General features: G+C 64.7%; 57 protein-coding genes (1 of these 57 cut by a window edge). 24 read left to right on the forward strand and 33 right to left on the reverse strand.

Annotated features, from left to right (window positions below; all coding sequences use genetic code 11):
- Positions 1-121 precede the first annotated feature (121 nt).
- From ASD45_RS09965 to ASD45_RS23015, 7 genes are all read left to right on the forward strand, one after another.
- Complete coding sequence (locus tag ASD45_RS09965) at positions 122-556, forward strand: hypothetical protein (protein ID WP_056911349.1); 435 nt, start codon at positions 122-124, stop codon at positions 554-556.
- Positions 557-763: 207 nt separating this feature from the next.
- Complete coding sequence (locus tag ASD45_RS09970; RefSeq protein WP_156380793.1) at positions 764-1012, forward strand: hypothetical protein; 249 nt, start codon at positions 764-766, stop codon at positions 1010-1012.
- Positions 1013-1131: 119 nt separating this feature from the next.
- On the forward strand, positions 1132-1656 hold the full coding sequence (locus ASD45_RS09975) for a thiamine pyrophosphate-binding protein (protein ID WP_056912690.1): 525 nt from the start codon (positions 1132-1134) through the stop codon (positions 1654-1656).
- Between the two features lie 11 nt (positions 1657-1667).
- Complete coding sequence (locus ASD45_RS09980) at positions 1668-2297, forward strand: thiamine pyrophosphate-dependent enzyme (protein WP_056911351.1); 630 nt, start codon at positions 1668-1670, stop codon at positions 2295-2297.
- A 169-nt stretch (positions 2298-2466) separates the two neighbouring features.
- The gene (locus tag ASD45_RS23690) at positions 2467-2733 is read left to right on the forward strand and encodes a hypothetical protein (RefSeq protein WP_056911352.1); all 267 of its coding nucleotides are present in this window, start codon (positions 2467-2469) and stop codon (positions 2731-2733) included.
- Positions 2734-2948: 215 nt separating this feature from the next.
- Entirely contained in the window at positions 2949-4040 is a 1092-nt protein-coding gene (locus ASD45_RS23695) for a PAS domain-containing protein (RefSeq protein WP_056911353.1), read from the forward strand.
- A 253-nt stretch (positions 4041-4293) separates the two neighbouring features.
- A complete protein-coding gene (locus tag ASD45_RS23015; protein ID WP_244485275.1) occupies positions 4294-4641 on the forward strand; it encodes a ribbon-helix-helix domain-containing protein in 348 nt (115 codons plus the stop codon).
- A gap of 12 nt (positions 4642-4653) precedes the next feature.
- Here ASD45_RS23015 and ASD45_RS10000 read toward each other — a convergent pair whose 3' ends face one another.
- The gene (locus ASD45_RS10000) at positions 4654-5271 is read right to left on the reverse strand and encodes a glutathione S-transferase family protein (RefSeq protein WP_056911354.1); all 618 of its coding nucleotides are present in this window, start codon (positions 5269-5271) and stop codon (positions 4654-4656) included.
- 98 nt (positions 5272-5369) lie between these two features.
- Between ASD45_RS10000 and ASD45_RS10005 the strand changes: the two genes are divergently transcribed.
- Both ASD45_RS10005 and ASD45_RS10010 read left to right on the forward strand, forming a co-directional pair.
- Positions 5370-5645, forward strand: coding sequence for a GNAT family N-acetyltransferase (locus tag ASD45_RS10005; protein ID WP_056911355.1), 276 nt, complete (start codon positions 5370-5372; stop codon positions 5643-5645).
- Between the two features lie 118 nt (positions 5646-5763).
- Entirely contained in the window at positions 5764-6780 is a 1017-nt protein-coding gene (locus tag ASD45_RS10010) for a sterol desaturase family protein (RefSeq protein WP_056911356.1), read from the forward strand.
- On the opposite strand, the gene ASD45_RS10015 is transcribed toward ASD45_RS10010, so the two are convergent.
- From ASD45_RS10015 to ASD45_RS10035, 5 genes are all read right to left on the reverse strand, one after another.
- Positions 6781-7359, reverse strand: coding sequence for an NAD(P)H-dependent oxidoreductase (locus ASD45_RS10015; protein ID WP_056911357.1), 579 nt, complete (start codon positions 7357-7359; stop codon positions 6781-6783).
- 93 nt (positions 7360-7452) lie between these two features.
- Positions 7453-8160 carry an alpha/beta hydrolase gene (locus tag ASD45_RS10020; protein WP_056911358.1) on the reverse strand — a complete coding sequence of 236 codons (708 nt, stop codon included), beginning with the start codon at positions 8158-8160 and terminating at the stop codon, positions 7453-7455.
- Between the two features lie 15 nt (positions 8161-8175).
- Positions 8176-9048 (reverse strand): ferric reductase-like transmembrane domain-containing protein, encoded by an 873-nt coding sequence (locus tag ASD45_RS10025; RefSeq protein WP_056911359.1) that lies wholly within the window; start codon positions 9046-9048, stop codon positions 8176-8178.
- A gap of 199 nt (positions 9049-9247) precedes the next feature.
- Positions 9248-9703 (reverse strand): 3-hydroxybutyryl-CoA dehydratase, encoded by a 456-nt coding sequence (croR, locus tag ASD45_RS10030; protein WP_056911360.1) that lies wholly within the window; start codon positions 9701-9703, stop codon positions 9248-9250.
- A 2-nt stretch (positions 9704-9705) separates the two neighbouring features.
- The gene (locus tag ASD45_RS10035) at positions 9706-10929 is read right to left on the reverse strand and encodes an MFS transporter (protein WP_244485277.1); all 1224 of its coding nucleotides are present in this window, start codon (positions 10927-10929) and stop codon (positions 9706-9708) included.
- Positions 10930-11377: 448 nt separating this feature from the next.
- Between ASD45_RS10035 and ASD45_RS23020 the strand changes: the two genes are divergently transcribed.
- On the forward strand, positions 11378-11533 hold the full coding sequence (locus ASD45_RS23020) for a DUF1127 domain-containing protein (protein WP_082540950.1): 156 nt from the start codon (positions 11378-11380) through the stop codon (positions 11531-11533).
- Positions 11534-11627: 94 nt separating this feature from the next.
- On the opposite strand, the gene ASD45_RS10040 is transcribed toward ASD45_RS23020, so the two are convergent.
- Positions 11628-12251 (reverse strand): hypothetical protein, encoded by a 624-nt coding sequence (locus ASD45_RS10040; protein ID WP_082540757.1) that lies wholly within the window; start codon positions 12249-12251, stop codon positions 11628-11630.
- 51 nt (positions 12252-12302) lie between these two features.
- Between ASD45_RS10040 and trmFO the strand changes: the two genes are divergently transcribed.
- Entirely contained in the window at positions 12303-13739 is a 1437-nt protein-coding gene (trmFO, locus tag ASD45_RS10045; protein WP_056912692.1) for a methylenetetrahydrofolate--tRNA-(uracil(54)-C(5))-methyltransferase (FADH(2)-oxidizing) TrmFO, read from the forward strand.
- A gap of 65 nt (positions 13740-13804) precedes the next feature.
- Here the strand turns inward: trmFO and ASD45_RS10050 are convergent, their stop codons facing one another.
- Genes ASD45_RS10050 through yajC form a run of 5 tightly spaced genes read right to left on the reverse strand, consistent with a single transcriptional unit; the run spans position 13805 to position 18129 of the window.
- Positions 13805-14656 (reverse strand): phytoene/squalene synthase family protein, encoded by an 852-nt coding sequence (locus ASD45_RS10050; protein ID WP_056911362.1) that lies wholly within the window; start codon positions 14654-14656, stop codon positions 13805-13807.
- Between the two features lie 17 nt (positions 14657-14673).
- A complete protein-coding gene (locus tag ASD45_RS10055; RefSeq protein WP_056911363.1) occupies positions 14674-15063 on the reverse strand; it encodes an MTH938/NDUFAF3 family protein in 390 nt (129 codons plus the stop codon).
- Positions 15064-15065: 2 nt separating this feature from the next.
- On the reverse strand, positions 15066-16130 hold the full coding sequence (gene secF, locus ASD45_RS10060) for a protein translocase subunit SecF (protein ID WP_082540758.1): 1065 nt from the start codon (positions 16128-16130) through the stop codon (positions 15066-15068).
- Between the two features lie 15 nt (positions 16131-16145).
- Complete coding sequence (gene secD, locus ASD45_RS10065; RefSeq protein ID WP_056911364.1) at positions 16146-17744, reverse strand: protein translocase subunit SecD; 1599 nt, start codon at positions 17742-17744, stop codon at positions 16146-16148.
- Positions 17745-17787: 43 nt separating this feature from the next.
- The gene (gene yajC / locus ASD45_RS10070) at positions 17788-18129 is read right to left on the reverse strand and encodes a preprotein translocase subunit YajC (protein ID WP_056911365.1); all 342 of its coding nucleotides are present in this window, start codon (positions 18127-18129) and stop codon (positions 17788-17790) included.
- Between the two features lie 229 nt (positions 18130-18358).
- On the opposite strand from yajC, the gene ASD45_RS10075 reads away from it, so the two are divergent.
- Positions 18359-19327, forward strand: a complete 969-nt coding sequence (locus ASD45_RS10075) for an ATP-binding protein (protein ID WP_056911366.1) — start codon at positions 18359-18361, stop codon at positions 19325-19327.
- Between the two features lie 14 nt (positions 19328-19341).
- On the opposite strand, the gene ASD45_RS10080 is transcribed toward ASD45_RS10075, so the two are convergent.
- On the reverse strand, positions 19342-20778 hold the full coding sequence (locus tag ASD45_RS10080) for a peptidoglycan DD-metalloendopeptidase family protein (RefSeq protein WP_082540759.1): 1437 nt from the start codon (positions 20776-20778) through the stop codon (positions 19342-19344).
- 160 nt (positions 20779-20938) lie between these two features.
- Positions 20939-21610 (reverse strand): protein-L-isoaspartate(D-aspartate) O-methyltransferase, encoded by a 672-nt coding sequence (locus ASD45_RS10085; RefSeq protein WP_082540760.1) that lies wholly within the window; start codon positions 21608-21610, stop codon positions 20939-20941.
- Positions 21611-21744: 134 nt separating this feature from the next.
- Here ASD45_RS10085 and ASD45_RS10090 point away from each other — a divergent pair, with 134 nt between their 5' ends.
- Positions 21745-22116, forward strand: coding sequence for a response regulator (locus ASD45_RS10090; RefSeq protein WP_056911368.1), 372 nt, complete (start codon positions 21745-21747; stop codon positions 22114-22116).
- On the opposite strand, the gene surE is transcribed toward ASD45_RS10090, so the two are convergent.
- The 10 genes from surE to ASD45_RS10140 form a co-directional block, all read right to left on the reverse strand.
- A complete protein-coding gene (surE, locus tag ASD45_RS10095; RefSeq protein WP_056911369.1) occupies positions 22113-22874 on the reverse strand; it encodes a 5'/3'-nucleotidase SurE in 762 nt (253 codons plus the stop codon). The two genes, ASD45_RS10090 and surE, sit on opposite strands and share 4 nt — an antisense overlap.
- 3 nt (positions 22875-22877) lie before the next feature.
- The gene (gene serS, locus ASD45_RS10100) at positions 22878-24203 is read right to left on the reverse strand and encodes a serine--tRNA ligase (RefSeq protein WP_056911370.1); all 1326 of its coding nucleotides are present in this window, start codon (positions 24201-24203) and stop codon (positions 22878-22880) included.
- 154 nt (positions 24204-24357) lie between these two features.
- Positions 24358-25182, reverse strand: coding sequence for a twin-arginine translocase subunit TatC (gene tatC, locus ASD45_RS10105; RefSeq protein ID WP_056911371.1), 825 nt, complete (start codon positions 25180-25182; stop codon positions 24358-24360).
- The gene (tatB, locus tag ASD45_RS10110) at positions 25179-25766 is read right to left on the reverse strand and encodes a Sec-independent protein translocase protein TatB (protein WP_056911372.1); all 588 of its coding nucleotides are present in this window, start codon (positions 25764-25766) and stop codon (positions 25179-25181) included. Before tatB ends, tatC begins: the two co-directional genes overlap by 4 nt.
- A gap of 86 nt (positions 25767-25852) precedes the next feature.
- Positions 25853-26092 carry a twin-arginine translocase TatA/TatE family subunit gene (locus tag ASD45_RS10115; RefSeq protein ID WP_056911373.1) on the reverse strand — a complete coding sequence of 80 codons (240 nt, stop codon included), beginning with the start codon at positions 26090-26092 and terminating at the stop codon, positions 25853-25855.
- Positions 26093-26338: 246 nt separating this feature from the next.
- Complete coding sequence (gene scpB / locus ASD45_RS10120) at positions 26339-27067, reverse strand: SMC-Scp complex subunit ScpB (RefSeq protein WP_056912694.1); 729 nt, start codon at positions 27065-27067, stop codon at positions 26339-26341.
- Between the two features lie 91 nt (positions 27068-27158).
- Entirely contained in the window at positions 27159-27953 is a 795-nt protein-coding gene (locus ASD45_RS10125) for a ScpA family protein (protein ID WP_244485454.1), read from the reverse strand.
- A 73-nt stretch (positions 27954-28026) separates the two neighbouring features.
- Positions 28027-29031: a beta-N-acetylhexosaminidase gene (gene nagZ, locus ASD45_RS10130; protein WP_056911375.1), complete on the reverse strand. Its 1005-nt coding sequence runs from the start codon at positions 29029-29031 to the stop codon at positions 28027-28029.
- Positions 29032-29114: 83 nt separating this feature from the next.
- On the reverse strand, positions 29115-30605 hold the full coding sequence (locus tag ASD45_RS10135; RefSeq protein WP_056911376.1) for an SPOR domain-containing protein: 1491 nt from the start codon (positions 30603-30605) through the stop codon (positions 29115-29117).
- Between the two features lie 100 nt (positions 30606-30705).
- Positions 30706-32478 carry an arginine--tRNA ligase gene (locus ASD45_RS10140; protein WP_056912695.1) on the reverse strand — a complete coding sequence of 591 codons (1773 nt, stop codon included), beginning with the start codon at positions 32476-32478 and terminating at the stop codon, positions 30706-30708.
- A gap of 148 nt (positions 32479-32626) precedes the next feature.
- Between ASD45_RS10140 and ASD45_RS23700 the strand changes: the two genes are divergently transcribed.
- The 3 genes from ASD45_RS23700 (at position 32627) to ASD45_RS10150 (ending at position 36519) form a co-directional block, all read left to right on the forward strand.
- Positions 32627-33064, forward strand: a complete 438-nt coding sequence (locus ASD45_RS23700) for a hypothetical protein (protein WP_162249372.1) — start codon at positions 32627-32629, stop codon at positions 33062-33064.
- An 89-nt stretch (positions 33065-33153) separates the two neighbouring features.
- The gene (bla, locus tag ASD45_RS10145) at positions 33154-34047 is read left to right on the forward strand and encodes a class A beta-lactamase (RefSeq protein WP_056912696.1); all 894 of its coding nucleotides are present in this window, start codon (positions 33154-33156) and stop codon (positions 34045-34047) included.
- A 108-nt stretch (positions 34048-34155) separates the two neighbouring features.
- The gene (locus ASD45_RS10150; RefSeq protein WP_082540761.1) at positions 34156-36519 is read left to right on the forward strand and encodes a PQQ-binding-like beta-propeller repeat protein; all 2364 of its coding nucleotides are present in this window, start codon (positions 34156-34158) and stop codon (positions 36517-36519) included.
- Positions 36520-36555: 36 nt separating this feature from the next.
- On the opposite strand, the gene ASD45_RS23450 is transcribed toward ASD45_RS10150, so the two are convergent.
- Positions 36556-38124 (reverse strand): HWE histidine kinase domain-containing protein, encoded by a 1569-nt coding sequence (locus ASD45_RS23450; protein ID WP_056911377.1) that lies wholly within the window; start codon positions 38122-38124, stop codon positions 36556-36558.
- A gap of 181 nt (positions 38125-38305) precedes the next feature.
- Here ASD45_RS23450 and ASD45_RS10160 point away from each other — a divergent pair, with 181 nt between their 5' ends.
- The 4 genes from ASD45_RS10160 (at position 38306) to ASD45_RS10175 (ending at position 41027) form a co-directional block, all read left to right on the forward strand.
- The gene (locus ASD45_RS10160) at positions 38306-39718 is read left to right on the forward strand and encodes a methyl-accepting chemotaxis protein (RefSeq protein WP_056911378.1); all 1413 of its coding nucleotides are present in this window, start codon (positions 38306-38308) and stop codon (positions 39716-39718) included.
- Positions 39719-39820: 102 nt separating this feature from the next.
- Entirely contained in the window at positions 39821-40021 is a 201-nt protein-coding gene (locus tag ASD45_RS10165) for a hypothetical protein (protein WP_056912698.1), read from the forward strand.
- 92 nt (positions 40022-40113) lie between these two features.
- The gene (locus tag ASD45_RS10170) at positions 40114-40707 is read left to right on the forward strand and encodes a TetR/AcrR family transcriptional regulator (RefSeq protein ID WP_056911379.1); all 594 of its coding nucleotides are present in this window, start codon (positions 40114-40116) and stop codon (positions 40705-40707) included.
- A complete protein-coding gene (locus ASD45_RS10175) occupies positions 40704-41027 on the forward strand; it encodes an antibiotic biosynthesis monooxygenase (RefSeq protein WP_056911380.1) in 324 nt (107 codons plus the stop codon). Before ASD45_RS10170 ends, ASD45_RS10175 begins: the two co-directional genes overlap by 4 nt.
- Before the next feature lie 3 nt (positions 41028-41030).
- Here the strand turns inward: ASD45_RS10175 and ASD45_RS10180 are convergent, their stop codons facing one another.
- Positions 41031-42239, reverse strand: a complete 1209-nt coding sequence (locus ASD45_RS10180; protein WP_056912699.1) for a deoxyguanosinetriphosphate triphosphohydrolase — start codon at positions 42237-42239, stop codon at positions 41031-41033.
- Positions 42240-42334: 95 nt separating this feature from the next.
- Here ASD45_RS10180 and erpA point away from each other — a divergent pair, with 95 nt between their 5' ends.
- Positions 42335-42679, forward strand: coding sequence for an iron-sulfur cluster insertion protein ErpA (erpA, locus tag ASD45_RS10185; protein WP_056911381.1), 345 nt, complete (start codon positions 42335-42337; stop codon positions 42677-42679).
- 59 nt (positions 42680-42738) lie between these two features.
- Here the strand turns inward: erpA and ASD45_RS10190 are convergent, their stop codons facing one another.
- From ASD45_RS10190 to ASD45_RS10210, 5 genes are all read right to left on the reverse strand, one after another.
- On the reverse strand, positions 42739-43713 hold the full coding sequence (locus ASD45_RS10190) for a tripartite tricarboxylate transporter substrate binding protein (RefSeq protein ID WP_056911382.1): 975 nt from the start codon (positions 43711-43713) through the stop codon (positions 42739-42741).
- An 82-nt stretch (positions 43714-43795) separates the two neighbouring features.
- Positions 43796-44254: an NfeD family protein gene (locus tag ASD45_RS10195; protein WP_082540763.1), complete on the reverse strand. Its 459-nt coding sequence runs from the start codon at positions 44252-44254 to the stop codon at positions 43796-43798.
- Entirely contained in the window at positions 44251-45171 is a 921-nt protein-coding gene (locus ASD45_RS10200; RefSeq protein WP_200949656.1) for an SPFH domain-containing protein, read from the reverse strand. The genes ASD45_RS10195 and ASD45_RS10200 overlap by 4 nt, the downstream gene beginning before the upstream one ends.
- Positions 45172-45333: 162 nt before the next feature.
- The gene (locus tag ASD45_RS10205) at positions 45334-48462 is read right to left on the reverse strand and encodes an efflux RND transporter permease subunit (RefSeq protein ID WP_056911384.1); all 3129 of its coding nucleotides are present in this window, start codon (positions 48460-48462) and stop codon (positions 45334-45336) included.
- A gap of 64 nt (positions 48463-48526) precedes the next feature.
- A complete protein-coding gene (locus tag ASD45_RS10210) occupies positions 48527-49693 on the reverse strand; it encodes an efflux RND transporter periplasmic adaptor subunit (RefSeq protein WP_056911385.1) in 1167 nt (388 codons plus the stop codon).
- 241 nt (positions 49694-49934) lie between these two features.
- Between ASD45_RS10210 and xth the strand changes: the two genes are divergently transcribed.
- Positions 49935-50723, forward strand: a complete 789-nt coding sequence (xth, locus tag ASD45_RS10215; RefSeq protein ID WP_056911386.1) for an exodeoxyribonuclease III — start codon at positions 49935-49937, stop codon at positions 50721-50723.
- Between the two features lie 88 nt (positions 50724-50811).
- The gene (glgA, locus tag ASD45_RS10220; RefSeq protein ID WP_082540764.1) at positions 50812-52233 is read left to right on the forward strand and encodes a glycogen synthase GlgA; all 1422 of its coding nucleotides are present in this window, start codon (positions 50812-50814) and stop codon (positions 52231-52233) included.
- A gap of 11 nt (positions 52234-52244) precedes the next feature.
- Here glgA and ASD45_RS10225 read toward each other — a convergent pair whose 3' ends face one another.
- Positions 52245-53087 carry a tetratricopeptide repeat protein gene (locus ASD45_RS10225; protein ID WP_056911387.1) on the reverse strand — a complete coding sequence of 281 codons (843 nt, stop codon included), beginning with the start codon at positions 53085-53087 and terminating at the stop codon, positions 52245-52247.
- A complete protein-coding gene (gene ilvD, locus ASD45_RS10230) occupies positions 53074-54798 on the reverse strand; it encodes a dihydroxy-acid dehydratase (protein ID WP_056911388.1) in 1725 nt (574 codons plus the stop codon). The genes ASD45_RS10225 and ilvD overlap by 14 nt, the downstream gene beginning before the upstream one ends.
- Positions 54799-55092: 294 nt before the next feature.
- Between ilvD and ASD45_RS10235 the strand changes: the two genes are divergently transcribed.
- Positions 55093-55396 carry the 5' portion of a DNA-3-methyladenine glycosylase gene (locus tag ASD45_RS10235; protein ID WP_056911389.1) on the forward strand. It continues 266 nt past the right edge of the window, so the window shows 304 of its 570 coding nt (coding positions 1-304); the start codon lies at positions 55093-55095; the stop codon falls past the right edge of the window.

The raw sequence follows: 55396 nt of genomic DNA on the forward strand, positions 1-55396 counted from the left end.
CAAGGCGGGGGCAAGAGGTCAAAGCCCGGGCGCATTTGCGCCGCGGCAACGCCGAAGCACGCCCGCAGACAACCGGCCCCCACGACTTTGCCCACGCAGCTAGGACCCAGGAGCTTTGCCCATGCCGACCGATCCCTCCGAACCGAGCCCGCATCTCGCCGATTACTATCGCGAACAGAACCTGATGCGCGACAAGCACGACACGGAGGCACGCCGCGCCGCCGAACTCAAGCAACAGCAACGCGCCCGCTTCGACCAGCTCACCGGCAAACTGCTCGACCGCGTCGACGGTCTGCTCGACCGGCTGCCCGCGCCGCAACAGAACACGGCAACGGCCGGCGATCTGTCGCTCGTCGCCGCGCGGCGCCAACTCGCGCACATCGTGCGCGCGCCGCAGATGTGTTCGCGCAAGCTGTGCCGCCGCACCAGGGCCTGCTGCGGCGAGCCGAAGCAATGCCTCGCCATCTATCTGCCGCTGTTGCCGCCGGCCAAGGTCGCCGAGCTTTCGCTCGACGGCCGCAAGACGCGGCGCGGCCGCGCCCGCAAGGCGGGATGATGCAGTGCGAAAGTGCGGCAGGTACTCCGCTGTCGCCGGCGCTTCATCGCACCGTCATCATGGCGTGCCTTGATGGCGCCTGCGGCGAAGTGTCAGCACCGCTGTTTGATCCAGCGCAACCGCCGCGTCCGTGTCGTTCGCTAGGGTTCCGCGAAACCGGGAAAGACACCTACAGGACCAGCCACGTCACGCATGATGGAGTCCGCCATGTCCGCCACGATGACACTCGCCGCCGCACCGAACGGCACGTTCCAGCGCGTCGTCTGCGACCGGTGCGGCGAGGCGCCGGTGGCGCCGGATCATGCCGACTATCTGAGCAAGCGCGGCATGATCCGTTACGGCTGGACCTGCGCCGGTTGCGGCCACCGCTTCGCCACCGAATGCCCGGCCGCCATCGGCCCGGAAGAGGAGCAGGAAGCGGTCAAGGCGTTCTGGCCGTCGCTGCTGGTCGGCTGAGCCCGCAACTGGCGCGCGCCGCCCGCCGCGGCTTGCATTATCCGCCGTTCGAAGGCACCAAAGCCGTCCTGACCGGCGCCGCGGGCTCGACCCCGTCGGCGTCCCCAGAAAGACGGCATATGGCGGAAACGGCTCCCTCGTCCTGGTTCGACATCGCGATCGCGGCGCTCAAGCGCAACGAGGTCAAACTCATCACCTACGTGCCGGATCGCGTGCTGGCGCCGCTGATCAAGGGCCTGCAGGCCGATCCCTATTTCGAGGTCATCGTCGCGACCCGCGAGGAAGAAGCGGCCGGTATCGTCACCGGCGCCTGGATGGGCGGCGTGCGCGGCGCGGTGCTGATGCAGACCAGCGGCTTTGCCACGCTGCCCAATGTCATCGCCTCGCTGCTGGTGCCGTACCAGGTCCCGGCAATCCTCATCGTCTCGGAGCGCGGCACGCTCGGCGAATTCAATGTCGGCCAGGCCCTGGTCTGCCGCACCATGCGCCCGGTGCTGGAGTCGCTCGCCACCGAGCATCACACCGTGACGCGCATCGACGAGTTCGATTTCATTCTCGACCGCTCGATCAAGCAGGCGGTGATGACGCAGAGCCCGGCGACGTTGATCCTGTCGCCGCTGCTCACCGGCGGCAAGGTATTGTGAGCGAGCCCGGCATGACGCAGACCATCACCATCGGCAACGTCCCCGTTCAGGTCATGAACCGCTTCGACCTGTCGCAGCGCCTGGTTCGGCTGTTGAAGAACGACGAGGCCATCGTCGCCGGCATCGGCAACACCAATTTCGATCTGTGGGCGGCGGGCCGCCGGCCGCAGAACTTCTACATGCTCGGCAGTATGGGGCTGGCGTTTCCGATCGCGCTCGGCGTCGCCATCGCGCAGCCGCAGCGCCACGTCATCGGGCTCGAAGGCGACGGCTCACTGCTGATGCAGCTCGGCGCCCTCGCCACCATCGCCGCGCACAAGGCGCGCAATCTGACGATGATCGTCTGGGACAATCAGAGCTACCAGATCACCGGCAGCCAGCCGACTGCCACCGCCGGCGTCGCCGACATCGTCGATGTCGCGCGCGGCTGCGGCATCAAGCAGAGCCTGTGGGCGCGCTCGCCCGAGGATTTCGAGGCGCAGGTGACGAAAGCCATTGCCGGCGGCGAGAAGACGCTGATCGCAGCCAAGACCGACAATGACCAGCCGCACGGCCAGACCCACCGCGACCCGGTGCTGATCCGCGAGAACTTCATGCAGGGGCTGGGCGTGCGCAGCGCCACGACCTTCGCCGCCGATTAGGCCTGCGCGCCCGCGCGTGGCGGTATCGCCTTCCATTCACGCATGGTCTTGCGCCGGCGCGGCAATGCTCCCATCATATGCATAACACGTGAAGCATCACGCCTTTTGTGGCGCTCGCGGAATAAACAAGTCGCAAAGACAAAGCGAAACGAGGAAACGAGGTCGGCCCATGACGTCCCTGGCACGGGTGCAAATCGCTCTCCTGTTCTATTCGTGTTTCTGCGTCATCAGCTTCACCGCCGCGGTCTATGCCGCCACGCTGTTTCCGCCGATGATGCCGAACGCCGGCCTGTGGATCGCCGGCCTCACCGCCGCCGGCATGTTCGTCGGCGCGCCGCTCGCCTGGCTGGTCGGCAAGGCGCTGCCGCGCGAGTGGCGCAGCCCCCTGGTAGCCCGGCAGTCGCCGCTGGCGCACGAGCCGGCCCGCGAAATCTAGGCCGCCCGCCTCCCCATCCCCGCCCTTCAGCGGCCGGTTTTCGACCGGTCGCGTGTTTGTTTTATTGCGGTGCAAAACAAAATTTGTCGCACCGCATCGCTGAAAGGATAAATTTCGACAGCGGCGCTGACCTAATTACCACCCGCCCATCAGTTTTTGTTGCCGGGACTCTTGGTTTCTGCGACCCTGTTCGGGGCCGACGGCTGAGGGCGCTGATGCTGCTCCTATTTACCGGCGACAATGCTGTTCGCGACACTTTCCAGCTCGCGGAAGAAGTCGCGCATTTCGGCCTCTGGCAGGTCGATCTGGCGACCGGCGCCATGACCTGCTCGAGCAACATGCTGCGCCTCGTCGGGCTGTCGTCGCGAGCGCCTCGCGCCGATGGCGAGGCGATGCGCTTTTCCACGCTGGAGCAGGTCACGCATCCCGACGACATGCCGGTGATCGCCGAGATCCAGCACATCATCGCCGACGGCCTGCCCTTCGACCGCAATTTCCGGGTCATCCATCCCAACGGCCGGGTGCGCCATCTGTCGATCCATGGCGAGGTCGTGGTCGACGCCTCCGGCCGCAAGACCCGCGCCATCGGCGTGCTGGTGGATGTCACCCTCCATGCCGAAACCATGCGGGCCTCCCAGGTCGATTCCGAACGGGTCCGCGCCATCATGACGGCGATCGACGGCCGGCTCTGGACCGCCCGGTCGGACGGCTTCCGCACCGACCTCTTGCTGCGCAGCGCCAACAGCCGCTCCGTGCCCGGCACCTGGCTGGGCTTCAACTGGCTGACGCGGGTCCACCCCGACGACGTCGCCCGCGCCCGCACCGCCTGGGCGGAGGCGCCCCACCACGTCCGCAGCTTCACCCTGGACCTGCGCGTCCTCGGCGAGGACGACAGCTATCACTGGCGCCGGCATTACTGCTCGCCGATCGTCAATGACGACGGCTCGGTGCGCGAGTGGGTCGGCCTGTCGCTTCTGATCAATCAGGAACAGTCGGCCGTGCAAGCCGAACCCGGCATCCTCACCGCCGCGCAGATCAGGGCGGCGCGCGGCATTCTGAACTGGTCTGTGAAAGATCTCGCAGACCGCACCGGCATTTCGACCGGCGCGCTGCGGCGGATCGAGGCCCACGAAGGCTTCAACCGCGGCGCCGCCCCCGCCCTGCTGCTGATCAAGGACGCCCTGTCGGCCGGCGGCGTCGATTTTTTCGTCCTGCCGAGCGGCGAAGCCGGCGTTTTTCCAACGCGCAAGGAAAACCGGCTCAAGATCGTCGCCGAAAATGCGCGGCCGAAAAAAGTTTCGATCTAAACGCCCCCATGCCCCGGCACTATTTCGTCAAATCGAGCGACGCGACATTGCGTCGTGATCGAATTTGCCGGTGTTCCGCGTCCATGCGGTAAATCGCACCCGGCGCGACTTCACATTCTGACGTCGCGTTTCTCGGGCCGTCATATTTTCGTCATTGCCGTAATTTTCGCCGGCTAGCGCCGGTTCCATCCATCGATCAGATGTACCGCAACACGTCGGCGCGAGTCCGACCTCGATTGAATGGATGAGAAAAATGGATAGCGGTATTGTGAAACGATCGGTCCTGATCAAGGGCCGCAAGACCAGCGTCAGTCTCGAAGACGCGTTCTGGAATGCGCTGCGCAGCATCGCCGCCGAGCGGCAGGTATCGACGCCCTCGCTGCTGGCCGACATCGAAATGAACCGCGGCAATGCCAACCTGTCGTCCGCGGTTCGCCAGTTCGTGATCAACTACCTGCTGGCGATCAACGAGGAATATCGCAAGGCCCTCGCCAAGCAGGCTCAGGGCGGCACGCCGCAGGGCGCCGCCAACACCAACGGTCACCCGCAGAACGGTCCCGCTGCCGCCGTTGACATCCAGCGTCTCAGAGCCGCCAGCTGATCGGCTGCTCGCTCAGCGCGACGCCAGAGCCTTGTCTTTGGCGTCGGCGCGCTGTGCAGCCGGACGCGTTGCGATCCGCGCCGCATAAGCGGTGAATTCCGGTCGCTCCGGAAAGAGCTTGAACGTCATCCCCCAGCGCAGGTTGGCGCCGATCACGACATCGGCGGCGGTGAATTGCTCGCCCATCAGCCAAGGCCCCTTGGCGACCGCTTGCGCGATAACATTCATCGTCGTGTCGTAGTCGCCATAGCCGAGCATCGCCCGCCGCGGCTCTTCCTTGCGCGGCGCTGCGCGATCGATCGCCGCCGGCTCGAGACAACCCGGCCCGAAGAACAGCCACTTGAGATAGACGCCGCGCTGCGGCGTACCGATCGGCACATTCAAGCCTGCTTGCGGAAACTCGTCGGCGAGATAGGTGCAGATCGCCGCCACTTCGGTGATGATCGTCTCCTTGTGGCGCAACGCCGGCACCTTGCCCATCGGATTGATGGCCAGATAATCGGGCTGCCGGTTCTCGCCCTTCTCCAGGCTCAGCAGCTTGAGGTCGTAAGGCTGGCCTAGCTCTTCGAGCATCCACAGCGTGACCGACGAGCGCGACGGTGAGGCGTGATACAGCATGAGGTCGGTCATGGGAGATCTCCGGCATTGGCGAAGCAAGGCTTGGGCGTGATAGGCTGCCGTGCATCATATCGATTGCCCGCTCGGCTCGCCGCAGGAAACTTCCGCACATGCAATACGCCGTCACCGACAACAAGGACCGCCACCGCTTCGAACTTGAGGCTGACGGTCACCTTGCCTTCTCCGAGTACAAGCGCGAAGCCGGCATGATCACCATCGTTCACACCGAAGTGCCCAAGGAACTGGGTGGGCGCGGCATCGGCACCGCGCTGGCGCACGGCCTCATGGAACTGATCCGTGCCGAGGGCATCAAGGTGAAACCGTTGTGCCCGTTCGTGAAGGCCTATATCGACAAGCATCCGGAGTATTCCGGGCTCGTCGGGTAGACGGCGCCCCCACACACCGGCAACCTTCCGTTAAGCACAGCGCCGAGGCGGCCGGCCTAACGCTATCTTTACGTTTCGGTAAGACATTGGCCCGGATCGACGATCCCGGGAGCGTGTGTTGGACTTGGCCGCAGGCGTGCAATTTTTTCTCGGGCAGTGCGAGAAATTGCTGTTCTCGCTCGGTTCTCATTTCTCGCTGACGTCGCTCGGCATGGCTCTGCTCATCGCCACCGCGTTCTTTGCCGCACAGCGGCTCAGGCGCGGACGCAAGCTGCGCTGGCGCACGATCTGGCGTGCCCTGTTCCCGAAGCGGATCGTTGCGGCAAAATCGAACCAGGCCGACATCGGCTACATGTTTTTCAACGTCTTCGTTTTCGGCATCGTGTTCGGCTGGGCCGTGCTGTCTTACCAGACGATCTCGAACGGCGTCATGCAGGGCGCCGTCGCGCTGTTCGGACCGACAGAGCCGAGCATGGGGCCGTCATGGCTGCAGCGCACCGTCATCACCGTGATGCTGTTTCTGGCCTACGAGCTCGGCTACTGGTTCAATCACTGGCTCAGCCACAAGGTGCCGCTGCTATGGGAATTCCATAAGGTCCATCACAGCGCCGAGGTGCTGACGCCGCTGACCAATTTCCGCGTCCACCCGGTCTATGCCTGGATCTTCGCCAATATCCTCGCCTTCGCGGCGGCGATTGCCAATGGCGCTGGGCACTACTTGTTCGGGGCGACGTTGCCGCAATATGCGCTGTCCGACACCAACATGATCCTCGTGCTGTTCATCCACTCCTATGTGCATTTACAGCACTCGCATATGTGGATCGCGTTCCGCGGCGTATGGGGCCGCATTCTGATTTCGCCCGCGCACCATCAGGTGCATCACTCGGCCGATCCGCGGCACTTCAACAAGAACTTCGGAAGTTGTCTGGCGCTATGGGACTGGATGTTCGGCACGCTGTACATCCCGTCGAAACAACGGGAAGCGCTTGAATTCGGGGTGACCGACCATCGCGACGCCCACACGGTGAAGGGCGAACTGGTCAATCCGCTGATCGACGCAGCGGCGCATTTCAAACCGGTGTGGCCGGAGCGGAAGACCGCCGCGCTGCCGGCCGCAAGCCGCGAGCAGGCATAACTACTCCACCGCGTGGCCCATGGCTTCGACCGTGCGCAGCCATTCTTTGCGCTTGTCGTCGCCGACCGCCTCGATCGTGCCGAAGATGGTGGAACGGACCGGCTTGATGCCGATGAAATGCAAGATGTTGCGCTTCATCAGCTTGAGCGCGTGGGCGCCGAAGTACCAGCGGTAGAACCAGCCCGGCATGCCCATTGTCATGATGACATGGGCCGACTTGTTCTTGAACAGCTTCCAGCTCTCCCGGCCGCCGCTTCTCTGGATGCGGAGCAGATCGGGTTGCAGAATGCGTTCGATAAAGCCTTTCATGATGGCCGGCATGTCGCCGCACCACAGCGGAAAGATCAGCACGACGTGGCCTGCGGCGATGAAGGCTTCGCGGGCGGCCACGAGATCCGGCTCGAGCGGCTGCTCGTGACGATAGCCCTCACGCAGCACGGGTTCGAAATTCATCTCGCCGAGGACGAAGAGCCGCACCTCGTGACCAGAACTCTCGGCGCCGCGCTGATAGGCCCGCCCGATAGCCTCGCAATAGCTGTCCTGAAGCGGCGTACCGACGATGACGACAATCCGGGCCATTCCCTGCTCCGCCCTAAGTGCGCGTTGGGGCACGAAGGCGAGGCTATGAGGCGGGCGGCCGCCTTATCTTGATCTGGCGCAAAACGGGCGCCGTCACACTGCCAGTTTCGACAGCAGATCGGCGTAAGCCTCCGGCACGGTGATGTGCGGATTGTGGCTGGACCCGATCTCATGCGCGGTCCAGCCCGCTTCCTTCTGTACGCGCTCGTAGAACGGCCGGAACCGATCATCCGGCGTGTGCCTCGTGCAATAGATGTAATGCCGCGGCAGCGTCAATTCGCCGTTCTGGAATTTGAGCTTCTGCTCGAAGGTCTTCAGCGGCTGCGGGACGCGGCGCGGCGCGCACCAGGCCTGATCTTCGGCAGAGGTGTCGGCAGGCATCGGCCCGGGCGGAATGCGCCAGCCGTCGGCACTGTCCTTGGCGCCGGACTGGCGTTGAGCCCGCGTCGATTCAGGCATGCAGTCAAAAGCGCTTTGGCCATCGCGTGGCACGAAGGCATCGACATAGATCAGCTTGGCAATGCGGTCTCTGGCTCGGTCGGCAACGCCGGTCGCGACCATGCCGCCATACGAATGCCCGATCAGGCAGACGTCTCTCAGTTCGTTATAGAACAGGCAGGCCATCACATCGGTGATATGCGTCTCGAGATCGATGCCGGGATGCGCCAGATGACTGCGCTGACCGAGTCCAGTCAGCGTCGGAATGATGAGATGAATGCCGCGCGGCTCCAGCAGCGGATACATCTTCTTCCAGGCCCAGGCCGAACTCCACGCGCCATGCGCCACGACGGCAAATGTCATATCGTCCCCCGTCCTTTATTCAGCAGCGACCGGCCGCGACCGCGCCACCCGCGTGCCCCAGCGCGAACGCACGAAATCGAGCACCGTCACGGCGATGCCCGCCGCCAGAACTTCCCAGCCCGGCCGGATACCGATATCGAAGTCGAAGGCCGTGGCCAACACGCGCAGTGGCGAGATGTGGAATTCGATGGCAATGCCGATCGCCTCACCGGCGAATGTCAGCGCCGCGACAATGATGGCGAGAGCGAACAGGCTCAAAGTCGATAGCTCGTTTCGGTCCTGCCACCACGCCATCGCGCGATACGCGATGAGCCAGCCGAATAGCCCGGCGACGAAGATCGGCACCGTGACATCGGCCTTGGTCTGCTGGAAGTAGTGGATCAGCGCCAGCAGAGCGATGACGTAGATCGCCTGATGCAGCCGGCGCCAGCGCAGCCCGCCGAGTCTGCGCATCATCGTGTCGGTCGAGGTCGCCGCCAGCGCCGCCAACCCGATCCACGCGATGATGCCGATGATGAGATAGACCCGGTGCGTGATCTCGTGCACCACCTTGGCGAGATCATAGCCCTGATCGGCAATGTAGAGCGCCAGATGCGCGGCCGCGTAGCAGAACGTGCCAACGCCGATCATACGCCGCACATCAATGAGATTGCCGTAACGGCCGATGCGGCGGAATGGCGTGATCGCCAGCGTGACGCCGAGCAGCACCAGGGTCCAGAACCCGGCGCGATGGATCAGATCATTGAGCGGCCGCGCGCCGTGAGCGATGGCGCCGGCATCGACGAGGGCCTTCGCCAGCGGAAACAACAACAGCACGAGGGCGACGATACGCAGCGCCGAAACGCGGCCGCGGCGGTCGCGCCAAAGTTCAAAAGTCGAAACTCTCATCGCACTGCGCCTGACCTCACTCGCTGTCATAGGAAGGCGGTAGCACAAGGGCCCGGAGATAACCGCTAAAGCCTCCGTGAGCGGCCCGTGACCCGACGTCCTCCGCGTGCAGAACCTAGCATACGACGCGGGGCTGCCTTTTTCTCGCCCCAAGAGCATCCGCCTCGCAGGCCCTGATCGAACCTCGGGCTCGCGGGCGTCAAACGCGCGGCAACGGGCGGCCGCCCTGCTCTTTCGATGGCACCTTCACCCAGGCTTCGCCGTCAAGCACGACGTCGTCCCCGACCCGGCAGGTACAGGCCAGGCGGGCGCGGGACTTTTCGGGTAGCAGCTCGGCCACCGAGACGATGACATCGACGGTGTCGCCGATCTTCACCGGCGCGCGGAAGTTCAGAGTCTGCGAGATATAAATGGCGCCGGGGCCCGGCAGCCGCGTGCCGAGCACCGCCGAGATCAGGCTTGCGGTGTAGAGGCCGTGCGCGATGCGGGTGCCGAACGGCGTCTGCGCCGCGAAATGCTCCGATAGATGGATTGGATTGCGGTCGCCGCTGATTTCGGCAAAGCCGACCACATCCGACGACGATACCTGCTTGGACAGCTTCTCGGTCTGCCCGACAGTGAGATCTTCAAAATAGAGCGTTTGCAGCGGGAGCATTATTACCATTCCGTAGGTCGTTGCGCCCGGTACAAAAGCCACACCAAGCCGATCAGCACAACATTGATCAGGGCCAGCCCGGTCAATAAGCCGATGGTCGCATCGGCTCCGAACCGTTCGATCATCAGCGCGCCAGCCGATGGCGCCAAGGCCTGCACGATCAGGCTGGGAAAGGCAATTTTGCCCATCAGCCGCGGAAAACGGACCGGCCCGAACAGCGCGAGAGGCAGGGTGCCGCGGCCGACCCAAGAGATACCGTAACCGGCGCCGTAAATGAGAATGGTCAGGACCAGATACGGGAAGCCGCCGGCCAGCAGACCGAGTCCAAGCGCCATCAGCACGCAGCATCCGATCATGGTCCAGACGGGATGATACCCGGTGCCGAACAGTCGTTCGACAACACGAGCGCCAACCTGCGCCGGGCCGAACAGCGTGCCGTAGCTGACAGCCGCGGCTGCTGCGACGCCCTTCGCCTGAAGGAAGATCATGAAATGCACGATGACGATGGCACCGATGCCCGCGGCGAATGACAGGACCGTCGCGACGAGCGTGAATAGGAGCCGTTCGTTTCTGATCGGCGGCGACGCGCGCTGAACATCGGCGGATGTCTCGTCGCCCGTCGCGCGCGGCGGCGTCACCCGCTTTGGTGTCACCGTCAGTTGCAGCGGCAGCGCCAGCACGAGATGCAGCCCGGCATAGATGAGACAGGCTGTTCGCCAGCCGGTGTGTTCGATCATGAAGGCGCTGAGCGGCCAGCACACCGTACTCGAGAAACCGCCGAACAAGGTCAGGTTGGTGATGGGCCCACGCGCCGTATCGCCATAGCGCTGCCCCAGCGCTGCAAAGACCGCATCGTAAAGCCCGCTACCCATGCCGAGGCCCATCACCACCCAGGCGACGAGATAGATTGCCGTGTTGGGCGCAAAGGCGACGCCGGTCAGGCCTGCCGCGTTCAACAGTGAACTTGCGGCCAGGACTGGACGCGCGCCGTTCCGATCGATGAGGCGTCCAACCTGCGGCGAAATCAGACCCGCCACCATCAGGCCGATCGAGGTGCCTGAGACGACGATGCCCAGGGACCAACCGGTATCAGCGACAATCGGTGCAGCAAAGACCGCCGGAAAATAGAACGACGTTCCCCAGGCGAGGATCTGGACCACACCGAGCGCACTGACGACCAGACGGCGATCAAGATCGTCCGGCGATGGATTGGATACACCCTGCAAGACCTGCCCCCGGCCGGCACCCTATACAGTCCCGACACCGCCGGATATGAGCCCAAAGCCGGGGGAAACCGGCCCTCTTGTTGTTAACATGCGGTTAACGCATAGGTCGATATTGCGCCGCATCATAGAACGTGTCGCAAAACCGTCTGATTCACTGCCCCAGTTTCGCAAAGCTCGAAAAATTGGCCAAACCGGCACGTATTTGGCGCAGCGACGACGCAATCGGGTGCGGTGCACAAACGATGAGCACGAGTTTCCACTGCCTACCGGGCGGCCTTTTGTGGTTTCTACCATTTATGTCGGTATAACAGTGGCTTACGCCATGCAATTTTGCTTAGCTGCACCGCAACATTACTGCTTCTCATCTGGGCAAGGATGAGTATGTTTGCGGCACACCGATCGAGCAGAAGCCCTGATCGCAGAACCGAATAGCTAGAAAGAGATGACCATGTTTGCCGCCCTCGTCCGCTTCGTCCAGGAATGGAAGCGTTACAGCCGCAGCGTCCGCGAGCTCTCGCGCCTCGACGATCGCGAATTGGCCGATATCGGCCTGAACCGCTCGGAAATCGAGCGCGCTGCCTGGGGCGCCGCTCGCCAGGCCTAACTGCCGCAAGGTGGTTGAGCGGGGTATCGCTTCAGATATCCCAACTGACTAAACGCCCGCGACTTCGCGGGCGTTTCGATTCCGGGGACCGGCTTCAGTCCGACTCCATCCAGCGATCGAGCGTCATGATTTCCGGCGCCTGGCCATAGGCCCGCGTCCACGCATCGACCGACCATTTGACGCCTGTTTCCTTCTCCAGCAATACCGCCGTCGCATGCGGCGCCTTCAAATCGAAGATGTGGCCGCGGGCTTGGGGTGCGTCGACCGTGTGGTAGTGCAGCAGCCCCAGCTCCTGAAGCAGCAGCAGCAGTGACGTCGTGTTGCGGCTGGTGTCGATACAGTCGAACTGGCGCTTGTCGTACATGTATTCCCGATTGGCGCGGGCGACGTGCCCGGCCGTGCCAGCGACTTGGGCGATGCGCTTGTCGAACCAGGCCCCAGCCGCGGCCACAGCCTGACGCTCCTTCGCCGCGGAACCGCTTCCCCCCGCCATCAGCTTCTTGAGCGTGGCATGGTCGGCGGGGGTGAGGCCGAGCTCGGCGCGATATTGGCAGCCGAAGCCATGACACACGGTCATGAACGACGGCGTCGGCGGTGATATCGACAGTTCGCCATAAGCCGCCGCGGCTACGGCGGCTGCGTCCTGCCCGGCCGCGGCCGGCGCCGCCGCAACGAGCGAAAATGCCAGGGCCAGCGCGGCCCTCGTCCCTGAATTCATGCCAATACCCGCCATTGCCGCTCAAGCCGTGAGCGCCTAATGATCCTGCCTATGAGCAATCCCACAACCCCGGCCAAATTTCAGCCCATTCACATCGTCGGCGGTGGATTAGCCGGCTCCGAAGCCGCCTGGCAACTCGCCCGGGCCGGCATCCCCGTGATCCTGCATGAGATGCGGCCGCAGCGCGAGACACCGGCGCATAAAACCGACGGCTATGCGGAACTCGTCTGTTCCAACTCGTTCCGCTCCGACCACAAGGAGCACAATGCGGTCGGCCTGCTGCACGAGGAGATGCGCCGGCTCGGCTCGCTGATCATGCGCGCGGCCGACGGCCATCAAGTCCCCGCCGGCGGCGCGCTGGCGGTGGATCGCGACGGCTTCTCCGCGGCCGTCACCGCGGCGCTGCAAGCCGAACCGCTGATCACGCTCGAGCGCGGCGAAGTCGCGGTGCCGCCGGCCGACTGGGACAGCGTCATCATCGCCACCGGCCCGCTCACCTCGCCCGATCTCGCCGCCGCGATCGCGCAGCGCACCGGCGAGACGCAGCTCGCCTTCTTCGACGCCATCGCGCCGATCGTGCACGCTGACTCGATCGACATGGAGAAGGCCTGGTTCCAGTCGCGCTACGACAAGGCCGGCCCCGGCGGCTCCGGCGCCGACTACATCAACTGCCCGATGTCGCGCGAGCAATACGACGCCTTTGTCGAAGCGCTGATCGCCGGCGACAAGACCTCGTTCAAGGAGTGGGAAGCGAACACGCCCTACTTCAGCGGCTGCCTGCCGATCGAGGTGATGGCCGAGCGCGGCCGCGAGACCTTGCGCCACGGCCCGATGAAGCCGTTCGGCCTGACCAATCCGCGCTCGCCCGATGTGAAGTCCTACGCCGTCGTGCAACTGCGTCAGGACAACAAGCTCGGCACTCTGTTCAACATGGTCGGTTTCCAGACCAAGCTGAAGCATGGCGAGCAGGTGCGCATTTTCCGCACCATCCCGGGCCTCGAGAACGCCGACTTCGCGCGCCTCGGCGGCCTGCACCGCAATACGTTTCTCAATTCGCCGAAGCTGCTCGACGAGACGCTGCGGCTCAAGGCCTATCCAGCCTGGCGCTTTGCCGGTCAGATCACCGGCTGCGAAGGTTATGTCGAGAGCGCCGCGGTCGGCCTGATGGCGGCGCGCTTTGCCGCCGCCGAACGGCGCGGCGAGATGCTCGAGCCTCCGCCGCCGACCACGGCGCACGGCGCTCTCCTCGCGCACATCACCGGCGGCCATATCGAAACCATCGACGCCGGCACGTCATCGTTTCAGCCGATGAACATCAATTTCGGCCTGTTTCCGCCGATCGCCGATCCGGTTACGTACGACAAGGACGGCCGCAAGTTCGGCCGCGGCTCGGCGAAAAACCTTGCCCGCAAGGGCGCGCTGAGCGCCCGAGCGCTCGATGATCTCGCGCGGTGGATCGATGGCACACGCAGCGAGGCGGCGGAGTAGCTTCTCGGACGCGCTAAAATCCGCTCGTCCCCGCGGTCTGTGCGGTTGCTGCAGCGCGCCGATACTTACGCTTCGAATATCCTTCGCGGATTGCGCGCCGCCCGCCAGATCAGCCATTGCCGCGTCAGCGACGATAACGGCGCGACGTCGAACGGCTCGTAACCGCGGCGGTCCATCGGCCGCAGCGTCGGGCCGATCAGCGCCAGCGGCAGCAGCGCCGGCAGGATCAACTTCGGCACGTGCGGCACCTCCGAGCGCGCCGCCGCCATCTGCCGGCGCGCGTGCCGGCGCAACTCAGCCAGCGCCGATTTGAACGCATCGCTGACCTTGCCGGCATAGACCTCGTCGAGATCGACCTTATGGCGATCGAGCACCTCCAGCGGCACGAACATCTGCCGCCGCGACACGTGCTTGGCCAGGTTGGTCAGAATCCAGGTCACCGTCGCGGCGATGCCGGCGCCGCGCATCAGCATCATCGCATCGGGTCCGCCGCCGCCGAGCATCTCGATCGCGACGTCGAGCAGCGCCGACCGCGTCATCACCGCGTAGTTGTCGAGCACGTCCAGCGTGCCCATCGGGTCGTCGTAGAGGTCGAAGCTGTGCGCATCGACGATGCCGGTCAGGCGGTCCGGCTTGATGTTGCTGCGCCGGAGGCCGTCGATCAGCGCGGAGGCGACCGGGTGCGCCGCCGCCTCGCCGTCACGCTTGCCCTCCAGCACCTCGCGCCACCACTGCAGGCGGATCTCGCCCGGCATCGGCTCCCGCGCGACGTCGCGAACCCGAGCGATCTCGATGTCGAAGGCATAGAGCCCGAACAGCGCCGCGCGCTTATCCTCGGGCGCGAACAGGGTCGCGAGATAGCGGTCGCGGTCAGCCTCGCGCACCAGCGCAGCGCAATGATCGGCGGAACTCGGCATGGCGTGCGCCTTGTAACTTAGTCGACCGCGATCAGCCCAACGCCGGCGCGGCGGTTCTCGGCCAGCAGCACGTTATAGGTGCGGACGGCGGCGCCCGTCGTCATGACGTCAACCGATATCGAATGGTCGTGGAACAGGGCCCGCAGCCGTTGCGGCAGCAGCGCCGGATCGCGGCCGGCGCCGATCAGGAATACGTCGAGCGTCTCGCCCCGCGCGAAGACCTGCGCCAGCGTGCGTTCGCTGACATCGGCCATCGACGCCACCGGCCAGGCCCACATGCCGTCGGGAAAGCAGAGCAGCGAGCCGCGGTGCGACATGCCGCCGAACCGGAAGCCGCCATTGCCGTAAGCCTCGATCTGCGCTGGCGTCGGCAGATGCGGCGCATCGCTGCCGAGGTCATCCGCCATCGTCAGCGGCGGCCTTTGGGTTTCGGCTTGTTGGTGACCGAGGTCTTGCCGCCCGGCCGCTTCGCCGGCGTTTCGGCCACTTCGTCGCTGGGTGTGTCTTCGACGAACCGCGCCGGAATGGCATTCGGATTGACGATCTCCGGCTCCGGCTCCGCCGACAGCGCGTCGCGGCCGGTGCCGACACCGAGATAGATCAGGATCGGGGCGGCGATGAAGATCGACGTATAGGTGCCGACGAGCACGACGCCGAACATCATGGTGGCGGTGAACGAGTGGATCGCCTGGCCGCCGAACAGCAGCAACGCAAACAGCGCCAGCGTCACCGTGACGTGGGTGATGACCGAGCGCGACAGGGTCTGATTGACCGAGGCGTTGAGCAGGTCAGCCATCGGCATCTTCTTGTAGCGGCGCAGCATCTCGCGGATACGGTCGTAGATGACCACGGTATCGTTGAGCGAATAACCGAGAATGGTGAGCAGCGCCGCGATGCTGGTGAGGTCGAAATCGATCTGCGCCATCGACATGAAGCCGATGGTGAGCACCAGGTCGTGCACGTTGGCGATCATGGCGCCGAGCGCGAACTGCCACTCGAAGCGGAACCACAGGTAAATCAGAATGCAGAGGATGGCGAGGCCGAGGCCGATCACGCCATAGGACAACAGCTCGCCGGAGACACGCGGACCGACCACCTCGACGCGGCGATACTGGATCTGGTCGCCGAGCGCGGCCTTCACCTTGGTCACGGCCTGCTGCTGGGCGGCATCGCCGCCCGGCTGCTCGGCAACGCGGATCAGGACTTCGCTCGGGCCGCCGAACTGCTGCAACTGCACTTCGCCGAGGCCGAGAGCGCCAAGCGTGGCGCGCATCTTGGCGAGATCGGCGGGACCGGCAGTCTCGCGCACCTCCATCAAGGTGCCGCCCTTGAAGTCGATGCCGAAATTCAGGCCGTGGAAGAAATACAGCACGATCGCGATGATCGACAGCAAAGCCGACAGCGGAAAGCTGATGCGCCTGAAGCGCATGAAGTCGAACTTGGTGTTGTCGGGAACGATGCGGAGAAGACGCATGATGTAATCCCCGCCTCAGATCGGAACGTGCTGCGGCCGCCGCCAGCGCACCCAGGTCGCGACCATGAGTCGCGTGACGGTGAAGGCAGTGAACACGGTGGTGATAATGCCGATGCCGAGCGTCACGGCGAAGCCGCGCACCGGACCGGTGCCGATATAGAACAGCACGGCAGCGGCAATGAAGGTCGTGATATTGGAGTCGAGAATGGTCGCCAGCGCGCGGCTGAAGCCGGCATCGATGGCGTTGATCGGCGAGCGCCCGCCCCGCACTTCCTCGCGGATGCGCTCATAGATCAGCACGTTCGAGTCCACCGCGATGCCGACCGTGAGCACGATGCCGGCGATGCCCGGCAGCGTCAGCGTCGCGTTGAGCAGCGACAGCACGCCGAAGATCATGGCGACGTTGATTGCCACCGCGATATTGGCGAACAGGCCGAACAGGCCGTAGGTCACCAGCATGAAGAGGATGACCAGCGCGGCGCCGACGTAGGACGACATCTTGCCCTTGGCGATCGAGTCCGCACCCAGGCCCGGACCGACGGTGCGTTCCTCGATGATGGTCAGCGGCGCCGGCAACGCGCCGGCGCGGAGCAGGATGGCGAGGTCGTTGGCGCTCTGCACCGTGAAACTGCCCGAGATCTGGCCCGAGCCGCCGAGGATCGGCTCGCGGATCACGGGCGCCGAGATCACCTCGTTGTCGAGCACGATGGCGAACGGCTTGCCGACGTTCTCCTGCGTCACCTGCGCGAATTTGCGCGAGCCGGAGGTATTGAAACGGAATGAGACGATCGGCTCGGAGGTCCGCTGATCAAAGCCCGGCTGAGCGTCGGTCAGATCGGCGCCGGACACCAGCACGCGCTTCTCGACGAGATACGGCGTCTTCGGCTGGCTGGCGCTGTACAAGAGATCGTCATCCGACGGCACGCGGCCCTGCAGCGCCTGCTCGACCTGGTTGGTGACGTCGACCATGCGGAAATCGAGCTTGGCGGTCTTGCCGAGCAGTTCTTTGAGCCGGGACGGATCCTGAAGACCCGGCACCTGGACCAGGATGCGGTCGTTGCCCTGGCGCTGAATCAGCGGCTCGACCGTGCCGAGCTCGTTGACGCGGCGCTCGATGATCTGGATCGACTGGTCGACCGACTGGCGGATGCGCTCGAGCATCGCCGCGTCGGTCACGGTGAGACGGATCAGCGTGCTGTCGGAGGTCACGTCGAGACTGCGCTGACCGGAACCGCCGAGCAGGCCGCCGAGCGGCACCGACAATTCGCGCAGCTTGGTGAGCGCCTGGCCGACGCTGGCTTCTTCACGGATGCGGACCTCGACGCTGTTGCCGCGAATGGCAAGGCCGGTATAGCCGACGCGGGCATCGCGCAGCACCCGGCGCACGTCGTCACGCGTGGTCTCCAGCTTTTCCTTCCGCACCGCGTTCGAATCGACTTCGAGCAGAATGTGCGACCCGCCCTGCAAATCGAGACCCAGCACGAGATGGCGCTGCGCCCATTTCGGCCAGGTATCGACGACGTGGGTGGGAATGAAATTGGGAACGGCAAACAGGCAGACGACGAGCGCCGTGAGCACAATCGCCGCCGCCTTCCACCGCGTAAAATAAAGCATGAGGTCCTGGCTTGATGTCGGGCGAGCTTGATCGCAGACGCGATCAGCTGGCGGCTTCTTCCTTCACCGGCTCGCCCTTGGCGCGCACGTCGCTGATCATGCCCCGCACCTGGCGGATGCGCACGTTGTCGGCGATTTCGATTTCGATCTGGTCGTCATCGACAACCTTGGTGACCTTGCCGACCAAGCCGCCATTGGTGATGACGGTGTCGCCGCGGCGCACGTTCTTGACCAGCTCCTGATGCGCCTTCACGCGCTTCTGCTGCGGGCGCAGGATCAGGAAGTACATGATGACGAAGATGAGGACGAACGGCAGGAGCGACATCAGCATGCCACCCTCGCCACCGCCTCCCAAACCCTGCGCGAAAGCGGACGTCGAGAACATCTTGAAAACCCCTGCGTGGTTGACGGTGGCGCCTAGCGTGGCCCGGCGCGATCCGGCTCATTTCCCTTGAATTTCGCGCGGACTATAGCGGCCGCCCGTCCAATTGCAACGCTGCCAGACCCGGGAATCATGGCCGTTTTCAGTCATTTCCGGCCCATTCCGGTTGCGGCCTGCGCCCCTGCCCGCTAAGAGCAGCCCGACTTTTGTACGAGCACCGAAAAGCACCGCCATGGCGAAGACCAAGCCTTCCAAATCCGCCGCCAAGACCAGGGCCAAGAATCCGGCCAAGGCCGCTGTCGCCAAGGTACCGGCCAAGGCCGGCCCTGCCGCTTCGCTCGCTGGCGCCACCGCGCTCGCCCGGATCGCCGACGCGCTGGAGCGCCTGGCGCCGCCGGCGAAGAAGAAGATCGACCTTGACGCCGCCGACGCCTTCGTCTGGCAGCCGGACGGCCAGCTCGTGCCGGTGCCGCACGTCAACCGCGTCGGAATGTCGCTGCTCAAGGGCATCGACCGCATGCGCGATACGCTGATGGAAAACACCGAGCGCTTCGCCAAGAGCCTGCCGGCGAACAACGCCCTGCTCTGGGGCGCGCGCGGCATGGGCAAATCGTCGCTGGTGAAGGCGGCGCATGCGTCGGTCAACGTGGAGCTGGCCAAGCGCGGCAAGAGCCTGCCGCTCAAGCTCATCGAGATTCACCGCGAAGACATCGAGACGCTGCCCGAACTGATGGCGATCACGCGCGCCTCGTCCTATCGCTTTGTGCTGTTCTGCGACGATCTGTCCTTCGACAACGACGACACCAGCTACAAGTCGTTGAAGGCGGTGCTCGACGGCGGCATCGAAGGCCGTCCGGAAAACGTGATCTTCTATGCGACCTCGAACCGCCGCCACCTGCTGGCGCGCGAGATGATCGAGAACGAGCGCTCGACCGGGATCAATCCCGGCGAAGCGGTCGAGGAGAAAGTGTCGCTGTCGGACCGCTTCGGTCTGTGGCTCGGCTTCCACCGCTGCAGCCAGGATGAATTCCTCGCCATGGTGCAGGGCTATGTGAAGCACTACGGCATCGTTATGCCGGACGACGAACTGCGGCGCGAAGCGCTGGAATGGGCGACGACGCGCGGCTCACGCTCGGGCCGCGTCGCCTGGCAGTATGTTCAGGAAATCGCTGGACGCCTGGGCGTCCAGCTCAAGGATTAATTTTCAGACGCGCTTTAGCCGCCGAGGAACTTGGTCGGATCGACCGGGGTCGAACCCTTGCGGATCTCGAAGTGCAGCTGCGGCGAAGTCACGTTGCCGGTCTGGCCGGAATGCGCGATCACCTGGCCGCGGCGGATGGTGTCGCCGCGCTTGACCAGAAGTTCGCTGGCATTGGCATAAGCCGACACGTAGCCGTTCGAGTGACGGATCAGCACGAGATTGCCGTAGCCCTTCAGTTCGTTGCCGGCATAGGCGACGACGCCGTCGTCGGCGGCCTTGATCTGCGTGCCTTCCGGCACCGCGATGTTGATGCCATCGTTCTGCGTGCCGTTCGGCTTCGAGCCGAAAGCGGCGATGACGCGGCCATGCACCGGCCAGCGGAAGGACGGCATGGCGCCGGCGGGCTCGGCGGCCTGCGCCGGGGCGGCTTCCGCCTTCGGCGCTTCCTGCGTCGCCATGCGGACACTCTGCGTCGGCTCGGGTGAGGCCGCGCGTTCGATCGGGATGGTGCGGGCCGGAGCAACCGATGGCGCAGTGTTGTTCGGCCAGGTCCCCTGCGGCTGCGTCACCTGCGGCCGGGTGAGCTGCGGCGCCGGGGCGGCGGTGGCAACATGCTGCGGCTGGTACTGCGCCTGCGGCACCTGCAATTGCTGCGCGCGCGGGGCCTGCGCCGCGGTCTGGCGGCCGCCCGGCACCTTGATCCGGTCGCCGACGCTGACGCGCGTATAAGGTGAGATGCCGTTGAGGTGGGCGAGCGCCGACAGCGTCGTACCGTAACGGCGCGAGATGCCGATCAGGCTTTCGCCGGCACCGACGACATGGACGTTTTCGCCCGATACCGGCGCGGCCGCAGCGACGGCTGGCGCCGCCGGCCTGTAAGCCGGAGCCGACGCCTGCGCGGCGGCGGCCGGACCCGACACATAGCGCGGAATGACGAGACGCTGACCGGGGCGGACCTGCGACGGGCTGCTGATGCCATTGGTCTGCAGGATCGCGCTGGCCGGCACGCCGTGGCGGCGGGCGATCATTTCGACGGTCTCGCCCTGGCCGATGGTCACCGGCTGACCGCCGTCCCAGGTCCAGTGCCCGGACGGCTGCGCCGGCGCGGTCACGCTGCCGGTCACGTCGGAATTGCTGTGCGACTGGTATTGCGGCTGCGGCGCCGGGCGATAAGCCCCCAGCCCCTGCGAACCGGTCGAATAGCCGCCGCCGGACGCCACCGTCTGCGGCGGGCTCGGCAAGGGCTGCGACACGACGCGATTGGTCGGCGCGGCGCTGTGCGAAATGGAACCCGTGACCTCGCCGCGCGGCGGAGCCTGGCGCGAAGCGGTCGGGTATGGCGCGTCAAAGCGGGCGGAGTTCGAGCAACCGGCCAGCGCCACGCCCATGACAGTGAGGGCGGCAACGCGCGGCCAGGTGTGCGATCGAGGAGACGCAATGCGGCGTGACATAAGGTTACTCACTCGGACACAAAATACTTTGCGTTTTAAATAAAGCAGCGCTGAGTAAATAAGGGTTTAAGACATCGCGGTTTGGTTACGCGTTCGATACTCAAACCGGCAAAAATATCACAGCGGCAATTAAGGCGGCTCCGCCGATGCCGCGCAAAAGCTAGAGTTCGCGCGCCTTCCCGGCCAAAAGCGGCACAAACCGCACCGCAATGAGCCGCTCCTCATCGAGCGTGACGCTCTCCGGCGTTTGCCTCTTGGCAAGCTTGACGATGTGCTGCGGGCCATTATGGGGCCCGCGCGGCATGATCATGACACCGTCGTCGGCAAGCTGCTCGATAAGGGCCGCCGGCGCCTCGTCCGCCGCCGCGGTGACGAGAATGCGGTCGTAAGGCGCACGATCCGGCCAACCATCCATGCCGTCGGCATGAATGACCTCGACATTGTTGTAGCCGCCGGCCTTCAGCCGCTCGCGGGCCTGATCGGCCAGGGTGCGATACCGCTCGATGCCTACCACCTCGCGGACAAGCTTTGACAGGATTGCGGCCTGATAGCCGGACCCGGTGCCGACCTCGAGCACCCGGTGGTGCGGCTTCAAGGCCAGCCGCTCGGTCATGTAGGCGACCACATAAGGCTGGCTGATGCTCTGCCCGCAGTCGATCGGCAAGGCCTGGTCGGCATAGGCGCCGGTCAGCGAGCCGGTCGGCACAAAGGCCGCCCGCGGAACCTGTTCCATCGCCCGCAATACGGCTTGGTCGCCAATGCCGCGCTGCCGCAAGGTGAGCAGGAACCCCGCCCGGTCGATATCCTGCTGCTGTCCGCTTTCGTTAGCCAAGCGCGCGACTCCTCAAAAATAGCGTATCATGGGGGGCGGCAATTCAGCCATGATTGGCGGATAAGGACCGAATTCGGAACCATTGGAACCGGGTCACGGTTTCCTGCGGTTCGATCGAGGGGCACAGGCGATCTATGAGCGAACGTCCGACTACACCGACCCGTATTCTCGTGGTCGAAGACGAATTCCTAATTCGAACGTTGCTTGAGGATATGCTGGTCGATCTCGGACACGAGATCGCCGGGTCAGCCGCAACGGTGGACCAGGCGCGGGCCCTTGCGGTCGCCGGCGGCTTCGACCTCGCGATACTGGACGTCAATCTTGAGGGACAGGAGATTTTCCCGGTCGCCCAAATCCTGGCCGAGCGCAACCTGCCCTTCATCTTCGTCACCGGGTACGGCGCCGGCGGCCTGCCCGAGCACTTCCGCGGCCGGCCGACGCTGCAGAAGCCGTTCCAGTCGGAGAAGCTCGAAGCCGCGTTGATCGAGCTGTCGTCAGCCGCCTAGCCCAACACCTCGGCGAGCCGCGTCATGAACGGCTCGTCGGTGAGATCGAGCCGCAGCGGCGTCACCGCAATGCGCTTGCCGTCCAGCGCGGCAAGGTCGCTGCCCGGCGATGCATCCATCTGCGCGCCGCGCGCAAAGGCGATCCAGAAATACGGATTGCCGCGGCCGTCGTGGCGCGCCTCGATGCGCAGCAGATCCTGATTGCGCTTGCCCTGCATCGACACGCCGATGCCCTCGACTTCGTCAGGCTCGCAATCGGGGAAGTTGACGTTGACGAGGACGTTCTTCGGCATGCCCTCTTTGAGCACTTTGTCGATGATACCCGGGGCATGCGCGATCGCCGTTTCCCAGCGCGGCGCGTGCTTGGTCGTAAAGGTGTAGGCCTGCGACAGCGCGAAAGCCGGCACGCCAAGCAGTACCGCTTCCATCGCGCCAGCCACAGTGCCGGAATACAAAACATCCTCGGCGGCGTTTCGGCCGCGATTAACACCGGAAATGACGAGATCGGGCACGTCCTTCAGGATGTGGCGCATACCCATGATGACGCAGTCGGTCGGCGTACCCTTCACGGCAAAGCGCCGGTCGTCGATCTCGCGCAGCCGCAGCGGATCGTTCAGCGACAGTGAATGCGACACGCCGGACTGATCGGTTTCCGGCGCCACGATCCAGACGTCGTCGGACATCGTCCGCGCGATCTTTTCGCAGGCGATCAGGCCCGGCGCGTGAATGCCGTCGTCATTGGTGATGAGGATGCGCATTGGCTATTTCTTCTCGATCACCGAGACGCCGCCCATATACGGCTTGAGCACGTCCGGCACGGCGATCGAACCGCCGTCCTGCTGATAGGTTTCCATCACCGCGATCAGCGCACGGCCGACAGCGACGCCCGAGCCGTTGAGCGTGTGGACGTGGCGGACCTTGTTGTCCTTGTCGCGGAAGCGCGCATTCATGCGCCGCGCCTGGAAATCACCGCACACCGAGCACGACGAAATCTCGCGGAACATGTTCTGGCCCGGCAGCCAGACCTCGATGTCGTAGGTCTTCTGCGAGGCAAAGCCCATGTCGCCGGTGCAGAGCGTGACGACGCGGTAATGCAGATCGAGTTTCTTCAGCACCGCCTCGGCGCAGGCGAGCATGCGCTCGTGCTCCTCGCACGATTTTTCCGGCGTGGTGATGGAGACGAGTTCGACCTTGGTGAACTGGTGCTGACGGATCATGCCGCGCGTGTCGCGCCCCGCCGCGCCGGCTTCGGCGCGGAAGCATGGCGTGCAGGCGGTGAGCCGCAGCGGCAGTTCGTCCTCGGTGACGATCGATTCACGCACGAGATTGGTGAGCGGCACCTCGGCTGTGGGGATGAGGCCCCAGCGTGCGCCTTTCATGGCGGCCGCCGTCGCATTGTTGGCGAACACATCGCCGCTAACCGCCCAGAACTGATCGTCCTCGAACTTCGGCAATTGCGCCGTCCCGAACATCACGTCGTCTTTGACGAGCAACGGCGGATTGACTTCGGTATAGCCGTGGTCGTCGACGTGGGTGTCGAGGAAGAACTGGCCGAGCGCGCGCTCGAGCCGCGCCAGGCCCTTCTGCAACACGACAAAGCGCGCGCCGGACAACTTGGCCGCGGCTTCAAAATCCATCTGCTTGAGGTCTTCGCCGAGTTCGAAATGCTGCTTCGGCGTGAACGCGTAGCTGCGCTTCTCGCCTGACTTCGACTTCTCGACATTGCCGTGCTCGTCGGCGCCGTCGGGCACATCGTCGAGCGGCGCGTTCGGGATCTGCGCCAACTCCTTGTCGAGCGCATCGCCATGCAGCTTGGCCTCGGCCTCGAGCGCCGGCATGGTCTCCTTCAGCGTCGCGACCTCGGCCATCAGCGCCTGCGCGGCGGCCTCGTCCTTTTTGGCCTTGGCCTGGCCGATCTCCTTAGACGCGGCGTTGCGCCTTGCCTGCGCCTGCTCGGAAGCGGTAATGGCGGCCCGGCGCTTCTCGTCCAGCGCAATCAGTTTGGCCGACAACGGCTCCAGCCCGCGCCGGGTCAGGCCGCGGTCGAAATCCTGGGGGTTCTCGCGAATCCAACGAATGTCATACATGGCGGGCGTTCTAGTCGGATTTTGCGAGGCGGGAAAGATAGCCCCCGTCATTCCGGAGCGCGGCCCTTAAGGCAGCCCGGAATCCATCCTCCCGGCGCTGCGGACTATGGATTTCGGGTCCCGACTGCGTCGCTTCCCGCAATGACAGGTTGCCTCAATCCGGCCCGGCGCCGACCTTGGCGGCGGCGGCCGCGTCGGCCTCTTCCTTGGCGGCTGCCTCGGCCGCGACCTTCTTTTCGACCATGCCCACCGAGATGATCGAACCCTCGTAGAGGATCAGCAGCGGCACCGCGAGCGAGAGCTGGCTGATGACATCCGGCGGCGTCAGCACCGCGGCGAGGATGAAGGCGCCGACGATGAAATACCGCCGCTTATCCTTGAGCTGCTGCGCGGTGATGATGCCGATGCGGCCGAGCAGCGTGAGGATGACAGGCAACTGGAACGCGGCGCCGAAGGCGAGCACCAGGGTCATCATCAGCGACAGGTACTCGCCGACTTTCGGCATCAGCGCGATGGAGGCTTCGGTCGCGGTGCCCGGCTGCTGCATGTGCAGCGAGAAGCGGATCAGCATCGGCAGCACGAGGAAATAGACCACCGCCGAGCCGAGCGCGAAGAAGAACGGGGTCGCGATCAGATAAGGCAGGAAGGCGTTGCGCTCGTGCTTGTAGAGCCCCGGCGCGACGAACATGTAGATCTGCGCGGCGACCACCGGAAACGACAGGAACGCCGCGCCGAACATCGCGAGCTTGAGCTGGGTGATAAAATATTCGAGCAGCGCCGTGTAAATGAACTTGGAATTTTCCGCGCCGGCCACCCAGACGAAGGGCCACACCAGGATGTTGTAGATGTCCCTGGCAAAGAAAAAGCACAGCGCGAACATGAGGCCGAACGCAATGAGCGCCTTGATCAGCCGCGAACGCAGCTCGATCAGGTGATCCATCAGCGGCGCTTTGGTGGCCTCGATGTCGTCGTGACTCACGCCGCGCCTCCGGCCTTCTTGTCCGCCGTCGTCGTCGCGGGCTCGGCCGCCGTCTGCACGTCCGCCGTCTTGATCGCGAAGTCCTCCGCGGTCGGCGGCGGCACCGGCTCGGGAAACGGTACGTCGATCTTCAAATCGTGATTGGCGAGATCGGCATGCTGCTCGGCCGGCGGCGGCAGGGCTTCCCGCTCCGCGGGCGGCGGCAGCGCTTCGGTCGTCGCAACGGGCAACACGGGCGCCGTTTCCGGCGCGAAGTCGCTGGCGGTCGACGTCGGCGAACCGGCCGGCTCCTCGAACGCCTTTTCGACGTCCCGGCGAGCGTCCGCCAAGGGATCGATCTTGGTGAAGTCAGTGACCTGCGATTTGACCGCCGAGGTAATCTCATCGGCGGTCTTTTTCAGGTCGGCGATTTCCGCCTCGCGCAAAGCTTCCTGGAACTGGCCCTGGAATTCATTGGCCATGCGCCGCAGCTTGGCGACCATCTGGCCAACGCTGCGCAGAACGGTTGGCAGCTCCTTCGGCCCGATCGCGATCAGCGCGACGATGCCGATGAGGACGATCTCGCCCCAACCGAAATTGAACATTGCTCCGATCCCGAATTCGACCTAGCGGCCGCGACCCAAGGGCGCGACCCAGGCATGTACCAAGGCTGCTCCCGCGCGAGGTCCGCTCAGGAGTGTGCGCCTTCGGCGCGCCGCTCGGCTTCGGTCTTCTGGGCGCCGGTTTCGATCGACTTGACCGGCTCCGGCTTGGCCTCGGCGGTCTTGTCGTCTTCGGCCATGCCCTTCTTGAAGGCCTTGATGCCTTGGGCGAAGTCGCCCATGAGGCCGGAAATCTTGCCCCGGCCGCCGAACATCAGCATCACCACGACGATGACGATCAGCCAGTGCCAGACACTAAAGGAACCCATAACCTATCCTCCGCGGCGACGGGCTTTGGCCCCCGGGCTCGTCCCGCCTTGATGTTTGAAACTGAAACTAGGCCGCGTAGGCGGCAAAAACAAGGAGTTAACCGGGCTTGGTTAAGGGGCCAAATGGCGCGGGCCCTGGTCATTCCGGGCCCGGCCCAAGGCCGAACCCGGAATCCGGAAAAGCACGCCATCACCTCTGGATTCCGGGTTCGCTCACTTCGTTCGCCTCCCGGAATGGCCGCGAAACTACTTCTCGCCCTCGCCGTCCGACGGTTCCCCGACGGGCGATTCCGGCTCGCTGGACGCTTCCGGCGCCGGCGCCAGGCCGAGGTCGAGATCGCCCGGCTCGAGCGGGTCCTCGTCGTCGCGCAACGTGCTGTCGTCCGACGGCATCGGCACCGAGAAACCGGGCGGCATGTTGCCTTCCAGCAGGCCCGAGCCCTTCAGTTCGTCGAGGCCCGGCAAATCGGTCACTTCTTCGAGACCGAAATGCGACAGGAAGGCTTCGTTGGTACCGTAGGTAATCGGACGGCCCGGCACCTTGCGGCGGCCGCGCGGGCGGATCCAGCCGGTCTTGAGCAACACATCGAGCGTACCGGCCGCCGTGGCGACGCCGCGGATCTCCTCGATCTCGGCGCGGGTCACCGGCTGGTGATAGGCGATGATGGCCAGGGTCTCGATCGCGGCGCGCGACAATTTGCGCTGCTCGACGGTTTCCTTGGTGAGCAGCCACGACAGATCGGAAGCGGTGCGGAACGCCCACTTCTTGCCGATGCGCACCAGGTTGACGCCGCGGATGGCGTATTCGGCCTGCAGCGCGGCGAGCGCCGCCTTGACGTCGACACCGTCCGGCAGTGCGCGCACGAGGGTCGGTTCGTCGAGCGGCTCGGACGCGGCGAACAGCAAGGCCTCGAGCAGGCGCAACTCTTCGGGACGTGCCGCCGGCTCGTCCGCCACCTCGACCTCGACGATCATCGTCTCTTCGGTCTCGACGGACGCGGGTGCCGGCTCGTCGTTCGAAACCACTACGAGCTTTTTGGCCGCTGAGGGCATGGTCTCGGTCTCCTTATGCGTTTTCTTGTGCGTCATGCGACGATGCAATGCCGTTCGCGCTGACACGTTTGCGCATGTAAATCGGCGCGAACGTATTCTTCTGATGGATTTCCGCCTGACCCTCGCGAACCAGTTCGAGCGCTGAGGCGAACGAGGACGCGAACACGGTGGCGGCGAGCGCCGGCTCGACCACGTACTGAACGAGGAAACTGTCGATCCGCGACCAGTCAGCGGAGGAGCCGATCAGCCTCTCGAGCGTCTGCCGCGCCTCGGACAGCGACCACACGGTGCGCTTCTTGAACTGCACGCGCGACAATGAGGTGCGCTGACGCTGCGTCGCGTAGGCCGACAGCAGATCGTACAAGGTCGCCGTCCACTCCGGCTTCTTGATCTCGGCAATCGGCTCCGGAAGCCCGCGCTCGAACACGTCGCGGCCGAGCTGCGGCCGTTCCATCATCTTCGTGGCGAATTCGCGGATCGCCTCGAGCCGGCGCAACCGGTTGGCCAGCGCCATCGCCATGTCTTCGGCGGACGGCCCCTCGCCCGGCGCGGCTTCCGGCAGCAGCAGCCGCGACTTGAGATAAGCCAGCCACGCCGCCATCACGAGATAGTCCGCGGCGAGTTCGAGCCGCACCTTGCGCGCCTGCTCGATGAAGATGAGATATTGATCGGCGAGCGCGAGGATCGAGATCTTGTGCAGGTCGACCTTCTGCTGCCGCGCGAGCGTGAGCAGCAGATCAAGCGGACCTTCGAAGCCTTCGACGTCGACGATCATCGCCTGATCGGTGACGCCGCGATCCTCGTCCATCGCCGCGACGAGCTTGTTGTCGAATTCGTCAGGCGTCATAAGCCTGTCATCCTTCACGCGTTCGATGCGGGCGTTACGCCACCATCGCGTTGAAAATCTCGCGAGCGGCCGCGACATCGAACTCTTCGCGCTGCGACCGCAAGGCGAGCGCGGCGTCGGCGCGCCTGGCGGCCGCGCCGCCGAGTTCGGGTGCGACGCCGGCGACCTCGCGCATCTCAGCAAGATCGCCGTTGCAATGAAGCACGACATCGCAGCCGGCGGCGAGCGCTTGCTGACTGCGCTCGGCAATTGTCCCCGACAAAGCGCCCATCGAGACGTCGTCGCTCATCAGCAAACCTGCGAATCCGATCGATCCGCGAATCACTTCGCGCACCATTGTGACCGAAGTCGTGGCGGGGGCGAGGCGGTCGATGGCGCTGAACACAACATGCGCGGTCATTCCGAGCGGCAGACCCGCCAGCGGCCGGAACGCGGCGAAGTCGGTCCGTTCCAGCGTGGCGCGGTCGGTATCGACCACGGGAAGTTCCTTGTGGCTGTCGGCGCGGGCGCGGCCGTGCCCCGGCAGATGCTTGAGCACCGGCAGCACGCCGCCGGCCAGAAGCCCGTCCGCCACCGCGCCGGCGATGGCTGCGACCTTGGCCGGATCGGTTCCATAGGCGCGGTCGCCGATGATCGGATCCCCGTCTGAGACGGGGACGTCGGCCAAAGGCAGGCAGTCGACGTCGATGCCGAGCGCCCTCAGGTCCGAGGCGATCAGATGGGCGCCGAGGCGCGCGGCGGCGAGGCCCGAGGCTTGGTCGCGGTCGTAGATGGCCCCATAGACGCCGCCCGGTGGATAGACCGGCCAATGCGGCGGACCGAGACGCTGCACCCGGCCTCCCTCCTGATCGACCAGCACCGGCGCTTCCCAGCCGACAACATCGCGGAAATCACGAACCAGATCAGCAACCTGCTGAGGATTGCTGATGTTCCTCTTGAAGATGATGAGGCCCCATGGCGCGGCCTCGCGCAAAAAGGCGCGTTCCAGCGGCGTAATCGTCAGACCCGACAGGCCGGTGATGAATGCGCGCGAAGCCATGAGGCGCGGCTTAGCCCGCGCCAACGGCGCGGGCAAGGAAGCCCGGATGCAAGGCTGTTGATGGCTCGCGCCGGACTTTCAGCCTAGTTGCGCTGGATGATGCAGGACCCGCCCGCAGCCTTCAGGCTGGAGCACAGTTCGCCCGCCTCGCTGTTCGAGCCGACCACGACCATGGCGCGGAAGTAGATGCCCTTGGCGCCCAGATCGGCGCGCCGGATCACGGGCTGGCGGCCGCCGAGCTGGGCCGGAAATTTGCCTTGGAGGGCGCGGAACGCCGCCTGGGCGTCGGCCTCGCTGCGCTGGGATGAGACCTGCACGGCATAGGCGCCGCCGCCGGCCGAGGTCGCCACTGGCGCCTCGGGGGCCGTCGAGGCGACGCGCTCAGGGCGCGCCTGCGCTGGAGCTTGGGCCTGCACCGCGTTTGGATTGAGCGACAGCGGCGCGTTGCTGTGGCGCGGCGCCGGAGCTGGAGCCGGTTGAGCTGGCTGGCTCGGTTGGGCCGCCGCTTGCCGAGGCGCTTGACCCTGCGGCGCCGGACGGGCTGGCTCCGAGGTGGTCGCGATCGGCCGGGGCGTGACTGAGATTGGCCTTGGCGTCGGTTCGGCGGTGCTCACGGCCGTCGGCGTCGGCGCCACCTCAGGGGCCGACGCTGCGCCATCATTGGCCTGATCGGGACGAATGGCGATCGTCCTGACCTTCTTCGGATCGCCGACCACGCCGCTGCCCAGGGCTGGCGCGGTGCCCGCCTGGTTCGGCGGGAAGGCCGAGTTGGTATTGCCCGCCGCCGCCGTGACAGGTACTGGCTGCTCTTCGCGCGACAGGAGCCGCTCAATCTGGCCGTTGCCGCTGTTGCCGACGCGATCGGTGATGGTCTTGCCGGCATCCTTGTTCGGGGTCGCGGGCACGATCTTGCTGGGCGCGTTGTCGGCCTTGATGACCGGCGGATTGGTCGGTGCCGAAGACGGACCGAAGACTGCGCGGTAGCCGAGCGCGCCGGCGGTGCCGAGCACTGCCAGCGCGAAAACGCCGGCGATGGCGGTGATGCCGATACGACGGCGGCTCGGCGCGACGTCATCGTAGTATCCGTCGTCGGACGGAGGGCCGAACTGCTGGTGCACGTCATGCAGCGGCTCCTGAGACGGCGGAAAGCCCTCCTCGTAGCTCGGCACCGTACCCGGCGGGTAATCGGCAGGATCGTAGCCCTGCGAACGATAGCCGGGCGCGTGCGCATCGACGGGATAATACTCGGTCGTGTCCGTGGACAACGGCGCGCTGCCGAAAGCCTGGCGGCCGAACGCCGGAGCGCCGTAGGCCTGCTCCGAATAGGCGCTCTGGTTCGGCAGGGTCGGCTGCTCATTCGGATGCGGCAGACTATCGCCCTGCCAGCCGGCAGTCTGGTCCGAAGCGGCGGCGGGCGTGCGGTTGCCGTTGTTACGGCCGTATTCGCCGAAAGGATCGCTCTGCCCGATCAGCCGGGCGAGCTCAGCGAGCGGGTCATTGCCCGAGCCGCCACCCTGCCCGCGCGAGGAAGCCTCGCTTGCGCGATAAGCCTGCTGATTGTGGTCGTCCGCCATGGCGTCCCCGGCACTGAATGTACAACTCGCGCATCGTCCCCAGCGCGATCACCCTGTCCCTCAGGGGTTCGCGTCATGCGCGCTCCGGCAGATCTTAAGACTACCGCATTTCGTCGGGCGCTTCGACCCCGAGCAGATCGAGGCCGGACGCCAGCACGGTCACGATGCCTTGCACCAAGGCGAGCCGCGCCAGTGTTGTTTGTGGATCATCCTGGATAATGAACCGTAAATGCGGCGATTCCTTGCCTCCCCGCGACCATTGAGCGTGAAATTCGCTTGCGAGCTCATACAGATAGAAGGCAACCCGGTGCGGCTCATGAGCCTGGGCGGCGGCCTCGATCATGCGCGGAAATAACGCCAGTTTGCGGATGATCGAAAGTTCCCCGGCGTCGGTCAGGCGGGTCAGATCCGCAGAGCGCAGCGCCGCCGCGTCCGTTTGGAGCTGCGGCATGTCGGCCGCCACAGTGCGGAAAATCGAGCGGCCGCGAGCGTGGCCGTACTGCACATAGAACACCGGGTTCTCGCGACTTTGTTCGATGACCTTGGCCAGATCAAAGTCGAGCACGGCGTCGTTCTTGCGATACAGCATGTCGAAACGAACGGCATCCTTGCCGACTTCATCGACCACCTCGCGCAACGTGATGTAGTCGCCGGCGCGCTTCGACATCTTCACCGGCTCGCCGTTTCGCAACAGCCGCACCAACTGCACCAGCTTGACGTCGAGCACGGCCTTGCCGCCGCTAACCGCCTTGACCGCGGCCTGCATGCGCTTGACGTAGCCGCCGTGATCGGCGCCCCAGACGTCGATCATGTCGGCAAAGCCGCGATCGACCTTCGACTTGTGATAGGCGATGTCGGTGGCGAAATATGTGTAGCTGCCGTCGGACTTCAGCAGCGGGCGATCGACGTCGTCGCCGAAGTCGGTGGAGCGGAACAGCGTCTGTTCGCGATCCTCCCAGTCCTCGAGATTGCCGCTCTTCGGCGGCGGCAGCCGGCCTTCATAGACGTTGCCCTGCTCGCGCAACGCATCAATGGTTTGCGCGACGACATCGGCCGGCCTCGCCACCGGCAAATCGGTGGCAAATGGATCGGGCTCCTCGCCCTCGATCAGCGAACGCTCCGAGAAAAACACGTCGGGCACGATGCGCAGCCGTGCCAGATCGTTGCGGATTTCGGCCATCATCATGTCGGTGGCGCGGCGCCGCACGATCGGCAGCCATTCGCTTTCCGGCATGGCTTTGAGCTTGTCGCCGTAATCGGTGGCGAGCTCCTGGCCGCATTCCTTCAGATAATCGCCGGGATACAGGCCTTCCGGAATTTCGCCGATGTCCTCGCCGAGTGCTTCGCGATAGCGCAGGAAGGCCGAGCGCGCGAGCACATCGACCTGGGCGCCCGCATCATTGATGTAATACTCGCGCGTCACGTCATAGCCGGCGGCGGCGAGCAGGCTCGCCAGCGCGTCACCGAACACCGCGCCGCGGCCATGGCCGACATGCAGCGGGCCGGTTGGATTGGCGGAGACGTATTCGACATTGACCTTGTGGCCGGCGCCCACCGCGCCCTTGCCGTAGGTTTTGCCCTGCTCCAGCACCGCGCGCAGTGCCTTCGGCCAGACATCGGCCGTCAGCGTCAGATTGATAAAGCCGGGGCCGGCGATATCGACCTTCTCGATCTGCGAATCGTCGCGCAGTTTTTCAGCAATGGCCGTGGCGAGTTCGCGCGGATTTTTGCCCGCTTCCTTGGCCAGCACCATGGCAGCGTTGGTCGCCATGTCGCCATGCGAGGCATCGCGCGGAGGCTCGACGACGATACGCGACAGATCCGCATCCGGCCCGAGCACGGCGCCGGCGGCGCCACGCACGCGCGCCAGCATCTCGGCGAACAGATGCGTCTGCGGCGCCGAACCGAGAACAGGCGCGAGCACGGCCGCCGCAGCGGCGCGGACCGTCTCCACCACACTGCTCAAGAACGATTGCGGTGCCGGAGCAGCCGCTGTCGCAGCGGGCTTGTCGGCTGGCTTTTTGGCGGGCTTCCTGGCGGGCTTGGCGGCTGGCGCCACACTGACAGTTGTGGTCGCAGCCACCGGCGCTTTCGTGACCGGCGCGGCCGGCTTCCGCGTCCGCGACTTGAGCGTCTTCTTGACGGTTTTTTTTGCGCCGCCGCGCGACGGCGCCGACTTCTTCACCGTTTTTTTGGCGAGCTTTTTGATCGGCGTCGCAGGCAGTTTGCGCGGCGCCGCAGCCTTCTTCTTTTTCGCCGCGGCGGACTTTTTCGCAGCGGTCGACTTTTTCACAGCGGTAGACTTGCTCTTCCCTTTGGTGCGAGCCTGGCTACGCTTTGGTCCGGCCTTGGTTTTGGACTGGTTTTTGGTTCTGGCCTTGGCCGAACGCTTCGCCGATTGTTTCTTCACTTTTGCCATCAGGAATGCCGCGGGTAAGGGTTTCGGAAGGCGAGTCTAAGCCGAGCGTGGTATATGCCGCGTGATCGCCACGATTGAAAGGCTTTATCGCCGCCCCGCCCCCGCTACCAGCCATTGGAATGCCGCATCATGCCCTTTCGCTCGGACGCCTTCACCCGCCGCCACGCGCTCGCGGGGCTCGGTTCGTTGACGCTGGCCGCGACGATGAAGCCCGCCTGGGCCATCGACCCGCCCGCCAAGCGGATCGCCGACCTCGAGACCAAGCTCGGAGGCCGTCTCGGCGTCTATGTCAGCGATGCGACCGGCCGCGTCCTGATCGCGCACCGCGACACCGAGCGCTTCCCGATGTGCAGCACGTTCAAATTCCTGCTCGGCGCGGCGGCGCTCAAGCGTGCTGAACAGGGTTCGATCACGCTCGACCAGGTGCTGCCCTTTGGCGAAGCCGACCTGCTGAGCTATGCCCCGGTCACCAAGGCCAATGTCGGCAAAGGCGGCATGTCGGTACACGATCTTTGCGCGGCCGCGGTCACGCTCAGCGACAACACGGCCGCCAACCTGGTGATGCGCGCGATCGGCGGACCGGCGGCGGTGACGGCCTTCGCCCGCTCGATCGGCGACCACGACACGCAGCTCGACCGCTTCGAGCCGGAGCTGAATTCGGCCATTCCCGGCGACCCCCGCGACACGACGACGCCGCGCGCCATCGCCGAAGACCTCCGCCGCATCCTCGCCGGCAATGCGCTGGCGCCGACGTCCGTACAAATGCTCGAAGGCTGGATGACGGATTCGAAGACCGGGCTGAAGCGCCTGCGCGCCGGGCTGCCGCACGACTGGAGCACCGCCGACAAGACCGGTTCGGGCGCCAATGCCACCGCGAACGTCGTCGCGCTGGTGCGGCCGAAGAGCCGGCCGACGCTGTTTGTTGCGACCTACATCACCGGTGCGACGCTGGATGGCGATGCGCTCGACGCCGGACATGCCGATGTCGGCCGGATCATCAGCGATATCGTCACGCGCTCCTGAGGCGGCCGCAGGCCCGCGCCCGCTCCGCGATGCGTTGATCGCGGAACCTTCGCCAACCGTGCCGGTTCCTCTACTGGGGTCGCGACGTGTTTGCGAATGAGGGCTGTTATGATCAACGATCCAAGCCGGCCAAGAACCGGTACTGACAATTCACGGGAGCGCAGGCGTCCAAGCTTTGGAACATGGCTGATCGGCGCCGGCGCCGTCATTGCCCTTGCACTCACGATTTTCAATTACTTCTGGCGGGGCAATGGAATTCACGGCACCGCCGGCGCGGGCCTCGTCGTCGTTTCGACGGCGCTGATGGTCGCCGCATTCCTGGCCGTCGCATCCTTGCCGATGGCGAGATGGCTTCGTGCGCTGTTCATCGTCCTCATCGCACTGGACATCGTGGGCACGGGATTTGCGGCGTATATGCTCGAGGCCTATTTCGTCGTGGCCGCCATGATCGTCGCCGCGATTGGTTTCGTTGCCAGTCTCATTAAGCCGCAACAAGCCGGGACAATGGCCGCGGCCGGCATTGCCGCAATCGCCGTCGGTGCCTTTATCGCTCAAGGCACGATGTCGCGCGCGCAAGACGCCGCGCCGCAGTCGCCGGCTCCGCAGCAGCAGCCCGCGGCGCCCGTGGTCGGCGCCACGCATTACGATGGCTGGTACACCTTCAACGGCGATCTCGAAAACCACAAATATTCGACCGCCGATCAGATTACGCCGCAGAACGTCGCCAAGCTGACCAAGGCCTGGGAAGTGCACACCGGCGACATGTCCGATGGCAGCGGCAAGGCGTCGAAGAGCGACTGGTCGGCGACGCCACTGTTCGTCAACAATACGGTATACGTATCGACACCGTTCTATCGCATCTTCGCTATCGCGCCCGACACCGGAAAGGTGAAGTGGACCTACGATACGCACGCGGTCCTCAAGGCGGTGACGCAGCCTGACCTGAAAACCCGCGGCGTCGCCTATTGGCAGGCGGCCAATCCGGAGAGCGGCAAGGCCTGCGATAAGATGGTCTATGTCGGCACGATGGAGGCCAAGCTGTATGCGGTCGACGCCGACAGCGGCAAGCCGTGCGACGGTTTCGCCAACAAGGGCGTGCTCGATATCAACCAGTGGAACACAACGAACGCCAAGTGGCCGTTGTCGATCCTGCAGCCGCCGACTGTTTATAAGGACACGCTCTACATTGGCTGGGCGGGCAAGGACTGGGCCGACGCCGAAGCGCCTCCGGGCACCATCTTCGCCGTCGATGCGCGCACCGGCGCGCTGAAACGGACCTTCAACGCCCTGCCGGAAGATATCCGCAGGAAGACCGGCACGGCCAATGTCTGGGCCAGCATGTCGATCGATCCCGAGCACGGCATTCTTTATCTGCCGATCAGCTCGCCGAGCCCGAATTTCTACGGCGGCAATCGCAAGGAGAATATCCCGGCCGCGACGTCGGTCACCGCGCTCAACGCCGACACCGGTCAGGTGCTCTGGATCCGGCAGATCGTCCATCACGACATCTGGGATTACGACACCGATGCGCCTCCGACGCTGGTCGATATTCACAAGGACGGCCGGACCATCCCGGCTTTGGTGCAGTCCAGCAAGATGGGCTTTCTGTTCGTGCTCAACCGCCTGACGGGCGAACCGATCTACCCGATCGAGGAGCACAAGGTCCCGGCGTCCGATGTGGACGGCGAACAGGCCTCGCCGACGCAACCCTATCCGACGGGGCTGGCGCCGACGGTGCCTGATGAGTTTCCCGGCATATCGGCCGTCGCCGACATCGCGAGCTTCGGACAGTGCTCGCGGATGTTCGCGCAAATTCGCTATGACGGCCGCTACACGCCGCCCAGCCTAAAGGGCAGTCTTGCCTATCCTTCCACGGCGGGAGGCGTCGAATGGGGCGGCGGCGCCGTCGATCCGACGAGCGGCATCTATGTGGTGAACTCGTCGAACGTCGCGCAGATTTATAAACTGATGACCCGCAAGGATTACGAGGCCGCCGACAAGGGCGCCGACCCCGGCGCCAATGGCTACTATCCGCAGGCGGGCTCGCCCTACGGCTTTTATCTGACGAATTTCGTCAACTTCCTCGGCATGCCGTGCTGGAAGCCGCCTTATGGCACCATGTCGGCTTACGACCTCAACAGCGGAAAGCTCCTGTGGCGCAAGCCGTTCGGCGTGTCCCAGAAGTGGGGCTTCTACATGCCGAAGTCATGGGGCTCCGTGACCATCGGCGGGCCGCTCGTCACCAAGTCGGGCCTGATCTTCGTCGGCGGCTCGATGGACGCGCGCGTCCGCGCCATCGATCTGAAGTCCGGTGACGTCTTGTGGCAGGCGTTGGTCGATGCGCCGTCGGTCGCCAATCCCGCGACCTACACCTACAACGGCAAGCAATATGTCGTGTTCGTCGCTGGCGGCAACGCCATCCTCAAACCTCAGACGGGCGATCAGGTGGTCGCCTACGCGCTGCCGGGCTGAATCGGTAGCGGCGCGCGGATGAGATCCGCGCGCCGCTCAGGCCGGCGCCGGCCAGGGTAATTCAATTGCACAGCTCAAGCCGGCAGGCCGATAGCTCAATTCGACCTTGCCGCGAAGATCTTCCTTGAGGCTGCGCTCGAGCAGCACCGAGCCGAAACCGCGCCGGTTCGGCGGCTCGACCGCGGGTCCGCCGCTTTCTTGCCAGTCGATGAGCAAGAGGCGGCTGTCGCCATCGGCGCGGGACCAGGCAAGACTGACGCGGCCCTTGTCGTTCGACAGCGCGCCGTACTTTACCGCGTTGGTCGTCAACTCGTGGAACGCCATAGCCAGCGCCAGCGCCTCACGCGGCGGCAGTAGAACGCGCGGACCGGCGATATCGACGCGGTCTTTATAGGCGTCACCGGCATGCAGCGCGTCGCGCGCGATGTCGGACAACGCGGCGTTTTCCCAGTTCGAGGCGGTGAGCAGATTATGTGCCGCCGCCAAGGCCATCAGCCGGTTCTCAAAGGCCTGCCGCGGCTCGCGGGCAACGCCCCGGAATGTCTGATTGGCCATGGCCTGCACCACGGCGAGCGTATTCTTGACGCGATGGTTGAGCTCGGCCAGCAGCAGCTCGCGCTGCGCATCGGCGCGCTGGCGTTCGCTGATATCGATGTTGACGCCGATCATGCCGAGCAATTCACCCGACGCCGACAGGCGCGGCTGGGCGTGTGTCTGCAGCACGTGGTAGGCGCCGTCCAGCGCGCTCCTGTAGCGGCCGACGATGGTGCACAAGCGGCGCTCGGCCATGGCTTCGCCTATCGCCCGGCCGACCTCAGGCATGTCTTCCGGATGAGTGGTCTGCGCCCAATTGAAGCTGGCGATACCCTGCTCCGAAACGCCCCAGAACTCGCGCAGCATGCGATTGAGGTGGAGACAGTGGCCGTCCTTGTCGCTCATCCAGATCATCACGGGCGCGTTTTCCGACATCACCCGGAAGCGTTGTTCGGATTCGCGGAGATCGTTTTCCGCGGCGCGACGGCGCGCATCGGCCCGCGCCCGCTCCAGGCTGAAGCCGACCTGCCGCGCGATGGTGACGGCGAGTTCGATCTCCGAAGCCGTGAAGCTGCGCCGGTCCGGATAGTAGGTCATGAACTTGCCAACGACTTCGCCGTCGGCGACCAGCGGAATAAACCCGAGGGCGCAGATACCCTCGTTGCGGATGGTTTCCTTGATCCAGTCCGCTTCGGACGTGTCATCGATGTCGGAGACGAAGATCGGCTGCGGATCGCGGTCCCCGGGCCGCCACGGCGAATGGCCGCGAAGCATGTTGCGGTAATGATCGGACAGACCGCGCCAGGCGACGAACTGCATCATCCCAGCCTCGTCGAACAGCAAAATGGAAGCACGGGTACAGGACAAAGTGCCCATGATGGCATCGAGCGCGGCTTCGTAAACCTCGGCTTGGGAACGCGCGCGATAGAGGCGATCGGTGAGAAGATAGAGGGCTGAGAGTTCGCTGACCGCATTGAGCCGCGACCCGGGCGTCACCGCACCGGCGATCTCGGCTTGCCGCTCCATCTGCCCCATGACCCCGTCCTTGCCCCACCGCGCCGGCCAGCGCATCGCCGTGCGCCGCCGATCCGGCTTCCCCGCCCGGGCCCGTAACGCCTCAATATCGAAACAAGTTCCATGGAAGAAGGCCGCCTTGGCCACCGATAAACATGTGTTAACCGTAATTTCGTAACGTCCGCCGCGATAAGGCTTAAAAATCGGGGCGAAGCGCATGGCCGCACGACTCTTGCGAATGCCCCTGCGGAGGGATAGCCGCCCGTCGCCGCTGTCGGACATCGGCGACCGTGCCGGCCGATTGAGCGTCGAGATTGCCGACGCCGCCGGCCTGATCGGCGACCTCACCACGCTCGGCCAGACCCAATCCAAGAGCGCCGAGGGCGCCATCGCGGCCGCGCGGCAAATGGCCGAGACCAACGCCCTGCTCGCTGCGGCGATGGAAGCAGCGCGCCTCTCCGCCGACACGACCGAAGCGACTCTGCGCGACAGCGCCGGTCACGTATCGACATCGCTCACCCGGTCGATCGAGAAGATCGAAGCGCTTGGCGATGGCGCCATCGCGCTCAAGGCGACCATCGAGAAGGTCGCCGCGACCATCCATGACGTCCAGGAAACCAGCGCGGCGGTGCGCCGCATCGCCGACGAAACCGAATTGCTGGCCCTCAACGCCTCGATCGAAGCCGTGCATGCCGGCACCGCCGGCGCCGGCTTCGCCGTGATCGCCGCCGCTGTCAAACGGCTCGCCGAGCAATCGCGGCAGTCGACCAAGGACGCGCAGGCGCAGTTGGAGAAGCTGGCGGGGACCCTGTCCGAACTCGTCGGCCAGGCCGACGGCAACACCAAGATTGCCCTCGCCGCCAAAACGGAATCGGCCGGCGCTCAGCAGTCGATCTCCGAGCTGCACGCGTTGGTCGACACCGTTCAGGGCGTGACCCGTGAAATCAGTACCATGGCCGAACAGGTCGAACGCAACAGCGCCAGTTTCGAGACGCTCAACAGCGAGCTAACCGGCCTCGTCGGCGCGGTCGAGGCCGGCGCCGGCAAGCTCACGCAAGCCAAGGCGCGCACGGACTCGATCCTGACCATCAGCGAAGACTTCCTCATTTTCATCGCCGACTCCGGCATCAAGACGCCGGACACGCCGCTGGTCGCGCTGTGCCAGAAAACCGCGAGCGCGATTGCCGCGCAGTTTGAACGCGCCATCGCCAAGGGCACGATCAGCGCCGCCGATCTGTTCGACGAACGCTATGTGCCTATTCCTAAGTCCGATCCGCAGCAGATGATGACGCGCTTCGTCGCCTTCACCGACAAGGTGCTCCCGGAGATCCAGGAGCCGGTGCTCGAGGCCGATCCGCGGATCGTGTTCTGCGCTGCCATCGACCGCAACGCCTTTCTGCCGACGCATAACCTCAAATACTCGCAGCCGCAGGGCGCCGATCCGGCCTGGAACGCCGCCAACTGCCGCAACCGCCGCATGTTCAATGATCGCACCGGCCTCTCCGCCGGCCGCAGCGAGCGCGCCTTCCTGCTGCAGACCTACCGCCGCGACATGGGCGGCGGCGAATTCGTGCTCATGAAGGATGTCTCGGCGCCGATCGTCGTCAACGGCCGGCACTGGGGCGGCTTCCGCATTGGCTTCAAGGTCTAGCGATACCGGATCGGCTGCGGTAACCGCCGGTAGCCTTGACCGAGATCAAGGCCGCGATGGCCCACCGGCTCCTGAATGCTTGTCGCGATTCAGGAGGTCACCATGCTCAAAATCGCCGCCCCTGTTTGGATGATGATCGGCACCACGCTCGCCGGCATCGCCGTCATGATCGTGCTCAGCGTGCCGTCGCTCGCCGCGCATGATCGCCAGTACATCCCCTACGCCGCCCTCGTCGGCTTCATCGTCGCCATCCCAATCGCCTACGTGGTCGCCGGCCGAATGCGCAACGCGTTCAGGACCTGAGCAGCGCTCGGTCGGCCGAACCGCGGTTCGGCCCGCGACGGCACAGTCGTGCCTACTTGACACACGTGTGCCATTTGGCCTAATTGCGGGCCATGAGCGCAACGCCTTTGCAGGACCGCCGCGCCGCGCTGGCGCGTGAAGCCATTCTCGATGCGCTGGTCGCGCATCTGGAGGCCGGCGATATCGACACCGTCGGCATGGAGGATCTGGCGCGCGAGGCTGGGGTCTCGAGGCGGACACTCTATCGCTACTTTCCGACCCGCGGCGATCTCATCGCCGCTGCGGGCGATTGGGTGCGCGGTCACGTTTTCAACATTGAGCCGGGGATCGGCGATGGCGGCATCGCGGCGAGCTTCCGCGCTGGCACCGAACGCATGCGCGGCCGGCCGAAGCTCGCCCGGGCCCTGCTCGCGACCGAAAGCGGACGCGCCGTACGCGGCAGCTTCCGGTCCGCGCGGGCCGATGCGATCCGCCGCGACGTCCGCGCCAAGGCGCCAGGTTTGCCGCGCCGCGACGCCGAGCGCGCCGCCGCCATTCTCACCTGTCTATGCAGCCTGAATGCTTTTGTCAGCCTGCAAGAAGAATCGGGGCTGAGCCCCGAACAAGCCGAGGAAGCCATCCTTTGGGCCCTCGACGTCATTCAAGCCGAAGCGCAACGCGACAGCCGCAAGAGGACCACGCGATGAGCAAGCCAGCGATCTTCATCAATTGTTTCGAGGTGCCCGCAGGCCGCGAGGACGAATTCTACGCGATGTGGGAAACGGTCAATCGTTACATGCGCGAAAAACCGGGCTTTATCTCGAACCGCCTGCACCGGGCTACCACGCCAGATGCGCGATTCCGCTTCATCAACTACGTGCTGTGGCGCACCGAAGCCGACTGGCGCGACGCGCATGACGACGGCTTCCGTGCGCTGGCCAGCAATCCCGCCTGGCGCGATTTCCCGCCCAGCGGCGCGCTGTTCGATGTCGTGATGGAATATGCGGCAACGTCCGCGGCGGCGTGAGGCTCAGCGCAGTTCCGGCGTCGCGGCAAAGAAGCGAGCGTGCTCGGCGAGCGCGTAGCGGTCGGTCATGCCGGCGATATAATCGGCAACGCGGCGCGCTTGAGCGGTTGCGTCGAGCGTATCGAAACCCTCGCGCCATTCGGCCGGCAGATCGGCCGGGGCCTTCAGGAAATGCGCGAACAGGTCGGCGACCACCTCCTCCGCATCGTGCATCACCCGCATGACGCGGCTGTGCCGGTACATGCGCGGATAGAGGAAGCCCTTGATCGCGGCATCGACTGCAGTCATGGAGTCGGAGAAGCCGACAACGGGAGCCCCGGCTTGGCGAATATCGGCGACACTGCCCGGCCCGAGCGCCGCGAGGCGCCGTTCGCTTTCGCCGATGACGTCCTCGATCATTCGGGTGATAACGCGGCGCGTGACTTCATGGACGCGGCGTGTCGGCTCGAGGCTTGGATAGCGCTCGTGGATTTCCCGCACGATGTCGTTGAGAAACGGCACCGAGGCGACATCGCCCAGCGTGAACAGATCGGCACGCAGGCCGTCATCAATGTCGTGCGCGTTATAGGCAATGTCGTCGGCAACGGCGGCGATTTGCGCCTCCGCCGAAGCCTGTGACCACAGTTCCAGATCGAAGCGCCGGTTGAAGGCGAGAACCGGCCGCGGCACGCCATGGGCGGCGTAGCGCCGCGTCGGCGCGGCGTCGCGGCCCATCAGCGGTCCGTTGTGCTTGACCAGGCCCTCGAGCGTCTCCCAGGTCAGGTTGAGGCCGTCGAAGTCGGCGTAGCGGCGCTCCAGGTCAGTCACGATGCGCAGCGCCTGGGCGTTGTGATCGAAGCCGCCGGCATCGGCGAGCAACCGGTCGAGCGCACGCTCGCCGGCGTGGCCGAACGGCGTGTGGCCGAGGTCATGGCTCAGCGCCACCACTTCCGCGAGGTCCTCGTCGCAGCCGAGCGCACGGGCCAGCGAGCGGGCGATCTGCGCTACCTCCAGCGTATGGGTCAGGCGGGTGCGGTAGTGATCGCCTTCGTGATAGATGAAGACCTGGGTCTTGTAGGCGAGCCGGCGGAACGCCGCCGAATGGATGATGCGGTCGCAGTCGCGGCGGAAATCGTTGCGGGTCGGGCTCGGCGGCTCGGCCACGAGCCGACCACGGCTCGAAGCCGGAATGGCGGCATAAATGGCGCGAGAACGGCCGCTATCGATGGCCATGACGGCGTTTTCCGGCGAATCGGGCCGCATTGACGTCACAGCCCGGCGCACTTAACTATCCAAGCAAGCGTAACGCAACGCCGTAGAGGACTGCCATGGACGCAACGACAATGGACGCCAGCGTCACCGTCAGCGAACGGGCGGCCCGCCGCATCGGCGAAATCCTGAAGAACGAGCCGGCCGGCACCATGCTCCGTGTCAGCGTCGAGGGCGGCGGCTGTTCCGGCTTCCAGTACAAGTTCGACATGGAGCGCGAAAAGGCGGGCGACGACATCGTCATCAACCGTGACGGCGCGACCGTTCTGATCGACCCGATGTCGGTCGAATACATGGCCGGCTCCGAGATCGATTTCGTCGATGACCTGATCGGCGCCTCGTTCAAGGTCAAGAACCCGAACGCCACCGCGTCCTGCGGCTGCGGCACCAGCTTTTCGCTTTAGCCAGACGCCCGTACGAGTGCAGCCGCGGCCCCGCCCAAGGAGCCACGGTTTCTCGCGCCTCAGTTCAGCGTCATGCCGGTCTTCTTGGCAAAGTCGGCATAGGTGGCGAAGTCCGCCTGCACCTGCTTCTCGAAGGCGTCGGCAGACATCGGCGGCGTATCGGCGCCGATCTTGGCGAGCTTGGCCTTCACCTCCGGATTGGTCACCGCCTTGGCCAGCGCCGCATTCAGCTTCTCGACGATTGCCTTGTCGGTCTTGGTCAGGGCGAACACGCCGATCCAGAAGGGGCTGGCGCTGTCCTTGTAGCCGGCCTCCTCGGTCGTCGGGATTTCGGGGAGCAGGCTGGCGCGCGTCGGGCTCGACACCGTGAGGCCGAGCAACTTGCCCTCCTTGATGTAAGGCAGCGCTGTGGCGATCGGGCAGAAATAGTAATCGACACGGCCGGCGATTACTTCGGTGAGCGCTTCGGCGCCGCCCTTGAACGGCACATTGATGGCCTCGTAGCCGGCGCTGAGGCGGAAGCGTTCCGCCGCCAGATGCACGGCGGAGCCGATGCCGAGCGTGGCGAAAGTGAACTTGTTCGGGTTGGCCTTGGCCTGAGCGACGAACTCCTGGATCGTCTTGATGCCCTTTGACGGCGAGATGATCATCACGCTCGGCACGTTGCCGATGATGCCAACGGCGGCGAAGTCATCCTTGGGCGAATAGCTCAGCTTCGGATACAGCGCCGGCGCGATGGCATGCGCCGACGACGCTGCGAGGAAGGTGTAGCCGTCGGCATCGGCCTTGGCGACCGCCGCCTCGCCGATGGTGCCGCCGGCGCCGCCGCGGTTCTCGATGATGAACTGCTGGCCGAGATCGCGGCTGACCTGGTCGAACACGATGCGCGGGATGATGTCGGTGGCGCTGCCGGCGCCGAACGGGATGATGACGCGGACCGGATGCGCCGGCCAGTCTGCCGCCCGCGCGCCGGACCCAACGGTCGATGAGACGACCAGCGATAGGGCAAACAGCAAAGCACGATTGCGACGCATGGAAACCTCTCCTAGAAAAAAGCGTTGAACGTCATTTCCAGCAAGGACTGTGCCACAACTAAACCGGTTGTGGCCTTGCCGCTCAAGCCGCGTGGGCCCTGCGGGCGACGATCAGGGTCGTGCCCTTGACCGCCCTGACGACAACGGGCGTGCCCGCCGCCAGATCTTCCGCACACTCCGCGAGCCAGAGCGAGTCACCGAGCCGGACCCGGCCCTGCCCGTTGGCGAAGGCCTCCGTCGCGGTCGCCGACGCGCCGACAAGATTGATATCGCGGCGGTTGACTGGTTCAGTCTCCCTGCCGCGCTGATCGAGCTGGCGATAGACGAAATAACCGGCGATAAAGGTGCCGATGCAGGCGACGACGAAGAACGTCAGTTGCGCCGACAGCGACCAGCCGATGACGAAGCCGGCGAGCGCAGTCAGACCGGCGGCACAGGCAATCCAGATCAGATAGCTGCCGGGCACCGGCAGTTCGAGGAACGCGATGATCACGGCCGCAACGGCCCAGGCCCATGGCGTCACTGTCGCCGGCCACATCATTTCGCCTCACCGGTCACGGCGCCCTTGGTGAGTTCGGCGATGCCCGCGATGGCACCGACGACGCTCGACATTTCCATGGGCATCAGCATCAGGCGCACATTGGGCGAGTGGCCAAGCTGGTTGAGGGCATCGACGTACTTCTGCGCCACGAAATAATTGAGCGCCTGCACGCTGCCATCCTCGACCGCCTTGGACACCGCGCGCGTCGCCTCGGCCTCGGCATTGGCAAGGCGCTCGCGCGCCTCGGCATCGCGGTTGGCGGCGACGAGACGGCCTTCGGCGGCGAGAATCTGCGACTGCTTCTCGCCTTCGGCTTTCAGGATGGCGGCCTGCTTGATGCCCTCGGCGGTCAGAATGGCGGCGCGGCGCTCGCGCTCGGCGGTGAGCTGCATGGCCATCGAAGCCACGACGTTGGCCGGTGGGCTGATGTCCTTGAGTTCGACGCGCGTAATCTTGACGCCCCAGGGCTGCGTGGCGGCGTCGAGCACATGAAGCAGACGGTCGTTGATCTCGTCGCGTTTTGACAAGGTCTCGTCGAGATCAAGCGCGCCGATCGCGGTACGGATATTGGTGAGCGCCATGTTTTCGACCGCGCCCTGCAAATTCTGCACTTCATAGGCAGCTTTGGCCGCCTGCAGTACCTGATAGAACACGATACCGTCGACCGTCACCGAGGCGTTGTCCTTGGTGATAACCGACTGACTCGGAATCTCGAGCACGGTTTCCTGCACGTTGATCTTGCGACCGATTGCATCGATGAACGGAACGATCAGGTTGAGCCCCGGCAGCAAGGTGGTGCGGTAGCGGCCGAACCGCTCGACCGTCCATTGGTATCCCTGCGGCACGGTCTTCACGCCGGCGGCAATGACGGCGAGCGTGAGCACCACCAAAGCGATCAGAAAGATCAAGGATTCCATGTCATCTCCCGGGCAAGAGGTCGCGGCGCCGGGGGCAGCATAGCATCAAATTGGCGACCGGAACCGCATAGCCGCGGCCGCGCAAGGAGAGCCTTGGCGTCCCCTTTCGAATGACGAAGACTGGATGACGGCGCGGCGGGCGTTTAACGCCCGACCGGCTCCTTATTCCGCTGCGACCTGCGCCGGTGCCTCGGACACCTCCTCGAGCTGCGGCTCGAGGCGACGCTTCAGCATGCGGTCGAAGCGGTCCAGATAGAGGTAGATCACCGGCGTAATGTAGAGCGTGAGCAATTGCGACACGCACAGGCCGCCGACCACGGCAACGCCGAGCGGCTGGCGCAGTTCGGCGCCGGCACCGGTGCCGAGCGCGATCGGCAAGGTGCCGAAGATCGCGGCGAAGGTGGTCATCATGATCGGCCGGAAACGCAAGGATGCGGCTTCGCGGATCGCGGCCTCGGCCGACAGGCCGACACGGCGGCGCTCGATGGCGAAGTCGATCATCATGATCGCGTTCTTCTTCACGATGCCGACCAGCATGACGATGCCAATCATGGCGATGACCGACAGGTCCATCTTGAACAAAAGCAGAGTCAGAATGGCGCCGATGCCCGCCGACGGCAGGCCGGAAATGATCGTGATCGGGTGGATGAAGCTTTCATAGAGGATGCCGAGCACGACGTAGGCCGCGAAGATCGCCGCGAGGATGAGCACGCCCTGCCCGCGCAGCGAGTCCTGAAACACCTGGGCGGTGCCCTGGAAGCCGGTGGTGATCGAAGCCGGCAGACGCTCGTCGCGCTCCAGCTTCTGGATTGCGTCGACCGCTTGGCCCAGCGAGGTGCCCGGTTGCAGGTTGAACGAGATCGTTACCGCCGGCTGCTGGCCCTGATGATTGACCTGCAGCGGACCGACGGTGGGCGTGAAACGCGTCACCGCCGACAACGGCACCGACGTGCCGCTCGAGGTCTTCAGGAAGATGCGGTCGAGGTCGTTAGCGCCGGTCTGGTACTCGGGCAGGCTTTCCAGGATGACCTGGTAGTCGTTGGCCGGCGTGTAGATCGTCGCGACCTGGCGCGTGCCGAAGGCGTTGTAGAGTTCCTGGCGGATCTGATCGATCGTGAAGCCGTAGACGCCCGCCTTCTCGCGGTCGACCTCGACGGTGACCTGCGGATTCTTGACGTAAAGATCCGTGGTGACATCGAGCAGCCCCTGGATGGTGGCGATCTTGTCCCGCATTTCCGGCGCCAGCTTGTACAGCGTGTCGGTGTCGTTCGACTGCATCGTGTACTGGTATTGGCTCTTCGACGGTCGGCCGCCCAGATTGATGTTCTGGATCGGCTGCAGGAACAACTGCATGCCGACGACCTGGCCGGCGTTGCGCCGCATCCGCGCGATGATGGTCTGCGCACTGTCGCGCTCGCTGCGCGGCTTCAGCGCCACCAGCATGCGACCGCTGTTGAGCAGCCCATTGGGACCGCCGTTGCCGACGGTGGAGTTGACGTAATCGACCGCCGGATCCTTGCGGATGATCTCAGCCACCTGGCGCTGATGCTCGACCATCGAAGCATAGGAGATATCGCTGCGCGCCTCGGTGATACCGCTGAGATAGCCGGTGTCCTCGATGGGGAAGAAGCCCTTGGGCACGATGATGTAGAGCCAGATCGTGGCGATGATCGTCAGGAACGTCACGCCGAGCATGATCTGCTTGTAGGCCAGAACGCGATCGAGCGACCACTCGTAGAAGCGTAGCACGCTGTTGAAGGCGTACTCAAATGAACGCAGCACGACGTTCAGCTTCTCTTCCTCACCGGGACGATGGCCCCGGAGAACACGGGCGCACAGCATCGGCGTCAGCGTCAGCGACACGAAGCCGGACACGATGATCGCGACCGACACCGTCACCGCAAACTCGCGGAACACCCGCCCGACCATGCCGCCCATCAACAGAACCGGAATGAAAACGGCGATCAGCGAGAAGGTAATCGAGACGATGGTGAAGCCGATTTCGCGCGCGCCCTTGAGCGCCGCCTCGAATGGCCGCATCCCGCCTTCGATATGGCGGACGATGTTCTCCAGCATGACGATGGCGTCGTCGACCACGAAGCCGACCGACAGGGTCAGCGCCAGCAGCGTCATGTTGTTGATGGAGAAGCCGAACAGATACATCGCGGCGCAGGTGCCGACCAGCGAGATCGGCACGGCGAGCGCCGGGATGATGGTAGCCGACACTTTGCGCAGGAACAGGAAGATGACCATGATGACCAGCGCAATCGCGATCGCCAGGGTCTCCTGCACGTCGTGAACCGCGTCGCGGATCGAGATCGAGCGATCGAACAACGGCGCCATGCTGATCGACGGTGGGATCTGCGCGCGCGCCGTCACCAGCGCGTTACGGACCAAATCGACCACTTCGACGGTGTTGGCGTCCGGCTGGCGCTGGATGGCGAGCACAATGGCGCGGGCGTCGTTGAACCAGGTCGCGACCTTGTCATTCTCGACGCTGTCGACGACGCGCGCCACCTCACTGAGCTTGATCGGCGCGCCATTGACGTATTTTACGACGACCTCCCGATAGTCGGCGGCGCGGCGCATGGCGCTGGTCGCAAGCAGCGTCAGCGACTGATTTGGGCCATCGAGCGTGCCGACCGGCGCGGCTGAGTTGGCCTTGGCGACGACGGTGCGGATATCGTCGAGCGAAATGTTGCGCGCCGCGGCCGCAGCAGGATCGACCTGCACGCGGACGGCGAATTTCTGCGCGCCGTAGACGGAAACCTGGGCCACGCCACTGAGCTGCGACAGTTGCGGCGCCAATACAGTCTCGGCGTAGTCGTCGATGACCGAAAGCGGCATCGTATCCGACCGCATCGACACGTAAAGCACCGGGAAGTCGCCCGGATTGACCTTGCGGAATGACGGCGGCGTCGTCATTTCAACCGGCAACTTGCGTTGCGCCGTGGTCAGGGCGGTCTGCACGTCAAGCGCGGCGCCATCGATGTCGCGATTGAGGTCGAACTGGATCGTGATCGAGGTATTCCCCGATGACGATGACGAAGTCATCGACGAAATGCCGGCGATGGTCGATAGCTGGCGTTCGATCGGAGAAGCCACCGACGCCGCCATCGTCTCGGGCGAAGCACCCGGCAGCGTCGCGGTGATGCGGATCGTCGGGAAGTCCACGGCGGGAAGCGCCGCCACCGCCAAGAGCCGATATCCGAAGACGCCGAGCACGATGACCGAGGCGATCATCAGCGTGGTCAGCACCGGCCGGCGAATACAGACTTCGGAGATGTTCATACGATCGCGCCCCGCTCGCCCCTGTCTTTGATTTTACCGGTTCGCCATGAGGCGACCGCCCGGCTCAGCTTGCTTCCGCCTTGTCCTTCTGCGCCACGGGCTTGTTGCCGGGACGCGGACTGACCTTGCTGCCGTTCGACAGTTGCAGTTGACCATCGGTGACGACGGTTTCGCCGCCCTTGAGCCCAGAGGTGATGATCGACACATCGCCGACCTGTCGCTCGACCTTCACCGGCTGAACCTTTGCCTCATCACCGACAACGACGAAGACAAAGCTGCCCGTCTGGCTGACCTGGACGGCGGGCGATGGCACCACCACCGCCTCCTCGCTGCGCAAGGTCATCTCCGCGGTCACCAGCGTGCCCGGCCACAAAAGTTCGTCGGTGTTCGGCATCGTCGCGCGCAACGTCGCCATGCCCGTCGTCGAGTCGACGGTGTTCTCGATCATCGAGACCTGACCTTGGGCGCGCTTGGTCTGGCCCGGGATCAGCACCTGAACCGTGGCGGTGCCCGCCGAGATCGCCTCGCGGAGCGCCGGAAGGTTCTTTTGCGGCACGGTGAAGGACACATACACCGGCGCCATCTGGATGATGGTCGCCATCGGCTGCGTGTCAGCCTGGCGCACGAAATTGCCGACCTTGACGTTGGCGGCACTGATCACCCCGGTAATCGGCGCGGTGACGTCGCAGTACGAACGCTGCGCCTTGAGATTGTCGAGGGTGCCCTGATCCGACTTGATGGCAGCGGTGAAGACGTCCGCCTGTGTCTTGGCGTTGTCGAGATTGACGGTCGGCGTCGCGGATTTTGCCACCAGATCGGTATAACGCTGGACGTCGCGTTGCGCGCCGGCGAGTTGCGCCCTGTCGCGCGCGAGGTTGCCCTCGGTCACGGTGATCAGTGCCTCGGTGACGCGGCAGTCCAGTGTGAACAGCTTCTCGCCCTTAGTCACATGGGCGCCGTCGGCGAAATGAACGCCGGTGATATTGGTGTCAACACGCGCTTTAAGCGCGACACTGGCGATCGGGGTCACTGTTCCCAACGCGTCGAGGCGCACCGGAACTTGCTTGCGCTCGGCTTTACCGATTTCGACCGGCACGGGGCGCGCAGCCTGGGCACGCACGCCCTGCGCGTGGGCGTCGCCCTTGTCAGCGGTCCAGAGTCCCCTTGCGAACACCGCGACGCCGATCAGGGCGAGCACGGCCACGCCAAAGAGCCATTTGCGTTTCGTCATTCTCGTTCTTCGACCAACCGGGTTTCAATTCCCCACCCCCGGCCGCTCTCCCTCTGCTCGGTCTATCCCCGCCCAAAATAATGGACTTTGGCGCCGCATTGGACGCCTGTGTATCATATTAACGCGCGTTATGGCACTTCCCTGCGGCGGTCTGGTAAACACCGTAAGCTATTTATTTCGCCCGTGTTTATGTGCTCTTTACGCGGCGAAGGTCAAAACATACCCGCCGGAACCATCCGCAATGCGAATAGCCACCTGGAACGTCAACTCGATTCGTCAGCGCCTCGACAGCCTGCAGGCCTGGCTCAAAGAGCGGTCGCCGGACATCGTGTGCCTGCAGGAGATCAAGTGCCAAGACGAAGCCTTCCCCCGGGAGGTCTTCGAGGCCATGGGTTACAATGTCGCAGTTCACGGCCAGAAGACATTTAACGGCGTCGCCCTGTTGTCCAAACTGCCCTTCGACGAGGTGGCGCCCGGGCTGATCGGCGACGAGGCCGATGTACAGGCCCGCTTCCTCGAGGCCCTCGTCTCGACCAAAACCGGCGTCGTCCGGGTGGTCAGCCTGTATCTTCCGAACGGCAATCCTGCTCCCGGCGAGAAGTACGATTACAAGCTGCGTTGGATGGACCGGCTGATCGCCTTCGCGCGCGAGCGTCTCAAGCTCGAGGAGCCGCTGGTGCTCGCCGGCGACTACAACGTCATCCCGGCGGCGCTCGACGCCAAGCGGCCGGAAATCTGGGTGAACGACGCGCTGTTCCTGCCGCCAACCCGCGAGCGGTTTCGCGCGCTGGTCAATCTCGGCTTCACCGATGCCATCCGTGCGGTGAACGAAGATGGCGGCGTTTACAGTTTCTGGGATTACCAAGCCGGCGCCTGGCAGAAGAACGACGGCATCCGCATCGATCATCTGCTGCTGTCGCCGCAGGCCGCCGACCGGCTCACCGACGCCGGCATCGACAAGCATGTACGCTCTTGGGACAAGCCGTCGGATCACGTGCCTGTCTATGTCGATCTGGACATCGATCGCTGACGCGATTTCAAAATATTCTCACAACTGCTGGAACGAATGTTGCAGTGCACGGTTGCTGATCCCGAGCGGGGTTTGGGCAACTTATCAAATGACACTGCGTATACTTTTCGCGACACCGGAACTCGAAGGTCTCGTCCAAGTCGGAGGCCTCGCAGCGGTGTCCGCCGCGTTGCCGCGAGCGCTACGGCAAAAGGCCGACACGCGGATCGTCATTCCCGGCTATCGCAGCGTGCTAAAGAACTTAGGGCCGATCGATGTGATCGGTTCTTGTGCAGCCTTTGCCGATCTTCCGGGCTGTTCGATTGCCCGCTCCAAGACGGCCGACGGCACCACGCTCTATGTCGTGCTGTCGCCCGAACTGTTCGAGCGTGAAGGCGGCCCCTATACCGACGATCGCGGCCGCGACTGGGTGGACAACGATGTCCGCTTTGCCCGCTTCGCTCTCGCGACTGCCCAATTAGCGAGCGGCGCCGTCGATAAGGAATGGTCCGCCGATCTGGTACACGCCAACGATTGGCCGACCGCCTTGGTGCCAGCGTATCTCGCCTGGCAAGGCAGCCATCTTCCAACCGTGCTGACGATCCACAATCTCGCTTACCAGGGCCTGTTCGGCCGCGACACGCTCGGCCGCATCGGCGCGCCTTCGAGCGCCTTCCAGATCGAAGGCCTCGAATTCTATGGCAAGGTTTCCTTCCTCAAGGGCGGGCTCGTCTATGCTTCGCATCTGACGACGGTGAGCGAAACCTACGCCCGCGAGATCACCACGCCGGAATTCGGCTGCGGCCTCGAAGGGCTGTTGGCCAAGCGCTGGCGCGACCAGGAACTGACCGGCATTCTCAATGGCATCGACGACACCTGGGATCCGCGCACCTGCCCTGGGCTGACGCAGCCGTTCGAGGCGGGCGATTGGCGCGCCCGCAGCATGAACAGTAACCAGGTCCGCAAGCAGTTCGGGCTGGCACTGTCACGCGGCCCGCTGTTCGGGCTCGTGGCGCGGCTGGTCTACCAGAAGGGTCTCGATCTCGTGCTTGCCACCGCGGAAACGATCATCGCGTCGGGCGGCCAGATCGTCATTATGGGCCGTGGCGAACCCGAAATCGAACAAGCGCTGAGCAACGCGCAGAAGCAGCGGCCGAAGGACATGGCGGTGGCGTTGCGCTTCGACGATGCCGAAGCGCGCATGATCTTCGCCGGCAGTGATTTCTACTTGATGCCGTCGCGGTTCGAACCCTGCGGCCTGAGCCAGATGTACGCGCAGCGTCTCGGCTCGCTGCCGATCGGGCGCAAAACCGGCGGCCTCGCCGAGACCATCAATGATGGCCAGACGGGTTTCTTGTTCCGGGATTCGTCGTCGGAATCGCTGCTCGGCGGCATCTGCCGGGCCTTTGCCGCCTTCGGTCAGAAGAACCGGCTCAACAAGATGCGCGAAGGCGCCATGGCCAAGTCGTACGATTGGGCAAAATCGGCAGGCAGCTACCGCTCGCTCTATAACCGTCTGGCGGCCGCCTGAGACCAGCCAGCCTATTCGCGGCGGCTTTCCATCCAGCGCTTGAGGTACACGAGCGCCAGCGCGCGCTCGTCCTCGGTCGACTGCGCATAGGCGCTGTCATAGAGCTTGGCGACCCAGGTCTCATCGGGGCTCGCCCGCGACGCGTCGCGCGCCAGCGTCAACCACATCAGGCCGCGCGCCGCCTGTCGCGGCACATGATCGCCCGAGAACAACATGGCCCCGAGCATAGCCTGCGACTTGCACTGGCCCTTCTGCGCCGACAGCCCGAACCAACGCGCCGCGGTGCGCGGATCGTGCGGCGCACCGTTGCCGTTGAGATAGAGCCGCGCCAAATAATACTGCGCGTCGGCGTCGCGGAAATACGATGCGGCGTAGTCGAACATCTGCCGCGCGCGCTCAGGCTCCGCCTTTATCTTGGTGTTCGGAATGCCATCGAGATAGTAGTGGCCGAGCGCGACGAAAGCCGAGGCGACGAAGCGCGATTGCGGCCCGTCGGGATTGTCGTCGGCGTGATTGGCGGCGATGCTGCGGAAGTATTCGAAAGCCTTGAGATCGTCTTGCGCAACGCCATCGCCGGCCTGATACATACGGCCGAGCTTCCACTGCGCCACGGCGTGACCGCGCTCAGCCGCATATTCCAGCGAGTGCAGCGCCTTTTCCTTGTCGCCCGTCTTGAGCCAGTGCGCGCCGGAACGGAACGCCTCGTCCATCGACTTCAGCGCGGGCGGCGCCGCCGCCACGACGTCGTCATCGGACTTCGTGCCGTCGAATGCGAGCGCCGGCGCAGCCACGACCGCGAGGGTCAGGCCGACACCGAGCGTTGCCAAACGCAAATATGCGTCAGCTGTCCGCATAGCACTCCTTCTCCGCCGCCCCGCCCGGATGCGTCACGGCGCCGTCGACGGCCGGACCGACCTGCTGCGCATATTTCCAGAGGTAGCCCGAGGTCGCGTGGTTCTCCCGGGGATGCCAGTCCTTCTTGCGCGCAACGAATTCTTCGTCCGTCAGCTTGACGTCGATGGTGCCGTTGACGGCATCGATCGTGATGATGTCGCCGTCCTTGACGAGCGCGATCGGGCCGCCGACCGCCGCCTCAGGCCCGACATGGCCGATGCAGAAGCCGCGCGTCGCGCCGGAGAAGCGGCCGTCGGTGATCAGCGCCACCTTGCCGCCCATGCCCTGGCCGTAGAGCGCTGCCGTGGTCGACAGCATTTCGCGCATGCCCGGACCGCCGCGCGGACCTTCGTAGCGGATGACGAGAACTTCGCCTTCCTTGTACTGTTTGTTCTTCACGGCTTCGAAACAGGCTTCTTCGCCGTCGAAGCAACGCGCCGGGCCGGAGAATTTGAGTTCGCTCATGCCGGCGACCTTCACGATCGCGCCTTGGGGAGCAAGATTGCCCTTGAGGCCGACAACGCCGCCCGTCGCGGTGATCGGCTTGTCCGCCGGACGTACGACGTCCTGGTTCGGATTCCACTTCACCGACTTCAGGTTCTCGGCAATGGTACGCCCGGTCACAGTCATGCAGTCGCCGTGCAGGAAGCCGTTGTCCAGCAGGGTTTTCATCAACAACGGTATGCCACCAACCTCGAACATGTCTTTGGCGACATAACGGCCACCCGGTTTCAAATCTGCGACATAAGGAGTCTTTTTGAAGATTTCGGCGACGTCGAACAAAGTGAACTCGATGCCACATTCGTGCGCGATGGCGGGTAGATGCAGCGCAGCATTGGTCGAACCGCCGCTCGCCGCGACCACCGCCGCCGCGTTTTCCAGCGCCTTGCGCGTGACGATATCGCGGGGCCGCAGATTGAGCTGCAGCAGTTCCATGATCTTTTCGCCGGCCAAGGTGCAGAACTTGTCGCGCATTTCGTAGGGCGCCGGCGCGCCGGCCGAGTAAGGCAGCGCGAGACCGATGGCCTCCGACACCGTCGCCATGGTGTTGGCAGTGAACTGGGCGCCGCAAGCGCCCGCCGACGGACAGGCGATCTGTTCCATCGCATCGAGGTCTTCGTCGGAGAGCGCGCCAACCGAATTCTTGCCGACCGCTTCGAACATGTCCTGCACAGTGATCGGCTGGCCCTTCCAGGAGCCGGGCAGGATCGAACCGCCATAGATGAAGATCGACGGCACGTTCATGCGCACCATCGCCATCATCATGCCGGGCAGCGACTTGTCGCAGCCGGCGAGACCGATCAGCGCGTCATAGCCGTGGCCGCGCATTGTCAGTTCGACGGAGTCGGCGATGAGGTCGCGCGAGGGCAGCGAGGCGTACATGCCGGCATGGCCCATGGCGATACCGTCGGTCACGGTGATGGTGCAGAATTCGCGCGGCGTACCACCGGCGGAGGCGACACCCTTCTTGGCGGCCTGGGCCTGGCGCATCAGCGAAATGTTGCAGGGCGCGGCCTCATTCCAGCAGCTCGCCACGCCGACGAACGGCTGGTGGATCTGCTCCTTGGTCAGGCCCATCGCGTAGTAGTACGAACGATGCGGCGCACGAGCCGGACCTTCGGTCACATGCCGGGAAGGAAGTCGCGATTTAATATTGGTCTTGGCGTCCATAGTACTTTCGGGCCCCCGCCCCATTTCAGCGCCGCCGGTTGCGTGCCCGACAAGCTTTGTCGCCAGAAGCAAAACTCCAATTCCAACCGGCCGCCCCAAATGAGGACGTCCGCCGCGCTCGAATTCCAGAATTGCCGCAACGGTTTGCGCCGCAACTTGGAAGCCTTCGATGTGGTTGAAGGGTATGGCCAAATCGCGGCGTGGCGAGCCATCATTGGCTGCCAGAGCTTGATTGTTCCTTAAGTGTTGCAAGCCGGTCACAGAAGTCCGGCCTCCCGAAGGCATAAGAGTTAAATGCCCCCCCGCCTGACCCGTAAATTCTTCAATAGATCCGTGCACGAGGTTGCGCCCGAGTTGATCGGCGCGACGCTCCTGGTGAACGGCGCCGGCGGCGTCGTCGTCGAGGTCGAGGCCTATCACCACACCGACCCGGCCGCGCACAGCTACCGTGGCCCGACGCCGCGCAACGCCGTGATGTTCGGGCCACCGGGCTTTGCCTATGTCTATCGGTCCTACGGCATCCACTGGTGCCTGAATTTCGTCTGCGAGGCCGAAGGCTCCGCCAGCGCCGTCCTCATCAGGGCCCTGGAGCCAACCG

The organism is Pseudolabrys sp. Root1462 (assembly GCF_001426945.1).
Taxonomy (GTDB): Bacteria; Pseudomonadota; Alphaproteobacteria; order Rhizobiales; family Xanthobacteraceae; genus Pseudolabrys.

What these genes read in the sequence shown, in the direction of transcription:
- croR (WP_056911360.1), bottom strand. Translation starts at nt 9,703, where the DNA reads ATGCTCCCGCTGCAAACGCTCTATTTTGAAGATCTCACTGTCGGGCAG.
- tatB (WP_056911372.1), bottom strand. Translation starts at nt 25,766, where the DNA reads ATGTTCAATTTCGGTTGGGGCGAGATCGTCCTCATCGGCATCGTCGCG.
- ASD45_RS10170 (WP_056911379.1), top strand. Translation starts at nt 40,114, where the DNA reads ATGAGCGCAACGCCTTTGCAGGACCGCCGCGCCGCGCTGGCGCGTGAA.
- yajC (WP_056911365.1), bottom strand. Translation starts at nt 18,129, where the DNA reads ATGTTCTCGACGTCCGCTTTCGCGCAGGGTTTGGGAGGCGGTGGCGAG.
- ASD45_RS10150 (WP_082540761.1), top strand. Translation starts at nt 34,156, where the DNA reads ATGATCAACGATCCAAGCCGGCCAAGAACCGGTACTGACAATTCACGG.
- ASD45_RS23690 (WP_056911352.1), top strand. Translation starts at nt 2,467, where the DNA reads ATGACGTCCCTGGCACGGGTGCAAATCGCTCTCCTGTTCTATTCGTGT.
- ASD45_RS10135 (WP_056911376.1), bottom strand. Translation starts at nt 30,605, where the DNA reads ATGGCGGACGACCACAATCAGCAGGCTTATCGCGCAAGCGAGGCTTCC.
- ASD45_RS10180 (WP_056912699.1), bottom strand. Translation starts at nt 42,239, where the DNA reads ATGGCCATCGATAGCGGCCGTTCTCGCGCCATTTATGCCGCCATTCCG.
- ASD45_RS10205 (WP_056911384.1), bottom strand. Translation starts at nt 48,462, where the DNA reads ATGAACATCTCCGAAGTCTGTATTCGCCGGCCGGTGCTGACCACGCTG.
- ilvD (WP_056911388.1), bottom strand. Translation starts at nt 54,798, where the DNA reads ATGGACGCCAAGACCAATATTAAATCGCGACTTCCTTCCCGGCATGTG.
- secF (WP_082540758.1), bottom strand. Translation starts at nt 16,130, where the DNA reads ATGCGTCTTCTCCGCATCGTTCCCGACAACACCAAGTTCGACTTCATG.
- serS (WP_056911370.1), bottom strand. Translation starts at nt 24,203, where the DNA reads ATGTATGACATTCGTTGGATTCGCGAGAACCCCCAGGATTTCGACCGC.
- nagZ (WP_056911375.1), bottom strand. Translation starts at nt 29,031, where the DNA reads ATGGCTTCGCGCGCATTCATCACCGGCCTGTCGGGTCTGACGATTACG.
- ASD45_RS10165 (WP_056912698.1), top strand. Translation starts at nt 39,821, where the DNA reads ATGCTCAAAATCGCCGCCCCTGTTTGGATGATGATCGGCACCACGCTC.
- ASD45_RS10055 (WP_056911363.1), bottom strand. Translation starts at nt 15,063, where the DNA reads ATGGCGGATGACCTCGGCAGCGATGCGCCGCATCTGCCGACGCCAGCG.
- ASD45_RS09970 (WP_156380793.1), top strand. Translation starts at nt 764, where the DNA reads ATGTCCGCCACGATGACACTCGCCGCCGCACCGAACGGCACGTTCCAG.
- surE (WP_056911369.1), bottom strand. Translation starts at nt 22,874, where the DNA reads ATGCGCATCCTCATCACCAATGACGACGGCATTCACGCGCCGGGCCTG.
- ASD45_RS10225 (WP_056911387.1), bottom strand. Translation starts at nt 53,087, where the DNA reads ATGCGGACAGCTGACGCATATTTGCGTTTGGCAACGCTCGGTGTCGGC.
- ASD45_RS10075 (WP_056911366.1), top strand. Translation starts at nt 18,359, where the DNA reads ATGGCGAAGACCAAGCCTTCCAAATCCGCCGCCAAGACCAGGGCCAAG.
- ASD45_RS10015 (WP_056911357.1), bottom strand. Translation starts at nt 7,359, where the DNA reads ATGGCCCGGATTGTCGTCATCGTCGGTACGCCGCTTCAGGACAGCTAT.
- ASD45_RS10090 (WP_056911368.1), top strand. Translation starts at nt 21,745, where the DNA reads ATGAGCGAACGTCCGACTACACCGACCCGTATTCTCGTGGTCGAAGAC.
- scpB (WP_056912694.1), bottom strand. Translation starts at nt 27,067, where the DNA reads ATGATCGTCGAGGTCGAGGTGGCGGACGAGCCGGCGGCACGTCCCGAA.
- ASD45_RS10040 (WP_082540757.1), bottom strand. Translation starts at nt 12,251, where the DNA reads ATGAATTCAGGGACGAGGGCCGCGCTGGCCCTGGCATTTTCGCTCGTT.
- ASD45_RS10005 (WP_056911355.1), top strand. Translation starts at nt 5,370, where the DNA reads ATGCAATACGCCGTCACCGACAACAAGGACCGCCACCGCTTCGAACTT.
- ASD45_RS10025 (WP_056911359.1), bottom strand. Translation starts at nt 9,048, where the DNA reads ATGAGAGTTTCGACTTTTGAACTTTGGCGCGACCGCCGCGGCCGCGTT.
- ASD45_RS10175 (WP_056911380.1), top strand. Translation starts at nt 40,704, where the DNA reads ATGAGCAAGCCAGCGATCTTCATCAATTGTTTCGAGGTGCCCGCAGGC.
- ASD45_RS23015 (WP_244485275.1), top strand. Translation starts at nt 4,294, where the DNA reads ATGGATAGCGGTATTGTGAAACGATCGGTCCTGATCAAGGGCCGCAAG.
- ASD45_RS09965 (WP_056911349.1), top strand. Translation starts at nt 122, where the DNA reads ATGCCGACCGATCCCTCCGAACCGAGCCCGCATCTCGCCGATTACTAT.
- ASD45_RS10050 (WP_056911362.1), bottom strand. Translation starts at nt 14,656, where the DNA reads ATGCCGAGTTCCGCCGATCATTGCGCTGCGCTGGTGCGCGAGGCTGAC.
- ASD45_RS10115 (WP_056911373.1), bottom strand. Translation starts at nt 26,092, where the DNA reads ATGGGTTCCTTTAGTGTCTGGCACTGGCTGATCGTCATCGTCGTGGTG.
- ASD45_RS10125 (WP_244485454.1), bottom strand. Translation starts at nt 27,953, where the DNA reads ATGGACGAGGATCGCGGCGTCACCGATCAGGCGATGATCGTCGACGTC.
- ASD45_RS10080 (WP_082540759.1), bottom strand. Translation starts at nt 20,778, where the DNA reads ATGTCACGCCGCATTGCGTCTCCTCGATCGCACACCTGGCCGCGCGTT.
- ASD45_RS10190 (WP_056911382.1), bottom strand. Translation starts at nt 43,713, where the DNA reads ATGCGTCGCAATCGTGCTTTGCTGTTTGCCCTATCGCTGGTCGTCTCA.
- bla (WP_056912696.1), top strand. Translation starts at nt 33,154, where the DNA reads ATGCCCTTTCGCTCGGACGCCTTCACCCGCCGCCACGCGCTCGCGGGG.
- xth (WP_056911386.1), top strand. Translation starts at nt 49,935, where the DNA reads ATGCGAATAGCCACCTGGAACGTCAACTCGATTCGTCAGCGCCTCGAC.
- ASD45_RS10210 (WP_056911385.1), bottom strand. Translation starts at nt 49,693, where the DNA reads ATGACGAAACGCAAATGGCTCTTTGGCGTGGCCGTGCTCGCCCTGATC.
- ASD45_RS09980 (WP_056911351.1), top strand. Translation starts at nt 1,668, where the DNA reads ATGACGCAGACCATCACCATCGGCAACGTCCCCGTTCAGGTCATGAAC.
- ASD45_RS10020 (WP_056911358.1), bottom strand. Translation starts at nt 8,160, where the DNA reads ATGACATTTGCCGTCGTGGCGCATGGCGCGTGGAGTTCGGCCTGGGCC.
- ASD45_RS10140 (WP_056912695.1), bottom strand. Translation starts at nt 32,478, where the DNA reads ATGCTGGCGCGCGTGCGTGGCGCCGCCGGCGCCGTGCTCGGGCCGGAT.
- ASD45_RS10000 (WP_056911354.1), bottom strand. Translation starts at nt 5,271, where the DNA reads ATGACCGACCTCATGCTGTATCACGCCTCACCGTCGCGCTCGTCGGTC.
- trmFO (WP_056912692.1), top strand. Translation starts at nt 12,303, where the DNA reads ATGAGCAATCCCACAACCCCGGCCAAATTTCAGCCCATTCACATCGTC.
- ASD45_RS23695 (WP_056911353.1), top strand. Translation starts at nt 2,949, where the DNA reads ATGCTGCTCCTATTTACCGGCGACAATGCTGTTCGCGACACTTTCCAG.
- ASD45_RS23020 (WP_082540950.1), top strand. Translation starts at nt 11,378, where the DNA reads ATGTTTGCCGCCCTCGTCCGCTTCGTCCAGGAATGGAAGCGTTACAGC.
- ASD45_RS09975 (WP_056912690.1), top strand. Translation starts at nt 1,132, where the DNA reads ATGGCGGAAACGGCTCCCTCGTCCTGGTTCGACATCGCGATCGCGGCG.
- secD (WP_056911364.1), bottom strand. Translation starts at nt 17,744, where the DNA reads ATGCTTTATTTTACGCGGTGGAAGGCGGCGGCGATTGTGCTCACGGCG.
- glgA (WP_082540764.1), top strand. Translation starts at nt 50,812, where the DNA reads ATGACACTGCGTATACTTTTCGCGACACCGGAACTCGAAGGTCTCGTC.
- ASD45_RS10200 (WP_200949656.1), bottom strand. Translation starts at nt 45,171, where the DNA reads ATGGAATCCTTGATCTTTCTGATCGCTTTGGTGGTGCTCACGCTCGCC.
- erpA (WP_056911381.1), top strand. Translation starts at nt 42,335, where the DNA reads ATGGACGCAACGACAATGGACGCCAGCGTCACCGTCAGCGAACGGGCG.
- ASD45_RS23450 (WP_056911377.1), bottom strand. Translation starts at nt 38,124, where the DNA reads ATGCGCTGGCCGGCGCGGTGGGGCAAGGACGGGGTCATGGGGCAGATG.
- ASD45_RS10160 (WP_056911378.1), top strand. Translation starts at nt 38,306, where the DNA reads ATGCCCCTGCGGAGGGATAGCCGCCCGTCGCCGCTGTCGGACATCGGC.
- ASD45_RS10195 (WP_082540763.1), bottom strand. Translation starts at nt 44,254, where the DNA reads ATGATGTGGCCGGCGACAGTGACGCCATGGGCCTGGGCCGTTGCGGCC.